Source organism: Streptomyces bohaiensis, assembly GCF_012033785.1.
In the GTDB taxonomy this organism is placed as follows: domain Bacteria; phylum Actinomycetota; class Actinomycetes; order Streptomycetales; family Streptomycetaceae; genus Streptomyces; species Streptomyces bohaiensis.
This window is the reverse complement of record NZ_JAAVJC010000001.1, coordinates 1-57,126: the sequence shown is the minus strand read 5'-3', so window position 1 is coordinate 57,126 and position 57,126 is coordinate 1. Positions and strand designations below refer to the sequence as shown.

The following is a 57,126-nucleotide window of genomic DNA, read 5'->3' as shown; positions in this document are numbered from 1 at the left end:
CGCCGGGTTCGACATGGACCTCGGCGGCGACGACATCACCTCCGTGCAGTACCAGAACGCCAACAACTCCGTCCGCGTCAACGACACCTTCATGCGCGCCGCCCGCGACGGCGGTCGTTTCGGCCTCCGCGCCCGGATGACGGGCGAGGTCATCGAGGAGGTGGACGCCCGCGGGCTGCTGCGCCGCATGGCGGAGGCCGCCCACGTCTGCGCCGACCCCGGGATCCAGTACGACGACACCATCAACCGGTGGCACACCTGCCCGGAATCGGGCCGCATCAGCGCGTCCAACCCGTGCAGCGAGTACATGCACCTGGACGACACCTCCTGCAACCTGGCGTCGATCAACCTCCTCAAGTTCCTCCGCGACGACGACGAGGGCAACCAGTCCTTCGACGCCGAACGGTTCGCGCGGGTCACCGAGCTGATCATCACCGCGATGGACATCTCCATCTGCTTCGCCGACTTCCCGACGGAGAAGATCGCCGAGAACACCCGTGCCTTCCGCCAGCTGGGCATCGGCTACGCCAACCTCGGCGCCCTGCTGATGGCCACCGGGCACGCGTACGACTCCGACGGCGGCCGGGCACTGGCCGGCTCCATCACCTCGCTGATGACCGGCACCGCCTACCGGCGTTCGGCCGAGCTCGCCGGGGTCGTCGGCCCCTACGACGGGTACGACCGCAACAGCGAGGCGCACCGCCGCGTCATGGCCCAGCACGCCGACGCCAACGGCACCGCGCCGCGCGGTGACGACCTCGACACCCCGGTCTGGGCCGCCGCCACCGAGGCATGGGCGGACGTGCTGCGGCTCGGCGAGGAGCACGGGTTCCGCAACGCGCAGGCCAGCGTGCTGGCGCCCACCGGAACGATCGGCCTGATGATGGACTGCGACACCACGGGGGTCGAGCCGGACCTCGCGCTGGTGAAGTTCAAGAAGCTGGTCGGCGGCGGCTCGATGCAGATCGTCAACAACACCGTGCCGAAGGCCCTGAAGCGGCTGGGATACCAGGACGAGCAGGTCGAGGCGATCGTCGCCCACATCGCCGACCACGGCAACGTGGTCGACGCGCCCGGTCTCAAGCCGGAGCACTACGAGGTGTTCGACTGTGCGATGGGCGAGCGCTCCATCTCGCCGATGGGGCACGTGCGGATGATGGCGGCCGCGCAGCCGTTCCTCTCCGGGGCCATCTCCAAGACCGTCAACATGCCGGCCTCCTCGACCGTCGACGACGTGGAGGAGATCTACGTCAAGGGCTGGGAGCTGGGCGTCAAGGCGCTGGCCGTCTACGTGGAGAACAGCAAGGTCGGTCAGCCGCTGTCCGCGAAGCAGAAGGACGGCGCGAAGGCCGACGGCGATGCGACCGCAGCGGCGCCCGCACCGGAGAAGGTCATCGAGTACCGGCCGATCCGGCGCCGGCTGCCGAAGGGACGCCCGGGGATCACGACCTCCTTCACGGTCGGCGGCGCCGAGGGGTACATGACGGCCAACTCCTACCCGGACGACGGGCTGGGCGAGGTCTTCCTGAAGATGTCCAAGCAGGGCTCGACGCTCGCCGGGATGATGGACGCCTTCTCCATCGCGGTCTCCGTCGGTCTGCAGTACGGGGTGCCGCTGGAGACCTACGTCTCCAAGTTCACCAACATGCGCTTCGAGCCGGCCGGTATGACCGACGACCCCGACGTGCGGATGGCCCAGTCGATCGTCGACTACATCTTCCGCCGCCTCGCGCTGGACTTCCTGCCGTTCGAGACGCGTTCAGCGCTCGGGATCCACTCGGCGGAGGAGCGCCAGCGCCACCTCGACACCGGTTCGTACGAGCCGGGCGTGGAGGAGGTCGACGTGGAGTCGCTGTCCCAGTCCGCGCCGACGGCGCCCGGCCGGCCGAGCGCCGCGGCTCGAAAGGCGGCGGAGCCCGCTCCCGCGCCGCAGGCGGCACACAACTCGACGGAGCTGGCGGAGATCCAGCTCGGGCTGAGCGCCGACGCTCCGCTGTGCTTCTCCTGCGGGACGAAGATGCGGCGCGCGGGGAGCTGCTACCTCTGCGAGGGCTGCGGGTCCACCAGCGGCTGCAGCTGACCGGCGCGGCTCACCGCCGTGGCGGTCGCGCCCCTCGGGGCCCGGCTGCCACGGCGGTTCGCCGTCCCACGACACCGTGCTGCTCCTCCTGCGGCCGGGCCCGCACGGTGCCGGCGGGCTCCGGACGGCCCGTACCGGCGGGGTGCCGGCGGTCATAGGATGGCGCGGTGCTGGTCAGATGGATGAGATGCGCGGTGGTCGACCGGGACCGCTTCGAGCGCGGTCAGCGCAGGTGGGCCTCTCTGCCCGGTGAGCCCGGATTCCGCAGCCAGGGCGGCGGCTGGGGTCGAGGCGCCCCGGACACCGCGCACCTCTTCGGGTTCTGGGAGAGCCGTGCGCTCTACGACTCGTTCATGGCGCGCTCCCACGACCGGCTCGCGGCCTCGCAGGGCGGAAGCTTCCGGGACGCCGAGGTCCGGCTCTTCGAGTACCGCTTCGACGTGAAACTGGGCTTCGAGCCGCGGTTCGACGACGCCGACGTGCTGCGGGTCGCCCACTGCCTCGTGCGCGAGGACCGCGGCGAGCACTTCGCGCACATGCAGGCGAAGGTGTGGAACCCGGCGATGGCGGGGTCGCCCGGCATGCTCCGCGGAGCCTTCGCCGGCGCCGAGCGGGTGCGGGAGTTCCTCGTGCTCTCCATGTGGGACAGTGCCGCCGAACGGGCCAAGTACCGCCGCGACCGCATCGAACGGCTGGCCTCGCGCGCCGGTACCTGTGCCGATGTCGAGGGGATAGCGGGGGACGTCATCGACGTCGAGCCCCGGTGGACGGTCTGAACCGCCCGGCCTGCCCGGACCGCGCCGCCGTTCCCGTTGCTCCCGGGACGGCTCACCGCCCACCCGCCCGCCCGGGCGGGCGGAGCCGTGACCCGCGCGTAGGGTGGGGACGCCATGCCATACGAACCGCCCACGCACACGGTCGAACGATCCCTGCGCGCCACCACCGGCGCCCGCACGGTCGCGGGGGTGGACGAGGTCGGCCGCGGAGCCTGGGCCGGCCCGGTCACCGTCTGCGCCGCCGTCACCGGCCTGCGCCGACCGCCCGAGGGGCTGACCGACTCCAAGCTCCTCACCGTCAACCGGCGCACCGCCCTTGCGGCGGAACTGGCCGACTGGGTGACCGCGTTCGGACTCGGCCATGCCTCGCCGCAGGAGATCGACACCCTCGGGATGACGGCCGCGCTCCGTCTCGCGGCGGTTCGCGCCCTGGAGGCGCTGCCGCAGCGGCCCGACGCCGTGATTCTCGACGGCAAGCACGACTATCTCGGCCGGCCCTGGCAGGTGCGGACGGTGATCAAGGGAGACCAGTCCTGCGTGTCGGTCGCGGCCGCGTCGGTGATCGCCAAGGTCCACCGCGACGCGCACCTCGCGGAGTTGGGCGCCCGGCACCCGGAGTTCGGCTTCGAGGGCAACGCCGGGTACCCGGCGCCGATCCACCGGCAGGCGCTGGAGGAGCACGGCCCGACCGAGCACCACCGCATGAGTTGGGCCTACCTCGACGCGCTGCCGCGCTGGCGCCACCTCCGTCTGCCGGCGCCGCGCGGCGCCGCTGCGCGCACGCCGGAGCCGGCGGGCGACGACGGCGGGCAGCTCGGCTTCTTCTGACCGCGCTCCGCCGGCGACGGCGCGCCCCGTGCGCCGCGCCGTTCCCGCCGGGCGAGACGCCTGACCGAGCGGCGGGCCCGGTCAGTTCTGGGCGGCCAGCACCAGCGGCAGGACCGCCGTCGCGCCCGCCCGCAGCAGAAGGCGTCCCGCGACGGCGAGGGTCCAGCCGGTGTCGGTGAAGTCGTCCACCAGCAGGACGGGCCCGGCCGTCTCCGCCAACGCCTTGGCGAGGCCGGGGCCGACGGTCAGCGAGTCGTGCAGACCGCGCAGCCGCTGCGCGCTGTTGCTCCGGGGGCCGGGCCGCTGGCCGGCCTCCACCGCCCCGAGCAGCGGCAACCGTCCGACCTCGGCGATGCGGGCACCGAGCGACCCCACCAACCGCGGCCGGGTGTGCGAGGCGACGGTGACGACGCCGACCGGGCGGGCCACCGCCCCCTCTCCCGCGGCCCAGCCGCCGGGCCCCCGCGCCCAGTCGGTGAGTACGGTGACCACGGCGCGGGCCACGTCGTCCGGGACCTCCTGGTCCGGCGCCTGCGGCGCCAGCAAGGGCCGCAGACGGTTGCCCCAGCCGATGTCGGAGAGCCGGCCGAGGGCCCGTCCGGGCGCGGTCTGCTCACCGGCCGGGATCTTGCCCTTGAGCTCCAGTCCGACCGCGCCCAGTCCCGTCGGCCACATCTTGCGGGGCTCGACGGTGACTCCGGGACGTCCGAGGTCCTGGCGTGCGGCGTCGAGCGCCTGGTCCGAGACGTCGGCGGAGAAGCCGTGCCCGCTGCACCGGTCGCAGCGGCCGCACGGTCCCGCGCCTGTGTCGTCCAGCTGGCACCGGAGGAACTCCATCCGGCAGCCCTCGGTCGCGGCGTAGTCGCGCATGGCCTGCTGCTCGGCCTTCCGCTGCCGGGCCACCCACGCGTAGCGCTCGTGGTCGTACTCCCACGGCTCACCGGTCGACTCCCACCCGCCGCGGACGCGTCGGACCGCGCCGTCGACGTCCAGCACCTTGAGCATCATCTCCAGTCGGTTCCGCCGCAGGTCGACCAGGGGCTCCAGGGCGGGCAGCGACAGCGGACGACCCGCCTCCGCCAGCACGGCGAGCGTGCGACGGACCTGCTCCTCGGAGGGGAAGGCCAGCGAGGCGAAGTAGCTCCAGATGGCCTCGTCCTCCCGGCCGGGCAGCAGCAGCACCTCCGCGTGCGCCACCCCGCGACCGGCGCGGCCGATCTGCTGGTAGTACGCGATCGGCGAGGAGGGGGACCCGAGGTGCACCACGAACCCCAGGTCGGGCTTGTCGAACCCCATGCCGAGCGCGGAGGTCGCCACCAGTGCCTTGACCCGGTTGGCCAGCAGGTCCGCCTCCGCCGCCTCGCGGTCGGCGTTCTCGGTGCGGCCGGTGTAGGACAGCACGGTGTGCCCGCGCTCCCGCAGGTAGGAGGTGACCTCCTCGGCCGCGGCGACGGTCAGCGCGTAGACGATCCCGGACCCGGGGAGCTCCGCGAGGTGGTTGTCCAGCCACGCCAGCCGATGTGCGGCATCGGGAAGCCCGAGCACCGACAGCCGCAGGCTCTCCCGGTCCAGGGTGCCCCGCAGCACCAGCGCGCTGCCCGCCTCGTGGGTGCCCAGCTGCTCGGCGATGTCGGCGGTCACCCGGGCGTTGGCGGTCGCGGTGGTCGCGAGGACCGGCACGCCGGTGGGCAGCTCGCGCAGCATGGTGCGCAGCCGCCGGTAGTCGGGGCGGAAGTCGTGCCCCCAGTCGGAGATGCAGTGCGCCTCGTCCACCACGAGCAGGCCGGTGGCGGCCGTCAGGCTGGGCAGGACGTTGTCGCGGAAGTCCGGGTTGTTCAGTCGCTCCGGGCTGACCAGCAGGACGTCGACCAGGCCCTCGGTGACTTCCTGCTGGATCGCGCCCCACTCCTCGGGGTTGGCGGAGTTGATCGTCCGCGCGGTGATGCCGGCCTGGCGGGCGGCGGCGATCTGGTTGCGCATGAGGGCCAGCAGCGGGGAGACGATCACGGTCGGCCCGCCGCCGCGGGCGCGCAGCAGTGAGGTCGCCACGAAGTAGACCGCCGACTTGCCCCACCCGGTGCGCTGCACCACCAGGGCGCGACGCCGATCGGCGACGAGCGCCTCGACGGCTCGCCACTGGTCCTCGCGGAGCGCGGCTCCCTCCGCGCCCACCAGGCGGGCGAGGACTGCGTCGGCGGCCTCGCGCAGCTCTCCGGAGGGCGGGGCGGCGGCGTGGTCTGGCTGGGGAGCGTCCATGGGTCCCATGCAAGCCGATCCACCCGGTGGAACGCCAACCGACCCTGTGGACGACGCGGCATCTCATCACACCGGTACGACCATCGACGCCCCCTGTGGACAACGCTCGGCACCCCGGCGGGGCGAACGGGCACGGTGGCGGCATGCATCGCAACGAGGCCACCGAGCCCAGCTCCGCCGAGACCGAAGCCACCGTCGTCCACGGCCCCACCAGCGCCCTTTCCCGTACTTCCGGAACGTCCGACGACCCGCCCGGACCGCAGGCCGAGTCCGTGGCCGGCCCGGCCGACGACAGTCGCGTCACCCTGCGCGGCCCCGGCGAACTCGCCGACGCCCTGCCCTACCTCCTCGGGTACTACCCGGACGACTCGATCGTGCTCGTCGCGCTCCACGGGACGCGGTACCGCGTGGGCGGCCGGGTCCGGACCGCGCTGCCGCAGTCGCCCGAGACCTGGGAGGACACGGTGCGCGAGATGGTGACCTGCCTGTCGGAGGGGAGCGCCGCCCGCACCGGGCCGCCCGCCGCGATGGTGCTCTACCTCTGCCAGGAACCGCGCGGCGGCGAGACCCCGGCCGCGGTCATGGAACGCCTGCGCCCGCTCGCACAGCTCGTCCGGACCACCTGCGGCGGCCGCGACGTCCCCGTTCTGGAGGCGCTGTGCGTCAGCGGGGGGCGGTACTTCTCCTACTGCTGCCCGCAGGGGGCCTGCTGCCCGCCCGACGGCTCCCCGCTGCGGGAGGGCGCGACCCCGACGATCGCGGCCGCGGCGGCGTACGCGGGCGTCCGGGTGCAGGGCTCACTGAAGGAGTTGCAGCGCCGCGTCCTGCCCCTGGGAGAGCCGGTGGCCGGCCGGCAGCTGCACGCCTTCGACGTGACCGCCCGCGCCCTCGTCCCGCGCATGCTCGGACGCGGCGGCTCGGCGGAGTCGGTGCGCGTCGAGACCCTCGCAGCCGCGGAGCGGGTACTGGCCCGCTACCGCCGCGGCGGCCTCCCGGAGGCGGATCAGGGCGCCGCCGACGCCCGGGACGACTCCCTGCTCACCTCCCACGAGGCCGCCGCGCTCGTGCTCGGCCTGCAGGACCGGGTCACCCGGGACCGCGCCGCCCAGTGGATGGAGGGGGACCGCGGTCGGGAGGCGGCGCGGCTCTGGCGTGCGCTGGCACGCCGCTGCGTGGGCGCGTTCGAAGGCCACGCACCCTCCCCACTGGCCCTGGCCGGGTGGACGATGTGGTCCCTCGGGGAGGACGCCGCCGCCCGGGTCGCGATCGGCCGGGCGCTCGACCTCGACCCCGACTACACCTTCGCGCGACTCCTGCACCACGCGGTCAACGACGGCATGGACCCGGAGCCGCTGCGCCGCTGCATGCGGAACGGGGGAACCTCCGCGACGCCCTGACAGAGCCCGGCGGACAACTATGATCACCGCATGCCCTACGAGCCGTCAGACTATCCGCCGTTCGCTGTCACCGTGGATCTGGTCGTGCTCACCGTGCGGCGCCACGCGCTCTCCGCGCTGGTCGTCCGACGGGGCGAGGAGCCGTACCGGGGGTGGTGGGGACTGCCCGGGGGGTTCGTCCTCCGGGACGAGGACCTCTCCACGGCGGCGGCGAGGGAACTCGCCGAGGAGACGGGGCTGCAGGCGTACGGGCCGGGCAGCGGTGACGCCGGGGTCCACCTCGAACAGCTGGCGACCTACGGCGAGCCCGGCCGCGACCCGCGGATGCGGGTGGTCAGTGTCGCGCACCTCGTGCTCGCGCCGGACCTGCCGGCGCCCGTCGCGGGCGGCGACGCGGGTGGGGCCTCGTGGATGCGCGTCGACCAGTTGCTCGACGGGGACGCCGACGCGGTCAACGGCCGCACGGGCCGGGAGCCGCTCGCCTTCGACCACGACCGCATCCTCGCGGACGGCGTGGAACGGGCACGTGCCAAGCTCGAGTACAGCGCGCTGGCGGCCGCGTTCTGCGGACCCGAGTTCACCGTGGGGGAGCTGCGCCGCGTCTACGAGGCGGTCTGGGGCGTCGTGCTCGACCCTCGGAACTTCCACCGCAAGGTCACGGGGACCCCCGGCTTCCTCGTGCCCACCGGGGGCACCACCACGCGGCAGGGCGGCCGGCCGGCGCAGCTCTTCCGGGCCGGCGCCGCAACGGTCCTCAACCCCCCGATGCTGCGTCCGGAGGTCTGACGCACCGACCGCGGACGTCGAGGGGCGCGTCGGGCCGCGGCACCGGGTGCGTCCGGCACGTCCCCGTCCCGGCGCGGCGGGCGCGGTGCGGACGCGCGCCGCGTGGCCACGGCGTCCGGGCGCCCTCCCCCCGCCGCCTGCGGGAGCGCCGCAGGCCCGCTCGGGACGGCCCGCCGACCGGGACCGCCCTCGATCCGTCGATCGGCGACGGCAACTGCCGCTCACCACGCAATATTTGTCCGCTTTGCGGTAATTAGTCGTCAATTATACGGTCGGTGAACATCACCCTTTCGTGTGCTTTTCACCAAAGACCTCAAGCGAGTGCCGAGCACCGCCGACAAAGGATGCGTGACTACCCTTGCGCAGACCATGATGAACGCCGCTCGCCCCTCCGTCGCCGGTTCGGGTGAGTACGACCGCTACTCCTACGCCGAGTCCACCGGCTCCGCACGCACCACCAGCGCCCCCGTCTGGGACGGCACCGACTCGGACATGGGGCGGATGGGGCGGCGCGCGCCGGGGAACCGGGGGCGCGGACTGCACGGTCAGCTGGTCCAGCAGTTGGGGCAGATGATCGTCTCCGGTGACCTCGGTGCCGACCGTCCGCTGGTGCCCGAGGAGATCGGCCAGCGTTTCGAGGTCTCCCGCACCGTGGTCCGCGAGTCGCTGCGGGTGCTGGAGGCGAAGGGGCTGGTGAGTGCCCGGCCCAACGTCGGCACCAGGGTCCGCCCCGTGGCCGACTGGAACCTGCTCGACCCCGACATCATCGAGTGGCGTGCCTTCGGGCCGCAGCGGGAGGACCAGCGGCGCGAGCTCTGCGAACTCCGCTGGACGATCGAACCTCTCGCGGCCCGCCTGGCGGCCGGGCACAGCGACGAGGAGGTGCGGCAGCGCCTCGGCGACATGGTCGACATCATGAACCACGCCCTCGCCCAGGGGGACGGCCTCACCTTCTCCCGTGCGGACGCCGAGTTCCACACCCTGCTGCTGCAGGCCGCCGGCAACAAGATGCTCGAGCACCTCTCCGGCATCGTCGGCTCCGCCCTCCAGGTCTCCGGCGGCGGTCCTGCCGCCTGCGAGCACCCGACCGAGATCTCGGTCGGCCACCACCAGCGGATCGTGGACGCCGTCGGCGCCGCCGAGCCGGCCGCGGCGGAGCTCGCGGTCCGGCAGTTGCTGGCGCCGAGCCCCGAGGTGGCGTTCACGGGAGCGGGTCCCGAGCACGTGGTGCCCGCCCCGCGTGAGCACTGAGGCGCCGCCGGGGCGGCGGGTGGCCGGTCGCGGGACCGGTACCCGCCACACCTGCCGCCCGCCCGCTACAGTCGAAGGAGCGGTGTGACTCGGGACACGCGAAATGCGGCGTAACACTTCGGGGAGCAGCGCGATGACTCTTAGGTAGCTGCCGGGACGACCGGCGCCGGAGCCGCTCCGACGCCGCCGCCCGAGCCGCTCACCGAATCCGGTGGCCGTCCGGCCTGCCGGTCGCGGTGTCGCTCTCCCGGGCGGCGCCGAAGCCGTTCCCAAAGTTCCGAGAGGTTGTTCGTGTCGGCCAGCACTCCCCGTACGATCCCTGCCGAGATCGCCGAAGCCGGCTCTGTGATGGCGCTCATCGAGCGGGGCAAGGCCGAAGGGCAGGTCGCTGGTGACGACATCCGCCGGGCTTTCGAGGCGGACCAGATCCCGTCATCCCAGTGGAAGAACGTCCTCCGCAGCCTCAACCAGATCCTGGACGAGGAAGGGGTGACGCTGATGGTGAGCGCGGCCGAGTCGCCGAAGCGCTCGCGCAAGAGCGTCGCCGCCAAGTCGGCGTCCAAGCGGACCACCACCAGGACCGTCGCCGCCAAGACGGTCTCCGCCCCCCAGACGGCCACCGCCTCCGTGGGGGACGGTGCCGAGGGCGAGCCCGCGACGGCGAAGAAGACCGCCGCCAAGAAGACGACGGCGAAGAAGGCCACCGCCAAGAAAACGACGGCGAAGAAGGCCACCGCCAAGAAGACCGCCGCCAAGCGGGCCGCGGACGACGTGGACCTCCCGGACGAGGCGGAGCTCGCCGACGGCCCGCCCCGGGGCAAGGGCGCCGACGGCAAGGTCGAGGGCGAGGGCAAGGAGGCCGAGGGCTTCGTTCTCTCCGACGAGGACGAGGACGACGCGCCGGCGCAGCAGGTCGCGGCGGCCGGTGCCACCGCCGACCCGGTCAAGGACTACCTCAAGCAGATCGGCAAGGTCCCGCTGCTCAACGCGGAGCAGGAGGTCGAGCTCGCCAAGCGCATCGAGGCCGGTCTCTTCGCGGAGGACAAGCTCGCCACCGCCGACAAGATCGCGCCGAAGCTCAAGCGTGAGCTGGAGATCATCGCCGAGGACGGCCGGCGCGCCAAGAACCACCTCCTGGAGGCCAACCTCCGGCTCGTGGTGTCGCTGGCCAAGCGGTACACCGGGCGCGGGATGCTGTTCCTGGACCTCATCCAGGAGGGCAACCTCGGTCTCATCCGCGCGGTCGAGAAGTTCGACTACACCAAGGGCTACAAGTTCTCGACGTACGCCACCTGGTGGATCCGTCAGGCGATCACCCGGGCCATGGCCGACCAGGCCCGCACCATCCGCATTCCGGTGCACATGGTCGAGGTCATCAACAAGCTCGCCCGCGTGCAGCGCCAGATGCTGCAGGACCTCGGTCGGGAGCCCACGCCGGAGGAGCTGGCCAAGGAACTCGACATGACGCCCGAGAAGGTCGTCGAGGTCCAGAAGTACGGTCGTGAGCCGATCTCGCTGCACACCCCGCTCGGCGAGGACGGCGACAGCGAGTTCGGTGACCTCATCGAGGACTCCGAGGCGGTCGTCCCCGCCGACGCCGTCAGCTTCACCCTGCTGCAGGAGCAGCTGCACTCGGTGCTCGACACGCTCAGCGAGCGCGAGGCCGGTGTGGTCTCGATGCGGTTCGGTCTCACCGACGGCCAGCCCAAGACGCTGGACGAGATCGGCAAGGTCTACGGCGTGACGCGTGAGCGGATCCGGCAGATCGAGTCCAAGACCATGTCGAAGCTGCGTCACCCCTCCCGCTCGCAGGTTCTGCGGGACTACCTCGACTGACGCCTGACGTCGGGCCCTGCGGGGGCCACGTCGGCGTGAAGGCCGCCGCACCGGAACCCGGTGCGGCGGCCTTCGCCGTGCCGGCGTGATGGAGAGAGCGTGGGCCGGCCCAGCCCCTCGTTGCGCCGTACGGGTGGGGCGAGCCGGGAGCGGGGGCCGCTGCGTCGAACGGGTGACGACGGCCGCGCCCGCCGCGGTCGAGGGGCGGTGCGAGGCCCTCGGGCGGGACGGAGGACAGGGCGCGCGCCGTCGCGCCCGGCGGCGCGCGGGGAACTGCCGACGAAGGGCTCCGCGCTTCCACCGGAGTTCGCCCGATCGGGTACCCGGGATGCGACGCACCGAGCAGTGAACGACCCTGGGTGATCAGACAAACCCGCTCGGTCAGGAGATTGCATGCGTCGTCTGCCCAGACTGCTACTCGCCGCGTCCGCGCTGTCGTTGCCGCTCACCCTGCTCCCGGGGGCCCCGGTCTCCGCGGGGGAGCTGGTCGTGGGCGGTCAGCCCGTCCGCGCCGAGGACCACCCGTGGACGGTGGCGCTCAGCAGCCGTGACCAGTTCGGCCCGGATCGGTCCGGCCAGTTCTGCGGAGGTGTGGTGGTCGCCCCCCGCACCGTCGCCACCGCCGCGCACTGCCTGGGGGCGGGCGGGCAGGCGGAGCCGGAGTTGCCGGCCGATCTCACGGTGATCGCCGGCCGCAGTGATCTCGGCCGCGGCGGGGACGCGGTCGGCGAGGAGGTGGCGGTCGCCTCGGCCTGGGTTCATCCCGAGTACGACGACAACCGGCAGACGCACGACATGGCACTGCTCACACTGGAGTCCGACCTGCCCGAGTCGTATGTGATCCGCCCCGCTCCGCAGGGTCACGAGGCGTACCTGCCCGGGAATGACGCCCAGGTCTACGGCTGGGGTGACACCAGCGGGGAGGGCGACTACTCGCGCCATCTGCTCGGCGCCGACGTGCTGATGGTCTCGGACGAGGAGTGCGCCGCCGCGTACCCCTCGGGCAGCCCGCGGTTCGAGAGCTCGGTGATGGTCTGCGCGGGGCTGGCGGAGGGTGGCTCCGACGCCTGTCAGGGGGACAGCGGCGGACCGCTCGTGGCCGATGGGCTCCTGGTGGGGCTGGTCTCCTGGGGGAGCGGCTGTGCGCTCCCGGAGCGGCCCGGCGTGTACACCAGGGGGTCGCTGGTGGCGGACGCCCTGGCGGACCGGCAGGCGGCCGCTGTGGCCTGAGGAAGCGGAGTGCAGCGGCGGGGTGGGCGGGGTCCGGTGCCGTGGTCACCGGTGTCGGGGCATGACGCCCGCCATGCCCGCAGGGCACGCGGAAGCGGGCGGCGGCCACCCTCGAAAGGGATGCCACCGCCCGCTGTGCTGCTCAGCCCGTCGGGTGGGTCGGGACGCGTCGCGTCGTTCCCGTTGGTGCGGCAGGCCGCCGGATCAGCGCTCCTCGTCGTTCGCGGTCTCGGGAGTCGCGGTGAGCTTCTCCGTCTCATCCTGTATCTCCGCGGCGATCTTCTGGAGCTCGGGGGAGAACTTACGGCCGTGGTGAGCGCAGAACAGCAGCTCCCCGCCGCTCACGAGCACGACGCGCAGGTACGCCTGGGCGCCGCAGCGGTCGCAGCGGTCAGCGGCCGTCAGCGGGGTCGCGGGTGTCAGAACAGTAGTCACGTCGCCTCTTCTCTAGCTCGACGAGCTGTCGTACCAGGGTCAACATCCAACCAGGCCGAAAACGTTCCCGCTCGCGGCTTATTCCTCAGGAAGTTCTCGCATCGACTGATACCTCCCGAAGCGGCTGAACGCTGCCGGGTGGCGGCGAAAGAGCCGTATGTGCGTTGGGTGCTCCGTGTCAGCCGTGTCGAAACACGGTGAGAGGGTCTTTCCGGTCTTCCGGGTCTTTCGGTCCTGCGGTGCTGATGCCGGCCTGCCCCGTGGTGGCTGCCGCCGACATCGTCCTCGTGAACAAGGACGTGCCCGGAGCCTAAATGGTTCATGCCTCGAAGGGAACGCGATGTCCACGTCACCCGATCGAGTTTTCGAACGCCTGTACCACTCTGGGGTACCCTGATCGCGCTCGCGGGTGGCCTGCTCACCAGCGCTACCAAGCCTCGGTACCCTCTGAGCGGCGAACCCGCCACCCCAGCAGAATTCAGCGAGGAGCGAACTGCGTGACCGCCGACACATCCGCCCCGACGACCGCACTGCTAACCGGCGGTGACACCGGGAGCAACTACACCGCGCGGCACCTGCTCGTCCTGGAAGGGCTGGAGGCGGTCCGGAAGCGCCCCGGCATGTACATCGGCTCCACGGACAGCCGCGGTCTCATGCACTGCCTGTGGGAGATCATCGACAACTCCGTCGACGAGGCGCTGGGCGGGCACTGCGACCACATCGAGGTGCTGCTCCACGAGGACGGCTCGGTGGAGGTGCGCGACAACGGGCGCGGCATCCCCGTCGACGTCGAGCCGAAGACCGGCCTCTCCGGTGTCGAGGTCGTGATGACCAAGCTGCACGCGGGCGGCAAGTTCGGCGGCGGCTCCTACGCCGCCTCCGGCGGCCTCCACGGTGTCGGCGCCTCCGTCGTGAACGCGCTCTCCGCCCGGCTCGACGTGGAGGTCGACCGCGGCGGCCGCACCCACGCCGTCAGCTTCCGCAGGGGAACCCCCGGCCACTTCACGAAGCAGGGGCCCGACGCTCCCTTCGACCCGGCGGGCGGCCTCGTCGCGGGCCGGAAGATCGCGAAGAGCCGCACCGGCACCCGGGTCCGGTACTGGGCGGACCGGCAGATCTTCCTGCGGGACGCCCGGCTCTCGCTGGAGACCCTCTACGGCCGTGCCCGGCAGACGGCCTTCCTGGTGCCCGGCCTCACCATCGTGGTCCGCGACGGGCGAGCGCCCGGCGACGACGGCGCCGGAGTCACGACCGAGACGTTCCACTACGACGGCGGCATCAGCGAGTTCTGCGAGTTCCTCGCGCCCGACAAGCCGATCAGCGACGTGTTGCGCCTGCGCGGTTCGGGGACCTTCAAGGAGACCGTGCCGGTACTCGACGACCGCGGCCACATGATCCCCACCGAGGTCCGCAGGGATCTCGAGGTGGACGTGGCGATGCGGTGGGGAACGGGCTACGACAGCACGCTGAAGTCGTTCGTCAACATCATCGCCACGCCCAAGGGCGGCACCCATGTCGCCGGCTTCGAGCGGGCGGTCACCCGCACCGTCAACGAGGTGCTGCGCTCCGCGAAGCTGCTGCGGGTGGCCGAGGACGACGTCGTCAAGGACGACGCCCTGGAGGGGCTGACCTCCGTCGTGACGGTCCGGCTCGCCGAGCCGCAGTTCGAGGGGCAGACGAAGGAGGTGCTCGGCACCTCCGCCGCCGCCCGGATCGTCGGCCAGGTCGTGGCGAAGGAGCTCAAGGCGTTCCTGACCTCGACCAAGCGCGACGACAAGCAGCAGGCACGCGCGGTGCTGGAGAAGGCGGTCGCGGCGGCCCGGACCCGGATCGCCGCCCGGCAGCACAAGGAGGCACAGCGCCGGAAGACCGCGCTGGAGTCCTCCGCGCTGCCCGCCAAGCTCGCGGACTGCCGCAGCGACGACGTCGAGCGCAGCGAACTGTTCATCGTCGAGGGCGACAGCGCGCTGGGCACCGCCAAGCTGGCCCGGAACTCCGAGTTCCAGGCGCTGCTGCCGATCCGCGGCAAGATCCTCAACGTCCAGAAGTCCTCGGTCTCGGACATGCTGAAGAACGCCGAGTGCAGTGCGATCATCCAGGTCATAGGAGCCGGTTCCGGCCGCACCTTCGACATCGACCAGGCGCGCTACGGCAAGGTGATCTTCCTCGCCGACGCGGACGTGGACGGCGCCCACATCCGGTGCCTGCTGCTCACGCTCTTCCAGCGCTACATGCGGCCCATGGTCGAGGAGGGCCGGGTCTTCTCCGCGGTCCCCCCGTTGCACCGCATCGAGCTGACGCACCCGCGCAAGGGGCAGGACAAGTACGTCTACACCTACTCCGACCGGGAGCTGCGCGACACGCTGCTCCGGCTCGACCAGGAGGGCGTCCGCTACAAGGAGTCCGTCCAGCGGTACAAGGGGCTCGGCGAGATGGACGCCGACCAGCTGGCGGAGACCACCATGGACCCGCGCCACCGGACCCTGCGCCGGATCAACATCAGCGACCTGGAGGCGGCGGAGCAGTCGTTCGCCCTGCTGATGGGCAACGAGGTCGCCCCGCGCCGTGAGTTCATCACCAACTCCGCCGCGACGCTGGACCGCTCACGCATCGACACCTGACGGTCGGCATCCGGCGGCGGTGGCTGCCGGGTGCCGTGACCGAACCGGGCGCCGCAGTGCCGTCCGCGGGTTCCGGCCGTCAGCGGGTTCCGGCCGCAAGGAGCGGCCGGACGGCGAGCACTGCCATGCGGGACTGCGGCAGCGCGGCGGCGCCGCAGCTCGCCGGGGAGGCGGGCAGGCTGACCCCCTCCGCCACCGTCACCTCCCAGTGGCGCCGGCTGTCGCGCCGTGCGACCGTCACGAGCCACCCGGGTGTCGGCAGCGCGGCGGTGGTGCTGCCGACGGCCGCATCGACGGCGGTCGTCCCGATGACCTCCAGTGCGTCGACGTCCGCCTCGGCAGTGAACTGCCGGACGGCCAACTCGGCTGCCTGCTCCGGCCGTTGCCAGCAGGACCGGCCACGGCAGCCGTCGACGACGGTGCGGCCCCGTGCCAGTTCGGCCAGTACGTGCCCGGCGGTTCCCGCCGACATCCGCCCCCAGGCGTAGCCGTGGGGCAGCGTCAGCATGGTGGGGGAGAAGCGGTGGCCGCCGATGTGCGTGGTCTCCCAGGTGTCGTGGCCGGCGGCCGCCAACTCCCCGGCGAGCGGCCTGCCCAGCACGGCGCAGCACCGGTCCCGCCGTCCGTTGGTGCACACCAGCGCGACGGGCCCCGCCGTGTGGGCCGCCCCGAAACCGCCGTGGTCGCCGCCGGCCAGTGCCGCCAGGTCCAGGTCGAGCAGTTCCCGCGGGTCGTCCGTCGACGCGGTGCGGACCCAGGAGTCGCCGGGCGCGGTATGGGCCAGCAGGACACGGCGGGCCGCACCCCCGGCTCCGGTGCGGCCGGGCCGCCGGATCAGTGCGGCGCGCACCCCCAGCGCTGCGGCCGCCTCCAGGTGCTCCCCGAGCACGGGGTCGAGACGGCTCCCGGTGAGGGCCTTGGAGCCCCAGGGGCCGGGCTGCTCCAGCAGCAGCCAGGTTCGGGCGGTCGCGGCGGTCCCGGCGAGGGACTCGGCCTGGTCGCGTGAGGCGCCGGAACAGAGGGTCACGAAAGGGGCCGCCTGTCAGTACGGGGGTGGTACACCGTCGAGCCTAGACCGGCCCGGGCGGCGGGGCCCGGCCGCACCCGTCCGCCCGTCCCGGTGGCGAATCCGACCGGTCACGGCACCGGGCGCGGCGGACGGGGGCCCCGGTAGCGGCCGCTCGGGCGCAGCCGCATGGCCGGCTCGGCGTACTCCTCCAGCGCGTGCGCCACCCAGCCGCTGGTGCGGGCGACCGCGAAGACGACCTGCCCCGCCTCCGACTCCATACCGCAGCCGACGGAGAGCGCGGCCAGGGCCAAATCCACGTTGCCGAAGGTCGGCCGGTGACGGCCGGCCGCGGCCACGATCCGGCGTGCGGCGCCCACGGCCGGCCCGGCACCCGGCACGTCCTCCAGCAGCGCGAACAACGTGGTGGCACGGGGGTCGTCGCCCGTGTAGAGCAGGTGGCCGACGCCGGGGACACGTGCGCCCTCGCGCAGCCGGGCGCCCACCACGGCCGCTGCGCCGTCCCCGGTGGCGTCGCGTTCCAACGCCTCGCGGACCATCCGGTGGGCGGGCGCCGCGGCCGCACCGTGGAGCGGGCCGTCCAGGGCGCCCAGCCCGGCGAGCGTGACGGCGTAGGGGTGCGCGCGGGCGGTGGCCGCGACGCGCGCGGCGAGCGTGGAGACGGCCATGTCGTGGTCCAGCAGCAGCACCAGCGCGGCGTCCAGGGCACGCAGGCCCGCGTCGGACGCCGGACGGGCGGTGAGCCGCGGCCAGAGCCGGCCGGCCAGCGGTGCGCCGTCCGGCGGCGGCGGACCCACGAGGGGGTGCGCCTCCACCAGGGTGGCGACGAGGGCGCGTGCCGTGGCGTGGACGGTGGCGGGCGTCAGGTCGGAGCGCAGCGGGTCACCCGCGGAGGCGGCGACCGTGGCGGCGTGCAGGCGGTCCTCCGCGGTCCTGGTCGCCGGAAGTGCCTCGACCGCCGCGCGGGCGGCGGCCACCTGGCCGGCGGGTGCGTCGAACCGGGTGCCCGGGACCAGCTCACCGGTCCACAGCCAGTGCGCGACCTCCTCGTAGCCGTGGCGGAGGGCGAGGGCGGAGCTGTCCACGCCGCGGTAGTAGCAGCGGTCGTCCTCGATCAGCGTCACGCCGGTGACGAGGGGCGCGTGCTGCGGGCCGACGGGCGCCGACCGCCGGCCCGACCGCCGGGAGAGGCCGTCGACCTCCGCCGCGTCGAAGGTGCTGCCGCGGCCGTGGCCCGAACGGTGCCGCCGGAGCAGGCCCCGGCTGACGTAGGCGTAGACGGTCTCGGGCTTCACCCCCAGCCGCTCCGCGGCCTGCTGCGTGGTGAGTCGCTCGGTCTCCGGGTCATCGGTCATGACATCATCCTCTCAATGTTGATTCAATCAACATTGACATCTATTGATCAATGGTTGACAGTCGGATCACGAAGGCCGAGGCCGGAACGCCGGGCCCCCGAGGCCGCCGCCGGACCGGCCCCGCCCTGCGGCCGGCTCCACCGGCCGACGCGGCATGACACCCACCCACCACCCCCATCCACCGCCGGGAGCAGCCATGACCACCCCACGCACCGACGTCCCCCGAGGACTGGCAGGAGTCGTCGTCACGGAGACGTCCATCGGCGACGTCCGGGGAGCCGAGGGCTTCTACCACTACCGGCAGTACTCGGCGGTCGACCTCGCCCGGACCCGGAGCTTCGAGGACGTCTGGTACCTGATGGTCCACGGCGACCTGCCCGACGCCCCACGCTCCGCCGCGTTCGCCCGCCGCACCGCGGCCGCGCGCGAGGTCCCGGAGGCGGTCCGGGGACTGCTGCCGGCCCTGGCCGCGACGGGCGGCGGGCCGCTCGCCGGGCTCCGTACCGCGCTCTCCGCCACCGGCGCCGCCCTCGGGCTGCGCCCGGTCTACGACCTCGCCCCCGAGGAGCGCGCCGAGGACGCGCTGCGCCTGTGCGCGGTGGTGCCCACGCTGCTCACCGCGCTCCACCGGCTCCAGCACGGCCTCGAACCGGTCGCCCCCCGCTCCGACCTCTCCCACGCGGCGAACTACCTGTACATGCTCAGCGGCCAGGAGCCGGACCCGCGCCACGCCCGAGCGGTCGAGCAGTACCTCGTCTCGACCATCGACCACGGCTTCAACGCCTCGACGTTCACCGGGCGGGTCATCGCCTCCACCGGCGCCGACCTCGCCGCCTGCCTGACCGGCGCCGTCGGGGCGCTCTCGGGCCCCCTGCACGGCGGCGCGCCGAGCCGGGCCCTGGACACCCTGGACGCCATCGCAGACCCCGGCCGCGCCGACTCCTGGGTCCGCGAACAGGTGCTCGCCGGGGCGCGCATCATGGGGTTCGGCCACCCCGTCTACCGCACCGAGGACCCCCGGTCGCGGATGCTGCGGGAGATCGCGCAGGGGTTCGGGGGCGACCTCGTGGACCTCGCGGTGGCCGTGGAGCAGCGGGTCGAGGCGGTGCTCGCCGAGCTCAAGCCCGGACGCGCCCTGCACACCAACGTCGAGTACTACGCGGGGGTCGTGATGGAACTCTGCGGCCTGCCGCGGGAGATGTTCACCCCCACCTTCGCGACCGCCCGGGTGGTCGGGTGGAGCGCCAACGTGCTGGAGCAGGCGCAGGACGGGAAGATCATCCGGCCGGCGGCGCGCTACACCGGGCCCACCCCGCCCCGTCCCGTGCCCGCGCTCTGAGCCCTGGGCCGTCGCCTGCGGGTGGCCGACGCGGACCGGGCGGGTTGCCTAAGCTGGACCCCGCCCGCCGCCGCGGCCCGCCGTCCGAGGCCGGGCCGCGGCCCGTCGAGGAAGGACGCCACGTGCCGCAGCACGGCCCCCATCACCGCGCCGAGGACGACCGGGACGAGACCGCGGCCGCCGGCCCGGCCGGTGCCACCGCCGGCGGGCGGATCCCGGTCCTGGTGCTCGCCGGCTTCCTCGGAGCCGGCAAGACGACGCTCCTCAACCACCTGCTGCACAACCGCGAGGGCGTTCGTATCGGCGCCGTGGTCAACGACTTCGGTGCCATCGAGGTCGACGCGATGGCGGTGGCCGGCCAGGTCGACGCGATGGTCTCCTTCGGCAACGGCTGCCTGTGCTGCGCGGTCGACCCGGCGGAGCTGGACACCGCGCTCGCGCGGCTCGCCGACCCCGCCGCCCGCATCGACCTCGTGGTCGTGGAGGCGAGCGGGCTCGCCGAGCCGCAGACGCTCATCCGCACCATCCTCGCCAGCGCGGACCGGCGCATCGTCTACGGCGGCCTGGTCGAGGTCGTCGACGGCGCCGAGTTCGCCGACACCCGCCGTCGTCACCCGGAACTGGACCGGCACCTGGCGGTGGCGGACCTGGTGGTGCTCAACAAGACCGACCGCACGCCGCCCGGGGAACGGGAGAAACTGCGGCGGCTGGTGGGCGGGTTGGCCGGGACGGCCCCTGTCGTCGAGACGCAGCACGCACGCGTCGACCCCGGCCTGTTCTTCGACCGCGACGCGAGCCGGGCCCGCAGCCACCACGACGGCCAACTCTCCTTCGAGGACCTCCTCGCACCGGCCGACCGTACGGCGCATCCCCACGCCTCCTACCAGAGCGTGGAGTTCACGGCCGACGCGCCGTTGAGCCCACGCCGGCTGATGGCGTTCCTGGACCGCCGACCGGCGGGGCTCTACCGCCTCAAGGGGGCGGTGCACCTGGGCGCGGGCGGCGAGGACCGGCGCTGGGACGTCCACTCCGTCGGCGGCTTCCTGCGCTTCCAGCCGCTGCCGTGGCGGAGGGACGAGGCAGTCGGCACCCGACTGGTGATGATCGGGAGCGGCCTCGACGCAGTGGCGCTGCGGGCCGAACTGGCCGCCTGCGTCGGCCCCGACCCGGACGAGACCGGCCCTGCGGCGCTCTACGGGGTGCTCCGGTTCACCGACGACCCGGCGACCGGACCGGGAGACGACGGGCAGCCGGCGGACGTCGGAGCTCCGGCATCCGCGCCGACCGGCCCGGAGCTCGCCGATCTGCCGGAGCTCGCCGATCTGCCGGAGATCGAGGATCCGCCCGCCTACTCGGACCTGCCGGAGATCGAGGACCCGCCCGCCCACGCGGGCCACCCGGTCGGGAGCTCACCGGCGTAGCCCGGCACGCCTCGGCCGGGGGAGCGGACCTCACAGCCCGCCCCCCCCCGGCCGGCAGACTGCTAGGAAGTGCCGCCGATGACCTCGATCGGCTTCGACAGCGGTGTGCCCGAGCCGTCGCGCCGCGGGTCCTCGGCGGGCAGCGCCGCCGCCACCCCGCCGGGGCCGGCCGCCCGCGCCGGCAGTGAACCCGCCCAGGCGAACTCCAGTCGGCTCTCGCCCTTGAGGAATCGCTGGCAGCGCACCCCGCCGGTCGCCCGACCCTTGCGGGGGAACTGGTCGAAGGGCGTCATCTTCGCGCCGCCCCCCTCGTCGAGGGTCCCGTCGCTGTTCGCGACCGTCACCACCACCGCCTCGGACCCCGGGTCCACGGCGGTGAACGAGAGCACCTTCACGTCGTCGGCGAGCTTGATGCCCGCCATGCCGGCGGCGGGCCGCCCCTGCGGGCGGACCTGCCCGGCCTGGAAGCGCAGCAACTGCGCCTCCTCCGTGATGAAGACGAGGTCCTCCTCGCCGGTCCGCAACTCCGCGCCGCCGACGATGCGGTCGCCCTCCTTGAGGGTGATGACCTCCAACTCGTCCTTGGTGAGCGGGTAGTCGGGCACGACCCGCTTGACGACGCCCTGCTCGGTCCCGAGCGCGAGGCCGGGAGAGGACTCCGAGAGGGTGGTCAGGCAGACGATGCGCTCCCCGTCCGCCAGCGACAGGAACTCCGCCAGGGGCGCACCGGCCGAGAGGTCGCTGAAGCCCTCCGCGGGCAGCAGCGGCAGGTCGACGACCGACAGCCGCAGCAGCCGCCCGGTGGAGGTGACGGCGCCCACCTCGCCGCGGACCGTGGCGAGGACGGCCGAGGCGACCACGTCGTGCTTGACGCGGCGCCCGCCGTCCCGGAGGACGACGGCGGGGTCGACGGTCCGCGCGACCAGGCCCGTCGAGGAGAGCAGCACGCGGCAGGGGTCGTCCGGCACCTCCAGCGGCACGTCGGCGACCACCGCGCCGTCGGCGTCGGCCAGGACGCTGCGCCGGGGGGTGCCGTACTTGCGGGAGATCTCGGTGAGTTCGGAGGAGACGAGCTTGCGCAGTTCGGCGTCGGACTCCAGGATCCCCGTCAGTTCGGCGATTTCCGCGGTGAGCTGGTCCCGTTCGTTCTCCAGCTCGATGCGGTCGAACCGGGTCAGCCGCCGCAGCGGCGTGTCCAGGATGTACTGGGTCTGGATCTCCGAGAGGCCGAACCGTTCGATCAGTCCGTCCTTCGCCGCGGCCGCGTTGTCGCTGGCGCGGATGATCCGGATCACCTCGTCGATGTCCACCAGCGCGACGAGGAGCCCCTCGACGAGGTGGAGCCGGTTCCGGCGGCGGGTGCGGCGGAACTCGCTCCGTCGCCGTACCACCTCGAACCGGTGGTCGAGGTAGACCTGCAGCAGTTCCTTCAGCCCGAGGGTGAGCGGCTGCCCGTCGACGAGGGCCACGTTGTTGACGCCGAACGACTCCTCCATCGGCGTCAGCTTGTACAGCTGCGCCAGGATCGCCTCGGGGTGGAACCCGTTCTTCACCTCGATGACCAGCCGCAGGCCGTGCGAGCGGTCGGTGAGGTCCTTGACGTCGGCGATGCCCTGGAGCTTCTTGGCGTTGACCAGGTCCTTGATCTTGGAGACGACCTTCTCCGGGCCCACGGCGAACGGCAGCTCGGTGACCACCAGGCCCTTGCGGCGCGGGGTCACCTGTTCCACCGCCACGGTGGCACGGATCCGGAAGGTGCCGCGGCCCTTGGTGTAGGCGTCGCGGATGCCGTCGAGGCCGACGATCTGCCCGCCGGTGGGGAGGTCGGGGCCCGGCACGAAGCGCATCAGGGTCGCCAGGTCGGCGCCCGGGTGCTTGATGAGGTGCTTGGCGGCCGCGATCACCTCGGTGAGGTTGTGCGGCGGCATGTTCGTGGCCATGCCGACGGCGATCCCGGAGGCGCCGTTGACCAGCAGGTTCGGGTAGGCCGCCGGCAGGGTGACCGGCTCCTGCTCGCTGCCGTCGTAGTTGGGCGCGAAGTCGACCGTGTCCTCGTCGATGGAGGCCACCATCAACCCGGCCACCGGGGTCGACCGGCACTCGGTGTACCGCATCGCCGCCGGCGGGTCGTCGTTGCCGAGCGAGCCGAAGTTGCCGTGGCCGTCGACCAGCGGCACCCGCATCGAGAACGGCTGGGCCATGCGCACCAGGGCGTCGTAGATGGCGCCGTCGCCGTGCGGGTGGAGCTTGCCCATCACCTCGCCGACCACCCGCGCGCACTTCACGTGCGCGCGCTCCGGGCGCAACCCCATGTCGTGCATCTGGTACAGGATGCGTCGGTGCACCGGCTTCAGACCGTCGCGGGCGTCGGGCAGCGCGCGCGAGTAGATCACCGAGTAGGCGTACTCCAGGAAGGAGCCCTGCATCTCGTCGACGACGTCGATGTCGAGGATGCGCTCGTCGAAGTCGTCTGCGGGCGGGGTCTTCGTGCTGCGGCGGGCCATCGCGGCGCGGCTCCTTCGGGGGCATGGGTGGGCGGGCGCACCGACTCCGGCCCGTCGACCGGCGCGGTGCTGCGGACCATTGTGGACCGCCGCGCGGACAGCGGGGCGCCGGGACCCGGTTGCGCGGGTTTCCCACGGCGGGTCGGCGGGTACCGCGACGTGGCCCACATCGGCCGTCGGCACGCATACAGTGACTGCGAGCCAGGAGGATCGACCGAACGAAGGGACCCCACACCTATGGGCCACACGGCCACCGACCAACCCGCCGCGGCCGGGCGGGAGAACACCGCCACGCCGCCGACGGTGACCGAGCACCGGCTCGCCAACGGTCTCCGGGTGGTCCTCTCCGAGGACCACCAGACCCCGGTCGCCGCGGTCTGCCTCTGGTACGACGTCGGCTCCCGCCACGAGGTCCCCGGCCGCACCGGCCTCGCGCACCTCTTCGAGCACCTGATGTTCCAGGGGTCGGCGCAGGTCCCCGGCAACGGGCACTTCGAACTGGTGCAGTCCGCGGGCGGTTCCCTGAACGGCACCACGAGCTTCGAGCGCACCAACTACTTCGAGACCATGCCCGCCCACGAGCTGGAGCTCGCGCTCTGGCTGGAGGCGGACCGCATGGGGACGCTGCTGACGGCGCTGGACGACGAGTCCATGGAGAACCAGCGCGACGTCGTCAAGAACGAGCGGCGCCAGCGGTACGACAACGTGCCCTACGGCACCGCCTTCGAGCGGCTGACCGCCATGGTCTACCCCGACGGCCACCCGTACCACCACACGCCGATCGGCTCCATGGCCGACCTGGACGCGGCCTCGCTGGAGGACGCCCGCGCGTTCTTCCGCACCTACTACGCTCCGGGCAACGCCGTCCTCTCGGTCGTCGGCGACATCGACACCGAGCGGACGCTGGCCTGGATCGAGAAGTACTTCGGTTCGATCCCCGCCCACGACGGCAAGCAGCCGCCCCGCGACGGGGCCCTGCCCGACGTCATCGGCGCGGACCTCCGCGAGGTCGTCGAGGAGGACGTCCCCTCCCGCGCGCTGGTCGCCGCCTACCGGCTGCCGCACGACGGCACCCGGGAAGCCGACGCCGCCGATGTGGCGCTCACCGTCCTCGGCGGCGGGGAGTCCTCCCGCCTCTACAACCGCCTGGTCCGCCGCGACGGCACCGCGGTCACCGCGGGCTTCGGCATGATGCGGCTGGCGGGCGCCCCGTCCTTCGCGTTCCTGGACGTCAAGGCCTCCGGCGACGCCGAGATCCCCGCGATCGAGGCGGCCGTCGCCGAGGAGCTGGCCCGGTTCGCCGAGGAAGGGCCGACCGAGCGCGAGATGGAGCGTGCCCAGGCGCAGTTGGAGCGCGAGTGGCTGGACCGGCTCTCCACCACCGCCGGCCGCGCCGACGAGTTCTGCCGGTACGCCGTTCTCTTCGGGGACCCGAAGCTGGCCCTGACCGCCGTGGACCGGCTGTTGGAGGTCACGGCCGAGGAGGTGCGGCAGATCGCCGCGGCCCGGCTGCGGTCCGACAACCGTGCCGCGCTGGTGTACGAGCCCACCGGCGGCGCGGACGGTGCCGAGGCCGGCGACGACGCGAAGGAGCAGCTGTGACCGACGCCCTCACCCCCGCCATGGACCTCCACCCCCGCCCGGTCGGCGGGGAGCCCGTGCCGTGGGCCTTCCCCGCGCCGGAGCGCTCCGAACTGCCCAACGGCCTGCGGCTGCTGCGGATCGACCGGCCGGGGCAGCAGGTCATCGCGGTCGAGGTGTGCCTGCCGGTGCCGCTGACGGCGGAGCCCGAGCACCTGGAGGGCATCGCCGCCCTGATGGCCCGTGCGCTGGGCGAGGGGACGGAGAACCACCCCGCCGAGGAGTTCGCCGCCGAGCTGGAGCGCTGCGGTGCCAACCTGGACGCGCACGCCGACCATGACTCGATCCGGGTCTCGCTGGAGGTGCCCGCCTCGCGGTTGGAGCGCGGCCTCGAACTCCTCGCCGAGTCCCTGGCGTCGCCCGCCCTCGCCGACGCGGAGGTGGAACGGCTGGTCCGGAACCGGCTCGACGAGATTCCGCACGAACTGGCCAGTCCGGGCCGCCGGGCCGCGATGGCCCTCTCCGCGGAGCTGTTCCCGGCGAACTCCCGGCTCTCCCGCCCCCGCCAGGGCTCGGCGGAGTCCGTCGCCCGGATCGACCCCGCCGCCGTCCGCGCCTACTACGACGCCTGGATCCACCCGACCGGTGGCTCCGTCGTGGTGGTCGGGGACCTCACCGGCGTCGACCTCGAGGCCCTGCTGGCCGACACCCTGGGCCGATGGACGGGCGAGGCGGCGGCCGCCGCCCCGCTGCCGCCGGTGGTCGCGGACGACACCGGCCGGGTGGTGATCGTCGACCGCCCGGGCTCGGTGCAGACGCAGGTGCTGATCGGCCGGGTCGGTCCCGACCGCCACGACTCGGTGTGGCCGGCCCAGACGCTCGGGGTGTACTGCCTCGGCGGTACGCTCACCTCCCGGATCGACCGGGTGCTGCGCGAGGAGAAGGGCTACACCTACGGCATGCGGGCGTTCGCCCAGGTGCTGCGGTCCTCGGCGGCCGGTGACGGTGCGGCGATGCTCGCCATCAGCGGCTCCGTCGCCACGGACGTCACCGGCCCGGCGATGGCCGATCTCTGGCAGGTACTGCGTACCCTTGCGGAGTCGGGGCTGACCGACGACGAGAGGGATGTCGCGGTCCGCAACCTGGTCGGTGTGGCGCCGCTGCGGTTCGAGACCGCGGCGGCGGTGGCGTCCACCGTCGCCGACCAGGTCGACCAGCAGCTGCCGGACGACTTCCAGGCGCAGCTGTACGCGCGGCTCGCGGAGACCGGGACCGTGGAGGCTACAGCCGCCGCGGTGAACGCGTTCCCCGCGGACCGTCTGGTCACGGTCCTGGTCGGTGACGCCGACCAGATCGCCGGACCGATGAAGGAGCTGGGTATCGGCGAGGTCACGGTGGTGACGGCCTGACGGCCGGTCACCAACGAAGGCACCGATACGCCCCCGGGCCCCCTCCGTGTCTCGTCCGGTCAACGCGCGGGCCCGGGGGTCGGCCTCCTCCGACGGGGAGCGGGGGCCGGCGCCGCTGCCGGCCGCTGAACGGAACCAGCCGTTCCGCGTCCGTGCCGCGGGCTGCCGCGCCGCTGCGCCCGGGCGCTTCGGGGCGTCCGCCGCGCCCTGCCGCCGGGGCGGCGCGCCCCTTTCGCGCCCCGTGGGGTCACGAGTCCGAAAAGAACGTGGTCGCAGGGCGGCCCGGTCGGAATTCCCGAATGAATGTCATACAGTTCGGGAGTGACTCGGCGGTAATTGCTGCGCCGGGACGTCCCGGCCATGGGGGTTGTTGATGCGGATTTCGGCGCAGTCGGTGTGTGCGGCGATTCGCGACGACATCGTCGCGGGCGCTCTGCCGCGGGGGGCGAGATTGGCGGAGGAGCAGCTCGCCCAGCGCTACGGCGTGTCCCGCGTGCCCGTCCGCGAGGCGCTGCGGACGCTGGAGTCCGAGGGGTTCGTCGTCTCCCGTCGGCACGCCGGGGCCTGCGTGGCCCGGCCCGACGATCGCGAGGCGGCCGACCTGCTGGACATCCGCGCCCTGCTGGAACCCCTGGGCGCCGCCCGGGCGGCGCAACGCCGCACCGAGGCCCACCTGAAGGTCATGCGCGGGCTGGTGCGCCTGGGGCGGCAGCGCGCGGAGCAGGGCCAGGACAACGACCTGCGCTCCTTGGGGGAGTGGTTCCACGAGACGGTCGCCCAGGCCACCGGAAGCCCGCCGCTGGCGGCCCTGCTCGTGCAGACCCGGCGGAAGATCGCCTGGCTGCACCCCCTGGACGCGGCCGCGCGCGACGCGGAGACGTGGCAGGAGCGGGGCGCGCTGGTGGACGCGATCGCCCGCGGGGACGCGGAACGGGCGCGCGGCGTGGTGCTGGCCCAGTTGGACCGCGCGCCCGGTCAGGCCGACCGGGGCGGGCTGGAGGCGGCGATGCGGGCCGGTCGGGCACCGGCTCCCAGGAAACCTCCCGTCAACACGGGGCGCGCGCGTTCGTAACGCGCTGGGCCTAGCATTTCGTCGGAGCGCTCATCGGAAAGGGCCGCCCTCATTCCGTTTTTTTTGGCGGCGTCCGGCGCCTCTCGCGAATTCGGGGTGATCCGCGCCGGGTATTCCATGTCCTCCGCCCTCCGACCCTCCGGTGAATGCATTCCCGAGCGGTGTTGAGCCGTCGTCCTCCCCGCCGCAGGGAAGCTTTTCCGGCGCCAGCCCGCTCTCGCCTCCGCTCCGCCTCACCGGCGGTCACCGCGCAGGCCGGTCGGCACGACGGCGGCCGGCCACCGCGGGATGCGCGGGGCCGGCCGCCGTCGTCGATGGCGCGGGTGCCGGGGGTCAGACCGCCTCGGGCAGCTCCTCCAGGCCCTCCGACACCAGCCTCGCCAGCCGGTCCAGTGCCACCTCGGCACCCTCGTCGTTCGAGGCCAGCACCACTTCCTGGCCCGCCTCGGCGCCCAGCCCGAGCACCGCCAGCATCGAGGCGGCGTTCACCGGCGGATTGTCGCCCTTGGCGATGGTCACCGCCGCGCCGGACGCGGTGACGGCGCGCACGAAGACCGAAGCGGGACGGGCGTGCAGGCCCTCGGGCCAGCCGATGGTGACGTGGCGCTCAGCCATGATCTGTGTCCTCCGGTTCGAGTGGGGATCGCGTGTGAGCAGGTCCGCACGCGGGTTCGGGCGATTCGTCCGCTGCCACTCTCGCACGCCGAGCGCGTCCGCCTCCGCCCGGGCGGTCACGCGCCACTGCCTGGCCGCGACGGCGGGCCACGACGGCGAGCCGCCCGGCCGGGTCGCACGGCGGGCGCCCCACCCGCCGTGCGCCGTACGCTGACCCCATGCGCCCGCTCACGGAGCCCGAGAGTCCCGCACCGTCCTACCCGGACCACTGGGAGGCGGACATCGTGCTGCGCGACGGTGGCACCGCCCGGCTGCGCCCCATCACGGCCGACGACGCCGACCGGTTGGTGAGCTTCTTCGAGAGGGTCTCCGAGGAGTCGAAGTACTACCGGTTCTTCGCCCCCTACCCGCGGTTGTCGGCGCGCGACGTGCACCGGTTCACCCACCACGACTTCGTCGACCGGGTCGGGCTCGCGGCGACCGTCGCCGGGGAGTTCATCGCCACGGTCCGCTACGACCGGATCGACGAACGCGGCCGGGCCGCCTCCGGGGACGCCGACCGCGCGGAGGTGGCCTTCCTGGTCGAGGACGCCCACCAGGGCAGGGGCCTCGCCTCGGCCATGCTGGAGCACATCGCCGCATGCGCGCGGGAACGCGGGATCCGCCGGTTCGCCGCGGAGGTCCTCCCGGCCAACAGCAAGATGATCAAGGTCTTCACCGATGCGGGGTACTCGCAGCGCCGCAGCTTCACCGACGGGTCGGTCCACCTCACCCTGGACCTCGAACCGACCGCCGCCTCGCTGGAGGTCATGCAGGCGCGTGAGCAGCGCGCCGAGGCCCGGTCGGTCGGCCGGCTGCTCGCCCCCGGCAGCGTCGCCGTGGTCGGGGTCGGTCGCCGCCCCGGCGGGGCCGGCCGGACGGTCGTGGAGCGGCTCCGCGCCGCCGGCTTCACCGGCACGGTCCACGCCGTCAACAACGCCCTGCCCGAGGAGACCACCGAACTCGGCGGCGCACCGGCCCACCGCCGCATCGCCGACGTCCCCGGCCCGGTCGACCTCGCGGTGCTCGCCGTCCCCGCCGACCAACTCCCCGACGTCGTGGCCGAATGCGGCGAGCACGGAGTACGCGGCCTGGTCGTCCTCGCCACCGAGCACTCCGCGCAGCGCCAGCGGTACCTGGTACAGCTCGCCCGCGCGCACGGCATGCGGCTCATCGGCCCCGGGGCCTTCGGGATCATCAACACCGATCCCGCGGTCCGGTTGAACGCCAGCCTGGGGCCCTACCTGCCCCGCCGGGGCGGCATCGGCCTCTTCACCCAGTCGGCGGCGATCGGGATCGCCGTGCTGGAGGAGCTCGACCAGTGCGGGGCCGGGCTGAGCGACTTCGTCTCGGCGGGCGACCGCGCCGACGTCTCCGGCAACGACCTGCTCCAGCACTGGTACGAGGACGAGCGCACCTCCGTCGCGCTGATGTACCTCGAATCGCTCGGCAACCCACGGAAGTTCACCCGCCTCGCCCGCCGTGCGGCGCTCGCCGGGCGCCCGGTCGTCGTCGTCCGCGGCGGTCGCCACAGCGGGGGCGCCCCACCGCGCGGCCACACCGTCCCCGTCGGACGGACCCCGCACGCCACGGTCTCCGCACTGCTGCGGCAGGCCGGTGTCGTCGAGGCCGACACCGTCACCGACCTCGTCGACACCGGTCTGCTCCTCGCCCGACAGCCGCTGCCCCCCGGCGACCGGGTCGCGGTGGTCGGCAACGCCGAGTCGCTCGGGCTGGTGGCGCACGACGCCTGCCGCGCCCACCACCTGCAGCCCCTGCCCTCCCGCGGCCTCGGGCCGGCCGCCCGCCCCGAGGACTTCCGGGCCGCCGTGGCCGAGGCGCTCGCCGATCCCGGGAGCGACGCCGTCCTGGTCACCGCGATCCCCACCGTCTCCGAGGACACCGCCACCGACGCCACCCGCTCAGGGCGCGCGGAGCACGTGGCGGCGCTCAGTGAGGCACTGCGCGCCGCCGTCGCCGACGCCGCGGTCGGAAAACCGGTCCTCGTCGCCCACCTGGCGCTGGACGGGCTCGCCACCGAACTCGCCACCCACGGCATCCCCGCCTACCCCTCCGCCGAGCGCGCCGTCCGCGCGCTCGCGCAGGCGGCACGCCACGCCGACTGGGTGCGGTCCGCCGGGGACTCCGGCCGGGTCCCGGAGTTCGACGACCTGGACGCCCCGGTGGCCACCGCCGTCCTCAACGCCGCCCTCGTCGGACGTCCCGCCCCCAGCGGCCCCGCCGACGCCGCGTCCGGCGCGGTCGAGCTGCCGGCCGCCGATGCCCAGGCCCTTCTCGGCGCCTACGGCATCTCCGTCGTCCCCACCCTGCCGGCGCCCGACGCGGAGACCGCCCGCACCGCCGCCCGCCGCCTGGGCTACCCCGTGGCGCTGAAGACCACCGCGCCGCACCTGCGGCACCGCCCCGACCTCGGCGGGGTCCGCCTCGGCCTGGCCTCGGAGGAGGAGCTGCTCCGGGCCCACGCAGAACTCGCCGAGCAACTCGGCGACCCGGCGCAGCTGCTGCCCGTGGTCCAGCCCATGACCGCCCGCGGTGTCGACACCGTGGTGCGCGCCAGCACCGACCCGCTCACCGGTGCTGTGCTCTCCTTCGGGCTCGCGGGCCCGGCATCGGAACTCCTCGGGGACGTGGCGCACCGGCTGCTGCCCGTCACCGACCGCGGCGCGCGTGAGCTGATCCGCTCCATCGGCGCCGCACCCATGCTCTTCGGCTGGCGCGGTGCGCAGCCCGTCGACACCGACGCCCTGGAGGAACTGCTCACCCGGCTCGGCCGGCTGCTCGACGACCACCCGCAGATCGCGGCTGTCGAGCTGGAACCGGTGGTGGTCGCCACGCACGGCGTGCACGTGCTGGGCGCCGCTGTCCGTGCCGCGCCGCCCCCGCCCCGCTCCGGCTACGGTCCGCGCCGCCTGCCCGCGTACTGAGGGCCTGCGGGCACCGCGAGCAGCGCACCGCCCCCGCCGTCCGGGGCATGGCGGGCCCGGTGGCCCTTTAGGATGGTGCGCATGGCGAAGACCGGTACCACCACTCAGGGGCTGCGGGCGGCGATCGAGCGCAGTGGTTACTACCCGGCGTTGGTCGCCGACGCCGTCGAGGCCGCCATCGGCCGGGAGGCCGTGGTCTCCTACCTGGTCCACCAGGAGACGACCTTCGACAGCGACGAGGTGCGGCGCCACATCACCGTGCTGGTCCTCACCGGCACGCGGTTCATCGTCAGCCACACCGACGAGCAGCCGGCCGACTCCACCGCGCCCGCCTCCTACGCCTCGACCTCCACGGAGTCGGTGCGCCTGTCGCGCATCTCGTCCGTCGTGGTCAGCCGGGTGGTCGCCGACCCCGAGTCCTACCGGCCCGGGACCCCGCCCCACGAGGTCGTGCTGACCGTCGGCTGGGGCGCGCTCTCCCGGATCGACATGGAGCCGGCGAGCTGCGGCGACCCCAACTGCGAGGCCGATCACGGCTACACCGGTTCCACCACCGCCGACGACCTCTCGCTGCGCATCAGCGAGGCGGGCGACGGCCCAGAGACCGTGCAGCAGACGCTGCGGTTCGCCCAGTCGCTCTCCGAGGCCACGGCGGTGTCCTCCAGGTGAGTCACCACCCCTCGGCGGCGGCGCTGGGATCCTTCGATCCGGTACCGCTGGACCCCAGGGATGCCCCGGTACCGGAGTACGGCTCCGGGTCGCTCTCCGACCTGCTGCCGGCGATCACCGCGGGGTTCGGCATGCCCGCCGGAACCGACCTGGTCCTGCCGCCCGCGGACCGCGTCTGCGTCTTCCTCGTGGACGGGCTCGGCTGGCACGCCCTGCGCGACCACCCGCACCTGGCGCCGTTCCTCACCTCGCTGCTGCCGAGCTCCCGCGCGGGCACCGGCACGCCGTTGACCACGGGTTTCCCCTCCACCACCGCCGCGTCCCTGGCGTCGGTGGGCACCGGACTGCCGCCCGGTCTCCACGGCCTGGCCGGGTACAAGGTGCTCGCCCCCGACTCCGGGGCGCTGATGAACCAGCTCCGCTGGGAGCCGTGGGTGGAACCGCGCAGCTGGCAGCCCCACCCCACGGTCTTCGCCCGTGCCCACGCCGCCGGGGTGCGCACCGCCCACGTCTCCGGGCCGCGGTTCGAGCGGACCCCGCTCACCCAGGTCGCCCTGACGGGCGGCCTGTGGACCGGGCGTGAGGACCCGGAGGCGCGGATGGACGCGGCCGCCGCCCGGCTGGCCGAGGCCGACCGCGCGCTGGTGTACACCTACTACGCCGACCTCGACGGCAACGGCCACCGCTACGGCGTCGACTCGCAGCAGTGGCGCGAGCAGCTGCGGCGCGTCGACAGTCTCGCCCGCCGCCTCGCCGAGCAACTGCCGCCCCGCTCCGCCCTGTACGTCACCGGTGACCACGGAATGGTCGACGTGCCGTTCACGGAGGAGGCGCGGTTCGACTTCGACGAGGACTGGGAACTCGGCGCGGGGGTGGCGCACCTCGGCGGCGAGGGGCGCGCCCGCCACGTCTACGCGGTTCCCGGTGCGGCTGTCGACGTCCACGCCGTCTGGCGTGAGGTGCTCGCCGACACCGCCTACGTCGCGACTCGGGAGGAGGCCGTCTCCCTCGGCTGGTTCGGCCCGCCCGCCATGGTCGAGGCCCGGGTGCTGCCCCGGATCGGGGACGTCGTCGTCGCCATGACCGGGGACGCGGCGGTCGTCGCCACCCGCACCGAGCCCAACGAGTCGGCCCTGGTCGGCATGCACGGGTCGGTGACACCGGCCGAACAGCTCGTCCCGCTCCTGGAGGTACGCACGTGACGGAGCCGATCCATGGCTGAACTCGCCTTCTTCTCCGGCACGATGGACTGCGGCAAGAGCACCCTCGCGCTCCAGATCCAGCACAACCGGTCGGCCCGCGGGCTGGCGGGCCTGATCTTCACCCGCAACGACCGGGCGGGGGAGGGACGGATCTCCTCCCGGCTCGGGCTGGTCAGCGAGGCGGTCGAGGCCGGTGAGGGCTTCGACTTCCACCGGCACCTGGTGCGCCACCTGACCGCCGGCGGCCGGGTCGACTACGTGATCACCGACGAGTCGCAGTTCCTCTCCTCGGAGCAGGTCGACCAACTGGCACGCATCGTCGACGACCTGTCCGTCGACGTCTACGCGTTCGGCATCACCACCGACTTCCGGACCCGGCTCTTCCCCGGGTCGCAGCGGCTCATCGAGCTCGCGGACCGGGTCGAGACGTTGCAGGTCGAGGCGTTGTGCTGGTGCGGTGCCCGCGCCACGCACAACGCACGGACGGTGGACGGCCGCATGGTGGTGGAGGGCGCGCAGGTGGTCATCGGGGACATCGGGCAGGGCCCCGAGGGCGTCAGCGAGACCGGGTACGAGGTGCTCTGCCGACGCCACCACCGCCGCCGGCTCACCGCTGCCTCCGCCGGCACCGGGGGCATCGCCCACGACACGCTGCCGCTCGACGCCGCGGTGCCCGGCCCCCGTCCCTGACGCGGTCGCCACCCCTCGGTGCGTCGGCGCCGGGACACAGCGCGGGCCCGGCACCCCGGTCGTCACGACCGGATGCCGGGCCCGCCGCCCGTGAGGGGCGTCAGCCCTCGGTACGCAGTTGGAGCAGGGCGAACGGCGCGCCCTCGGGGTCCGTCGCCCGGACGAACCGGCCGATGGGCGTCTCGTCCGGCTCTGCCGTCTCGCCGCCCAACTCCCGCACCCGCGCGGCTGCCGCGTCGGCGTCCGGCACCGAGAAGTACACCAGCCAGAACGAGCCGCGGTCGTGCGGCAGCCGGCCGTCGACGCCGCGGATGCCGCACACCGGGCGGTCGCCGAGGTAGAGCGTCAGCCGGTCCGCGCCGGGGACGGTTCGGGCGGTGCGGGCCTCGTAACCGAAGACCATCTGGTAGAACTTGCTCGCCCAGGTGGCGTCCGAGGTGATCAGCTCCGTCCAGACCGGCGCCCCGGGCGACTGCCCGAAGGTGACGCCGCGCCCGGTCTCGGCCAGCTGCCAGATGCCGAAGCCGGCGCCGGCGATGTCCGCGGCGATCGCGGTCCGCCCGTCCTCCGCCGCGTCGAGCGGACCGACCGCGACCGTGCCGCCGCACTCCCGCACCGTGTTGGCCGTCAGGTCGGCATCGAGTGCCGCGACATGGGGCAGCCAGGCCGCGGGCCCGTCCAGCCGTCTGGCCGTGGCGTTGAGCCCGGCCACCGGAACACCGTCGCGCAGCGCGCGAACGTACGGGCCGAGAGTTCCCGGTCCCGGTTCGTACTCCCAGCCGAAGATCTCACCGTAGAACCGCTGCGCGGCCGGAAGATCGTGGGCCATGAGACTCGCCCAGCAGGGCATCCCGGGCCCCGGCCGGGTCGTTGCGTCGGTCATCGTCGCCTCTCCTCGCCAAGCCTGAGGGGCCCCGGCCGCCGTCGTCCACGGAGCCCAAGGCACTCGGTGTCACTCCTGCCCCCGGTGACCCCCGGTAAACGAGTGTGCGGGAGACGCTGTCGCCGGGCGTGCGCCGGACGGCCGACAATGGGCCCATGACAGCCATCATCTCCGCAGCCGACCTCATCAGCGAGCTGGACACGCGGCAGCCGCTCACGCTGCTCGACGTCCGCTGGCAGCTGGGCGGCCCGCCCGGCCGCCCCGTCTACGAGCAGGGCCACATCCCGGGCGCCGTCTACGTCGACCTGGACACGGAGCTGGCAGGACCCTCGGGACCCGCGGGCCGTCACCCCCTGCCCGACCCGGCGGAGTTCGGCGCGGCGATGCGCCGCGCCGGTGTCGACCAGGGGACGCCCGTCGTCACGCTCGACGGCGGCCCCGGCTGGGGGGCGGCCCGTGCCTGGTGGCTGCTGCGGTGGGCCGGACACGGGAACGTGCGGGTCCTGGACGGCGGGATGGCCTCCTGGAGCGGCGAGCTCACCACCGAGGAACCGCACCCCGAACCCGGCGACTTCCACCCCCGGCCCGGCTCGCTGCCCACGCTGGACGCCGAGGCCGCCGCCGAACTCGCCCGCTCCGGCGTGCTGCTCGACGCCCGCGCGGGCGAGCGCTACCGCGGTGAGGTGGAGCCCATCGATCCCGTGGGGGGCCACATCCCCGGCGCGCTGTCCGCACCCACCGCCGGCAACACCGGCGAGGACGGGCTCCTCCGCCCGGCCGCGGAACTCCGCGCGCGCTTCGCCGAACTGGGGGTCACGGAGGGCGCCCCGGCGGGTGTCTACTGCGGTTCGGGCGTCTCCGGCGCCCACCAGGCGCTCGCCCTGGCCGTCGCGGGATACGAGGCCGCTCTCTACCCCGGCTCCTGGAGCGAGTGGACCGCCGACCCCGGCCGCCCCGTGGCCACCGGTCCCCACCCCGGTTGAGAGCCGACCCGCGGACACGACAGCGCGGCGCGACCACAACGGTCGCGCCGCGCCGGTCCCCGGGTCCGTGCGCCCACAACAGCGCGGGCCCGGGGCTACTCGGGTTTGGAACGCCGGGTGCCGAACACGATCTCGTCCCAACTGGGCACCGCGGCCCGCCTCCCCGGCCGCACACCGTCCGCCTCGGCCTGCCGGTCCGTGGTACCCGTCAGCCGGTCGCGGTGGCCCGCCACCGCCCGCGGCATCAGGACGTCGGCATAGGCCGAACCGGCCCCCGCGGCGGGCCGCTCCTCGGCGGGCAGCAGCTCCGCCTCCTCCGACGGGACCACCTCCGCCGCCGGGGCGACGAGATCGCCCCGGAACGAGGGGACCGCCTCCAACAGGCTGGTCAGGGAATCCGGCTCCGCCGGCGCGCTCAATCCGTCCCCCGGCGCGCGGCCGACCCGCTGCCGGGCGCCGTCGCCGTCCCGGGGGAGCCGGGCGATCCGCGGCACGAACGGCGTACTGGGCTCCGGCGGTTCGTCGGTGTCGCCCAGCAGCGAGCGCGCCCCGTCGTCAGCGGCCTGCACCAGCCGTCGCGGGGGGTCGAACGTCCAGGTCGCCGACTGGGGCTCACCGCCGGCCATGAACACCAGCAGCACCTCCCAGGTGCCGTCCTCCCGGCGCCAACTGTCCCAACGCACCGACTCCTTGGCGGCGCCACGGGAGATGAGCCGCTCCGCCACCGCCTCGCCGAGCATCGGACCCGTGGACTCGCCGGGGCGCCGGACCGCCGTCTTGCGGGCGCGTTCCGCCATGAAGGCGCGCTCCGCCAGCACGGGGCCCTCGAACCGTCGGACGCGGTCCACCGGGATGCCGGCGAGATCCGCGACCTCCTCCGCTGTCGCCCCGCCCCGTATGCGCGCCTGGATGTCACGGGGCCGGAGGTTGTTCTCGACCTCGATCTGCCCCAGGCGAGCGCGGTCGTTGCGGACCGCGGCGCGAAGTCTCTCGTCGATCGGGAGTGTGTACTCCGTGTTGTCGGCAGCCTTCAGCACCAGTCGTGTGCCGTCGTTGCTGACGGCCACGACACGCAGTTCGGGCACGTGAACCTCCCGGGTGGTGCCGGCCGACGACTCCCCGTCGCTGCCCCAGTTGGGCGAATGTCTCCTGCCCGGGTGCAGCCTGCCACAACCACTCCGACCCAGCCGGTGTGTCGGGCCGCGCCCACAACCACCGCTGTGACACGGTGGCAACCCGGCCACATGCGGTGACCGGCGCGAACGAGGGCCCGAAACGCTGGTCGGCGGGCCGCAGCCAGGAGTTGACAGACTACTCCATTAGGGCCATCGGAGCGCGGAAGCGAGCCAACGGACTTCACCGCCCCGACGCGAGTTGACACCCCGCCGCATTCCTCGGCGTGTCGCGCCGCGCCCCTGTCCGCCGACCCGCCCGGCCGCGGAGCGCGGCGGTCCGCCGGTCGCCGCCGACGCCGCGCGAGCGGGTGGGAGGATGGCCGGTATGTCGCAGCACCCGACCGACCCCGCCCCCTACGACGCGCTCCTGCTGCTCTCCTTCGGAGGGCCCGAGGGCCCCGACGACGTCGTCCCCTTCCTGGAGAACGTGACCCGGGGACGCGGCATCCCGCGCGAGCGTCTCGAAGAGGTGGGCGAGCACTACTACCTCTTCGACGGTGTGAGCCCCATCAACGAGCAGAACCGCCGGCTGCTCGACGCCATCCGGACCGACCTCGACGACCACGGCGTCGGCCTCCCCGTGTACTGGGGCAACCGGAACTGGCCGCCGTACGTCACCGACACGCTCCGGGAGATCACCGAGGCCGGCCACCGCCGCGTGCTGACCCTCGTCACCTCCGCCTACTCCTCCTACTCCGGCTGCCGCCAGTACCGCGAGGACCTCGCGGCGGCACGCGACACCCTGCTCGCCGAGGGGCTCCGCCCGCCGCGGACCGACAAGCTGCGCGTCTACTACGACCACCCCGGGTTCCTCGACACCATGACCGACGGCGTCCTCGCCGCGCTGGCGGAACTCCCGGCCGAGGTGCGGGACCACGCCCACCTCGCCTTCTGCACCCACTCCATCCCGACCAACGCGGCCGACACCTCGGGCCCGCCCGCCGGCCACGGCGCCGGCGGCGCCTACGTCGCCCAGCACCTGGAGGCGGCGCGCCACATCGCGGAGGCGGTCGCCACCGCCACCGGCACCCGCCACCCGTGGGAACTCGTCTACCAGTCCCGCAGCGGCCCGCCCCACATCCCGTGGCTGGAGCCCGACATCTGCGACCACCTGCGGACGCTCCGCGAGCAGGAGACCCCGGCCGTCGTCATGGTCCCGGTCGGCTTCGTCTCCGACCACATGGAGGTCCGCTACGACCTCGACACCGAGGCCATGGCCGTCGCCGCCGAACTGGGGCTGCCCGCCGTGCGCTCCGCCACCGTCGGCACCGACCCGCGCTTCGTCGCCGCCGTCCGCGACCTCGTGCTGGAGCGCGCCGCGACCGCCCGGGAGGAGCACCCCGTCCGGTGCGCCCTCGGGGAGTCGGGCCCCTGGCACGACGTGTGCCCCGTCGGCTGCTGCCCCGGCAGGACGCCCCGCCCCGCAGCCGCGGGCGCCGACGGCTCCTGAGCCGCTCGCCCCTCACCACCCGACGCCGGACCGGCCCGCCCGCGCCGTCCCCACCGGCCGCCGCCGGTACCTCGCCGCGCGGCAGCGGGCCGGCCGTCACCGCACGACAACCCGGAGGAGCCCCGTGACCCCAGCCGACGAGCACACCGACACCCACGCGCCACTGCTCGCACTCGCCCGAGAGGCGGCCGCCCGGGCCGGCGCGCTGCTGCGCGACGGCCGCCCCGCCGACCTCGGCGTCGCCGCCACCAAGTCCAGTCCCATCGACGTCGTCACCGAGATGGACCTCGCCGCCGAGAAGCTCATCTGCGAGTACATCGCGGAGCACCGGCCCGACGACGCGATCCTCGGCGAGGAGGGCGGCACCACCGAGGGCACCAGCGGCGTCCGCTGGGTGATCGACCCCCTCGACGGGACGGTGAACTACCTCTACGGGCTGCCGAACTGGGCCGTCTCCATCGCCGTGCAGCAGGACGGGGAGACCGTCGCCGCGGTGGTCGAGGCCCCCCTGCGGCGGGAGAGCTACCACGCGACCATCGGCGGCGGTGCCTGGCGGACCGGGGGCGACGGGCCCGCGGAGCGGATGACGGCGCGGCCCTCGCCTCCGCTGGAGCACGCCCTCGTCGGCACCGGTTTCAACTACGTCACCGCGGTCAAGACCCATCAGGCCGCCGTCGCGCAGCGGCTGATCCCCGCCGTCCGTGACATCCGGCGCTCCGGCTCCGCCGCGATCGACCTCTGCGACGTCGGCGGCGGGCGGCTGGACGCCTTCTACGAGCGCGGGCTCGCCCCCTGGGACCTCGCCGCGGGTGACCTCATCGCCCGCGAGGGCGGCGCACTCACCGGCGGCCGCCCCGGCACCCGCCCCGACGGGGACCTCACCGTCGCCGCCTCGCCCGGCGTGTTCCCGCTCCTCCAGCCCCTGCTGGAGGAGCTCGGAGCCTGGCACGACTGAGCGGTGCCCACCCGCACACCGATGTGCCCCGGACCGCGGAGGTCCGGGGCACATCGGGCGTGGATCGGTGGATCGCGGAGCGGGCCGCGGAGTGCGTCAGGCGGGGGTCAGGCGGGGGTCCCGACCTCGACACCGTGATCGGCCGCGATCCGGCGCAGGTCGTCGAGCTCCGCCTGTTCGACGTCCACGGTGTACATGTCGCCCGTCTCCCGTGCCTCGTGCAGGCTCGATTCGGCGTGCCGTATGCGCTGGAGGATGCCGGTGGTGAACGCGTCCATGGGGGTGCCCCCTACTCTCGGGTCGGCGGCACTGAGTGCCGGTGGATGTGCGGCCACGGTCGGGTCCGGCGGGTCGGCAGCGACACGGCTTGCCGCCCGGAACGGCCGATCGTGGGGTGTCCAGGGGTCTTCCCCCCGCCGTGAAAGCGGGAAACCTCGCCACGCCACGGAAATCCCACCGTCTCCGACGGTCACCGGACCACCACCGGACGGCCACCCTCCCGCCACGTCCGACCGGCCCCGCCCTCACCGCCGAGCGGGCCGTCGCGCCCGGCCGGGCCGCCACGACGTTGCGCGGTGCGGCACTGCGCGCCACCCCCGGCCGGGGGCACGCCCCCGCCGCCGCGCCGACGCTAACCGCCGGTTTACCGATGGCGCGAGAGGATGACGCCGGCAGCCGCGCCGCGGCTGCCGTAACGGAGGAGGAGCACAGTGCGCGTACTCGTCGTCGAGGACGAGGAACTGCTCGCGGACGCCGTCGCCACCGGGCTGCGCCGCGAGGCGATGGCCGTGGACGTCGTCTACGACGGTGCCGCGGCCCGCGAGCGCGTCGACGTCAACGAGTACGACGTGGTCGTCCTCGACCGGGACCTCCCCCTCCTGCACGGGGACGACGTCTGCCGACACATCGTCGAGCTGGGCCTGCCCACCCGCGTGCTGATGCTGACCGCGTCCGGCGACGTCAGCGACCGGGTCGAGGGACTGGAGATCGGCGCCGACGACTACCTCCCCAAGCCCTTCGCCTTCGCCGAACTGGTCGCCCGGGTGCGCGCCCTCGGCCGCCGTGCCACCACCGCGCTGCCCCCCGTGCTGGAGCGCGCCGGCATCCGGCTCGACCCCAACCGGCGCGAGGTCTTCCGCGAGGAGCGCCCGGTGCAGCTGGCCCCGAAGGAGTTCGCCGTCCTGGAAGTGCTCATGCGTGCCGAGGGGGCGGTCGTCTCCGCAGAGCAGCTGCTGGAGAAGGCCTGGGACGAGAACACCGACCCCTTCACCAACGTGGTGCGCGTCACCGTCATGACGCTGCGCCGCAAGCTCGGGGAGCCGCCCGTGATCACGACCGTGCCCGGTTCCGGGTACCGGATCGGCCAGTGAGCTCCGCCCCGCCGCCCCCGCGTCCGACGGCGCCCCCGAAACCGCACTGGGACCCGCAGCCCACCAGACGCACGCCGTGGCTGCGGCCGACGATCCGGATCCGCCTCACCCTGCTCTACGGCGGGATGTTCCTGATGGCCGGGATCGTGCTGCTCGCCATCATCTACCTGCTCGCCGCCAACGCGCTCCACGACGGCAGCGCCGTCCCGTTCCGCTTCGCCAGCCAGGCGGAGGTGCAGATCACCTCCGACGCCTGCCCGAGCATCAGCGGTCCGGTCGACGCCGAGACCTTCCGCATCTGGTACGCGCAATGCGCCGACCTGCAGCGCGCCGCCGCACTGGACGTCCTGCTGAGCCGGTCGCTGCTGGCGCTGCTGGGTCTGGCGGTGGCCGCCTTCGCGCTGGGGTATGTCATGGCGGGCCGCGTGCTGTCGCCGCTGGGTCGCATCACCCGCACCGCCCGCCGCGTCGCCGGCTCCGACCTGCACCGCCGGATCGAGCTGGACGGCCCCGACGACGAGCTGAAGGAGCTCGCGGACACCTTCGACGAGATGCTGGACCGCATCGACCGGGCCTTCACCGCCCAGCAGCGCTTCGTCGCCAACGCCTCCCACGAGCTGCGCACCCCGCTGGCCATCAACCGGACGCTGCTGGAGGTGCAGCTCTCCGACCCGCAGGCGTCGCCGGAGCTCACCCAGTTGGGGCGTACCCTTCTGGCGACCAACGAGCGCAGCGAGCAACTGGTCGAGGGCCTGTTGCTGCTCGCACGCAGTGAGAACGAGATCGTCGACCGCAAGCCGGTGGACCTCGCGGAGGTGGCCGATCGTGCGGTGGAACAGACCCGTGCCGAGGCCGCAGAGGCCCGCGTCGAGCTGCGCGGTGTGCGCAGGGCGGCCTGCGTCCGGGGCAACGGGGTGCTGCTGGAGCGCATCGCCCTCAACCTCGTGCAGAACGCCGTCCGCTACAACGTGGGGACCGACGGCTGGGTCGAGGTCCGAACGGAGGTGCGCGACGGCGTCGCCGAGCTGGTGGTCACCAACACCGGACCGGTGGTGCCCGCCTACGAGGTGGACACGATGTTCGAGCCGTTCCGACGCTTGCGCACCGAGCGCACGGGCAGTGACAAGGGAGTCGGGCTGGGGCTCTCGATCGTCCGGTCCGTCGCCCGTGCTCACGGCGGTTCCGTCACGGCGGAGCCGCGCGAGAACGGGGGGCTCACGATGCGGGTCTTTCTGCCGGTCTGAGATGATGTAGCGGCAGGAACCGGCAGATGTGACCAATCCCATACTCCGCCCCTTCGAGGGCGGCACGGGACGGCCCCGACCGGCCGTTCTGCCTGTGCGCCGCCCGGCCGGTGGCCCGGATCATCACCTCTTCAGGCGTCCGGCTACGTGTCGGTTGAATAACAGGGCTTGAAGTGAGGCAAAATCTCCGCCTCAGGTCGGGCACAAGACCGGCCTCTCGCGCGTTGACCGCGCTGGAGACACCAGACACCCAGAGGGGGAGAACAGACATGGCTACGGATTACGACACTCCACGCAAGACCGAAGATGATGTCAACGAGGACAGCATCGAGGAGCTCAAGGCCCGGCGGAACGACAAGTCGGCCTCCAACGTCGACGTCGACGAGTTCGAGCAGGCCGAGGGGCTGGAGCTTCCCGGCGCGGACCTGTCCAACGAGGAGCTCTCGGTGCGGGTGCTCCCGCGGCAGGCCGACGAGTTCACCTGCATGAGCTGCTTCCTCGTTCACCACCGGTCGCAGCTGGCCGCCGAGAAGAACGGGCACCCGATCTGCCGCGACTGCGCGGCGTGAGGCCGGGCGGCGGAACCACACGACAGAGGAACGGCGGGCGGGACCCACAGGGGTCTCGCCCGGACGCTCGTCAGCGCTCCGCCTCCCGGACCTCCGGCCGGGCCGCCTCACCGGCGGGAACGGCCGACAGCGCACGCGCCAGCCGCAGCGGGTGGCGCGTGGAGAGGTACAGATACGGTGTGGGGTCCTGCGGGTCGGTGACCTCCACCCGTACCGCGGTGGCGATGTAGCCCCGCAGCAGCAGGTGCGCCCGGGCGTCGGCCCGGTGCGTGCGCCAGGCCCGCGCCTCGTCCGCGTCCAGGGCGTACGCCTCACCGAGGGCGCTCAGCGGCAGCCGCGCCGAGCCCGCCACGAGCACGTCCCCGACGATCCGGATCCGGGCGGAGCCGTAGGAGCTGAGCGCAGCGGCGGCGGCCGCGGCGGCAGCCGCCGTGCCCGCGAGCAGCGGGATCACCCCCAGGGGCAGCAGCGTCACCCCCACCAGCGCCGAGCTGAGCAGACCGAGCAGCCACCAGCTGCGGGGGACGTGGAGTCGTTCGTCGTACTGCTGCATGGGACCAAGCATGGCAGGCGGGACACGCCGGGCACCGCGCGGCGGTATGGTCTGCACCGTGAGTGCTGACCGGAAGCCATCGAGGTGACCTGAGAGTGGACCACGCGCCTGTGGATGTCCTCATCCGCCGGACCGATCCCGACGTCCCCCTGCCCGCGCGGGCCCATCCCGGCGACGCCGGCTGCGACCTGGTGACCACCGAGGCCGCGGAGCTCGAACCGGGCGAGCGGGCGGTCCTGCCGACGGGGGTGTCCATCGCCCTCCCCGACGGTTACGCGGCGTTCGTCCACCCCCGGTCGGGTCTGGCCGCCCGCTGCGGAGTCGCGCTCGTGAACGCCCCGGGCACGGTCGACGCCGGGTACCGTGGAGAGATCAAGGTCATCGTCGTCAACCTCGACCCCCGGAAGAACGTGCGCTTCGAGCGGTTCGACCGGATCGCACAGCTGGTCGTCCAGCGGGTCGAGGCCGTGCGGTTCCACGAGGTGGCGCAGCTGCCCGGTTCCGCGCGTGACACCGGGGGGTTCGGCTCCACCGGTGGCCACGCCGGTGAGCACAACTCCTACGCCCTGAAAGGACAGTGACGTGTTCGGACGTCGCCAGAAGCGGAACGCGGAGCCCGAAGAGGGCATCGACCCCACCGCGCAGGAGGCCCCGGACGAGGCCGAACTGCGTCGCGTCAAGCTGGAACCCGCCCCGCGGCCCGACGGCCCCTGGGACGTCAGCGAGCTGAGCGAGCCCCGCAAGGGCCGGGTCGACCTCGGCGGGCTGTACGTGCCCGGCGTGCAGGGCATGGAACTGCGGGTCGAGGTCGCCGGTGACTCGATCGTCGCCGCCACCCTCGTCCTGAAGGACAGCGCGATCCAGCTCCAGGCGTTCGCCGCGCCCAAGCGCGAGGGCATCTGGGGCGAGGTCCGCGAGGAGATCGGCGCCGGGATCACCCAGCAGGGTGGTGTCATCGACGAGACCGAGGGCCCGCTGGGCTGGGAGCTGCGGGCGCAGGTGCCGGTGCAGCTGCCGGACGGCAAGCGCGGCATGCAGGTGGTGCGGTTCATCGGTGTCGACGGTCCGCGCTGGTTCCTGCGCGGTGTGATCTCCGGCCAGGGCGCGGTGCAGCCGCAGGCCGCCGGGCTGCTGGAGCAGATCTTCAAGGACACCGTGGTGGTGCGCGGGGACAGCCCGATGGCGCCGCGTGATCCGATCGTCCTGAAGCTGCCCGAGGACGCCAAGATGGTGCCGGACGGCGTGCGGCAGCAGCAGGCGGACTCCGAGGACGCCGCCCCGTCCCGGTTCGCCGGAGGCATGGACAAGCTGCGGCGCGGACCGGAGATCAGCGAGGTCCGCTGAGCCGTGCGGCACAGCGCGGGTGCGCGGGGCGCGGCCGGCCGTGGCGGGTGGTTCACCCCTGGCACGCGTGTGCCGACGGCCGGCGCCGGGTGCCCCGCGCGCCGGCTGCCGGGTCGGGCGGGCCGCGCTGCCGCCGCGTCGCGTCGGGCGCCCGTGAACAGGGCGGGACGGTTACGCTGAACGTATGACGCGCGACGGTCGGCACCCTGCCCGGCCCGGCTGGAAGTGGTGGCTGCCGGCTCGGCCGGACCCCACCCCCGAAGGTCTGCCCCCGCAGGGCGACGGCCTCTCGGAGGCCGACCGGCGGCGGATATCCGAATGCCGGGCCACCGCTGCGGGCCGCCCCGTCGTCACCGTGAGCGGTACGCTGCGTGCGGTCGGCACGCAACCCGTCGGCGGAGCTCCCGCGCTGCGGGCCGAGCTCGACGACGGGACCGCGTCGCTGGACGTGGTGTGGCTGGGCCGTGACCGACTCTCCGGGGTGGTGCCCGGGCGTCTCCTGACCGCGTCCGGTCGGATGGCGAACCTCGACGGGCACCCGGTGCTCTTCAACCCCCGATACGAGCTACGACCTCCCGGAACGGAGAAGTGCGGGTGACCTCACTCGACAAGCAGGCCAACGAGACCCTGGCCCAGGGACTTCCGGACGCCGCGCGGACGGACGGGCCGCCCGTCGCCGACGAGCAGGCCACCAAGGCGGCGTTCTTCGACGCCTTCGGCGGCGTGCGGGGGATGGTGGAGACCACCGTCCCCGGCCTGGTGTTCGTGCTCTGCTACACCATCACCCGCGACATCCAGCTCTCCGCGATCCTGGCGCTCGCCATCACCGGCGTCATGTTCCTGGCCCGCCTGGTACAGCGGGGCCCCACCAAGCACGCCTTCACCGGCGTCTTCGGCGTGGTCTTCGGCGCGGTCTTCGCGATGATGACCGGCGACGCGAAGAACTTCTACCTGCCGGGAATGGTCTACACGCTCGGCCTCGGCATCGCCTACGTGGTGACCGCCGCCAGCGGCGTGCCGCTGCTCGGGCTCGTCCTCGGTCCGGTCTTCAAGGAGAACCTCTCCTGGCGGACCAGGAACCCGGGCCGCAAGCAGGCCTACGTCAAGGCCAGCTACGTCTGGGGCGGCATCCTGCTGGCCAAGTCGGCCATTACCTTCCCGATCTACTTCTGGGGCGACGCCACCCAGCTCGGCTGGCTCCGGGTGGCACTCGGCATCCCGCCCTTCCTCGTCGCCGTGTACTTCACCTGGGTGATCCTGGTGAAGGCGCCGCCGCCCATCGACGTCATCGCCGAGATGGAGGCGGAGGAGGCCGCGGAGGCGGCGACCGCCAAGGAGCAGGCGGCGCAGCGCGCAGCCGCGACGGCCCAGTCCGGCGAGACGGGCCCCGTCGAGGGGCCCGCCGCCGACGGTCCGGTCACAGGCGGACCCGAGCACCGCCCCGGGCCGCCGCCGGGCCACGGACACCAGGGGTAGCCGGGGCCGGACAGGACGGAACGCCGGGGCGCGGACGGCGGCGCGCGAGGCCGGTCTGCGAACCATTGACGGCCGGGGCCCAGGGGCCCCGGCCGTCGGTCTGTCCGCGGGCGGGACCGGCACGCGCGGCGCGGGGTGCGACGCACCGGTTCGCCGCCGCCGGGTGGCGGCCTGCACACCGGAGCTCCGGGCGATCAGTCCGGCGCTCGGTCGTTCCCTCGTTCCTCCCCGGTCTCGCCGCCCGCGGCGGGCTCGTCCACCGGACCGGGCTCGGCCACCCGATCGGGGCCGGCGACCCCCGCCGCGGGCTCCCGCGCCCGGTCACCCGCCGGGCCCGGGCCGTCCGCGACGTCCTCCGGTTTCGCCGCCGCCGCATGGCGCGCGCCCGTGGTGTGGCGCGGCGGGGCGAACAGCCCGGCGATCAGCTGCTCACCGCTGGTGGTCGCCACCAGCAGCAGCTCGTCGCCGGCCGCGAGGCGTTCGTCCCGCTCCGGCACCAGGACCCGGGAGCCGCGGACGATGGCGACCAGCGCCACGTCGCGCGGCCACGCCACCTCGCCGACCCCCGACCCCACCAGCGCGGCGTCCGCCGGCAGGGTCACCTCGACCAGGCCGGCGTCGCCCTGGCTGAACCGGAGCAACCGGACCGGGTCCCCGACGCTGACGGCCTCCTCGACCAGCGCCGACATCAGGCGGGGCGTGGAGACGGCGACATCGACGCCCCATCCCTCGTTGAAGAGCCACTCGTTCCGCGGGTCGTTGACGCGCGCCACGACGCGGCCGACCCCGAACTCGGTCCGGGAGAGCAGCGAGACGACCAGGTTGACCTTGTCGTCGCCGGTCGCCGCGATCACCGCGTCGTACCGTTCCAGCCCCGCGTCGTCCAGGGTGGCGATCTCGCAGGCGTCGGCGAGCAGCCACTCCGCGCGCGGCTCCCGCTCCACCTGCACCGCGTCGGGGGAGTGGTCCACCAGCAGGACCCGGTGGCCGTTGTCGGAGAGCTCGGAGGCGATCGAGACGCCGACCGCGCCCGCCCCGGCGATCATGACCCTCATCGTGCGTCCTCCTTCGGCCCGCTCAGCGCGGCGGCCTCCACCTCGGCCACCCGGTCGGAGTGCATCAGCACGTGCACGAGGTCGCCGTCCTGCAGCACGGTCCGGGAGTGCGGCAGCATCGGCTCCCCCAGACGGGTGAGAAACGCGACCCGCACGCCCGTTCGCTCCTGGAACTCGCTGACCCGCCGGCCGAACCACGAGTCCGCGACGGGAAGCTCCGCCAGCTCCAGCGAGCCGCCCGCGTGGCGCCACAGCGGCTCCGCGCCGGAGGGCACCAGCCTGCGCAGCATCTGGTCGGTGGTCCAGCGGACGGTGGCCACGGTCGGGATGCCCAGCCGCTCGTAGATCTCCGCGCGCCGTATGTCGTACACCCGGGCGGCGACGTTCTCCACACCGAAGATCTCCCGCGCCACCCGCGCGGCGATGATGTTGGAGTTGTCGCCGCTGCTGACCGCCGCGAACGCCCCGGCCTCGGCGACCCCCGCCGCGAGGAGGGTCGCGCGGTCGAACCCGGGACCGGTCACCGTGCGGCCGGTGAAGCCGGAGCCCAACCGCCGGAAGGCGGCAGGGTCGCGGTCGACGACCGCCACCGAGTGCCCGAGGTCCTCCAGGGCGGGCGCCAGCGAGGCACCCACCCGTCCGCACCCCATGATGACGATGTGCACGTGACCCCCGTGGCCGATGGTCCGATCCCAGCAAGCACACGGTAAGCCTCGGCAGGGACCGTCGCCGCCCCGCCACTCCCTTCCGCCCGGCGGCGCGCCCCGGTGCCCGCGTCCGCCCCGGTGACCGCGGGCCCGCCGCCCCCGCGGTGTGTCGAACGGTCCGCACCGACCGCGCCGAGGGCCCGGGCGGCACGGGGCCGCGCCGGTCGGTCGCGCCCGGCGAGGCCCTAGACTGAAGCGTCCCCCGGGTCCGGACCGGCCGCGAGCCACCGCGACGCCGGGCGGAACCACCCACACACCGCACCCCGCCACCGGCGAACGCCGTGCCGTGCGCGCGCCCGCAGCGCGCAGCGCGCACCGCGCCGGTCGGGGCCGACGCAACGGAGCCCCTTCCGATGACTTCCGACCGTGACACCGGCACCGACACCGTGACGCCCGCCGAGCAGGCCGCGTCCCTGGTCGGCACCGAGTACGAGGTGGAGGTCGGGCCGGTCGCGCACGGCGGTCACTGCGTGGCCCGCACCCCCGGCGGGCAGGTGCTGTTCGTGCGGCACACCCTTCCCGGTGAGCGCGTCCGGGTGCGGGTCACCGACGGCCGGGAGGATTCCCGCTTCCTGCGGGCGGACGCCGTCGAGGTCATCGAGGCCGACAAGGACCGCATCGAGGCGCCCTGCCCGTTCTCCGGGCCGGGGCGGTGCGGCGGCTGCGACTGGCAGCACGTGAAGCCCGGGCGCCAGCGGCGGCTGAAGGGCGACGTCCTCACCGAGCAGCTCGGCCACCTCGCGCGGATGACCCCCGAGGAGGCCGGTTGGGACGGCACCGTCGAACCGGCACCCGGTGACAAGCTGCCCGCCGGTGAGGTCCCCGCCTGGCGCACCCGCGTCCAGTACGCGGTCGACGCCGACGGCCGCGCCGGGCTCCGGCGCCACCGCTCGCACGAGGTCGAACCGATCGACCGCTGCCTGATCGCCGCCGAGGGCGTCAGCGAACTCGGCATCGAGGCCCGGGAGTGGCCGCAGATCGCCGCCGTCGACGCCATCGCGGCCACCGGTTCGCAGGACCGCCAGGTCGTCCTCACCCCCCGCCCCGGCGGGCGGCTGCCCATCGTCGAGCTGGACCGCCCCGTCTCGGTGATGCGCGTCAACGAGAAGGACAAGAAGGTGCTGCCGGTCCACGGCCGCAGCTTCGTCCGGGAGCGTGCCGACGACCGCACCTGGCGTGTCGGCGCCGGCGGCTTCTGGCAGGTCCACCCCCAGGCCGCCGAGCTGCTCATCGACGCGGTGATGCGCGGCCTCACCCCGCGCAAGGGCGAGAGCGCCCTCGACCTCTACTGCGGTGTCGGCCTCTTCGCCGGGGCGCTCGCCGACCGGGTCGGCGAGGAGGGCGCCGTGCTGGGCATCGAGTCCGGCAAGCGCGCCGTCGAGGACGCCCGCCACAACCTGGCCGACTACCCGCGGGTCCGCATCGAGCACGGCACGGTCGACAAGGTCCTGCCGCGCACCGGCATCAGCGAGGCGGACCTCGTCGTCCTCGACCCGCCGCGCGCCGGTGCCGGGAAGCGCACCGTCGAGCGCGTCGCGGCGCTCGGCCCGCGCCGCATCGCCTACGTCGCCTGCGACCCGGCCGCGCTCTCCCGGGACCTGGCCCACTTCCGCACCGCCGGCTACCGGCCGCGCTTCCTCCGCGCCTTCGACCTCTTCCCGATGACCCACCACCTGGAGTGCGTGGCGATCCTGGAGCCGGTCAAGAAGGAGGCCTGAGCGGCTTGTCCCGCCACGCGCCGTCGCCCGGCGGCGGCGCGCGGCCCGGCCCGGAGGGACGGTCAGACAGCGATCACGGCGACCCGTGTCCCGCACAGAGCGGTCAGGTCCTCCGGGTCGGACGTGAGCACGGTGGCAGGGCCGGGGGCGGCGAGCGCGGTCGCGGCAAGCATGGCGTCGATCGCGTGCTTGTGGCCGTGGAGTCCGGCGTCGGCGAGCAGCGCGGCGGCGTGCCGGGCGAGTGGGTCGGTGACGGGCTCCACGACCAGCCGGGAGAGGGTCCACTCCAGAGCGGGGCGGTTGATCCGCGGGTGCGCGACCTCGACCAAGGTGGCCGCGGAGGTGATGACCCGGAGGTCGTCGGCTCTGGCGAGCGCGAGCCAGGTGGTGGTGGCACGGTCACGCTGGACAGCCTTGGCCAGGCCTTCGCTGTCCAGTACGAGAGTGCCGCCCGGGACCGCGGTCGGAGCACGGGTCACGCGGCATCCGCCCGGCCCGGACCCTGCTGCAGTCGGGCCCGGTGGAGCTCCTCACGCAGAGCCTGGATCTCCTCCTCGGTGACGGGGCCGTGCTCCGCCTCACCGACCGCGATGAGTTCGTTGAGATTGTCGCGCTCGATCTGACGCGCGACCGCTGCGGCGACATAGGCGGAGAGGCCCGACGGCCCGCTGCGTGCGCGTGCTGCCTCGGCGATGTCCTGCGGCATGGTGATGGAGTACTTGCCGGTGGCTTCACTCATGCGACCCATCCTACCGGCGGTGTGCTGCCTGGTGGGTGAATCGGGCACCACGTTCCCGGGGCTGGGTGGGGCCGGGGCCGGCGTGGCCGTTCGCGCGGCCGGGCGTCGACGTCGCTTTCGGCGGCGGGGGTGAGGCCGGTGGGCAGACGAGCCCCCGGCCGCGCCTCGTTCTCTCGGCGTGGTGGCAGTCGACCGGGTCCGTGGTCGTCTCGGTGTCGTCGGGTGGCCAGGTAGGACTCCGCTCCCGCCGCACGTCGAACGTGCCGCCCAGTGGCGGCGGTGCGTCAGCTCTTCGCGGTGTCGTTCTCGCCCGTGTTCAGCTTCTCGCGCATCTTGCGCACCAGCTCCGCCTTGCGGTCGGCGGCGCCCTGGCGGTCGAGGTTGCGGTGCGGGCCGTTGTTCTGCTGCTCGGCGCGGGACCGCCGCTTGCGCTGGCCGCCGCCCTGGCCCACGGGATTGTTGATGTTCTTGCTGTCGGTCACGGGTTCTCCCGGTGGTGAGGTGAAGTGATCTGCGGATTCATCGGGGGGACGGGCGGCGACGCGACGTCGGGGGACGTCAGCGGGGGCCCGTCACGCTCACTCGTAGACCGGCGTCTGGAAGAACATGACGATGACGGTACCCGGTTCTCCGGGTCCCGCGCGCCACAGTTTCGCCGTCCCGGCCGGGATGGAGGTCGCCGGAGCCCAGGGGCGCGCGTGACGGTGGGGGCGCTCGCGGCCGGCGGCTGCCAGCGTCGTGAACTGCTCTCCTGAGAGACCGCGCCCCCGCGGGGTGCCGGCACGCGAGACGCCGTCAGCGCGGCACTTTCGGGCAGCACCGTGCGGCACGGGCCCGTCGTCCGCCGTGGGCGGCGACCGGCGTCGAGCAGGGTGGGGGTTGGTCGGAGCCGGTTCACTCCCGCTTATACATCAACCTGGTACATACGTTATCGTTGGTACATGTCCATGAAGCGAACCAATGTCTATGCCGATCCGGAGGACCTCGCCATCATCAAGGCGGCGGCCAAGCGGCGCGGCATCAGTGAGGCCGAGATCATCCGGCAGGGCATCCACCTCGCGGCCATGGCGAACCGGGTCTGGGACGAGCCTCTCTTCTCCCGCACTTTCGAGGGGGCCGGCCGCACGCTGGACAGGAGCGAGGTGCGTGACACGGTGGCCGATGCTGTACGTCACGAGACCGAAGCAGGCACCGCTGCGTGATCATCGTCATCGCGGATACGTCCGGGCTCCTCGCCGCGCTCGACTCCACCCACCCCGAGCACCAGGCGTCGAACGTAGCGATCATGGCCGCCGGTCTGTTGGTGATGTCGCCGCTGCTTCTTGCGGAGATCGATCACGTGGCCACTCGCGAACTCGGTCGTGAAGCCGCGCTCAGCGCTGTCGACGATATCCGGAACTGGATGCGTCGCGGCCGTGTCGTAGTCCCCGAGATCACGGAGGACCACCTGGGGGCCGCCCAGAGCGTGCGCGCCCGCTACCGGGGCCTCGACCTGGATCTGGCGGATGCGGTGAACGTGGCCCTCGCCGCCGACTTCGACACCGACGCGGTGCTCACTCTCGACCGTCGTGACTTCCGCGCGGTGCGCCCGCTGGGCCACCACAAGGCGTTCCGGCTGCTCCCGGACGATCTTCCGCTCTGACGTCCGGGCGTGATGCGCCCGAGGCATGATTTTTTCCGGCGTACCTCCGGACCGTGCCCGGGATGGCACCGTTCCGGCGACTCCTCATCCGGAGTGCGTGGTGATCCTGCAGGCTGCCGACGAGGAGGCGCCGATCTGCAGGCGCTGTCGCTTGATTCCGTGCGCTCCGGTCTCCGCTCTTCCACGCGCCCGACGATCTGATGCCCGCCACCGCCCGGGCGGATGTGGCAGCACCGTCGGGAGGAAGGCGCAGGGACCTGGAGTGCCAGGACCGGGGCACCGAGTTCACATTCCCCATTCGAGCCGTACCGGCTCGCGCGCCGCGGTCAGTGCCCCGTCGAAGTCCGCGAGACGTTCGGCCAGGGTGGCGGTGGCCACGCGCGGCGGGAGGGCAGCGGAGAACTTCAGGCCGCGGACGGCGCGTGGGTCGACGGTGGGCAGCGTGAGAGCGTCTCCGAGTTCGGCGCGAGCGGACTTCCAGTCGGCAGGGGAGAGGTCCTGGCGCAGGCGGAGATGGGTGTCGGTGGGCCGCTGGACGGGGTCGGCCAGGTTGCCGAGGGACGCGGCGAGGGTCGCGTTGGCGCGGTAGCCGGCCCAGGTCCACCAGCGGGTGGCATCGGCCTCGCGGACCACGAGAGTGCCGGCGGGGTGGACCTCGTGGGGGGCGCGATCGGTGCGCAGCTCGGCGAGGGCGGCGGTGGCGCGGCGGGTGAGCCGGACGTCCGGGTCGGTGCCGAGGAGGACGTCGCGCATGGCGCGGGTGAGGGTGAACGACAGGCCGCGTGGCTCGCCGCCCTGCCATTTGGCCACACCGCCGTCCTCGACGGGTTCGACGAAGGCACGGCGGCGGGCCCAGTCGATGAAGGTGACCTGCCAGCTGCGTCCGGCGAGCAGCAGGCGGCGCGGGCCGGGGCGTTCCTCGGTGAGCACGGTGGGGTCGGTGGTGCCGATCTCGGTGCGCCCGGCGAGGACGGTGAATTCGGGCGGCGCGGTGAAGGAAGCGGTGAGCTCCATGAAGTGGCGGCGGCCGAAGTGCTTCTCGGCCTCGGGGCCGATGAAGAGCATGCCGTCGTCGCTGTCCAGGAAGCCCTCGTCGATCAGGTGCGTCAGGAGCGGTGCGGCCGAGCGGTCGAAGGGCGCGAGGCCGTTCCACCGGTCCGGCCAGAGCCGGTCACCGATGCGGTGTTCCCGCAGGGTGAGCGCGAGCAGCTGCTGGGCAGCGACTCGTGCACTCGGCGGGGCAGGACGGGTTCCGGGTCCTGACCGTGCCGCAGCAGGGCGCCGAGACGGCGGTACGACGGCTGGCCGACCGGCCCTACGGGGCGGCGGTCGTCTCGGTGACCGAGCTGTTCCTGGCCGAGCTGCGCGCCGTGATCGCCGAGGCGGCCAAGCCGAACCGACGTGGGAGACCGTACTCAAGGCCGACGCCGCCGAGGCGGGCACCCCGGCACCACCAGCAGTTGCGGGTCCGTACGGACAAGGCGTGGGGACGCGTCGAGCCGCTCCTTCGCGAGCGTCTGGCCCAGTCCGGCGGCCCGCTGCTGCTCACCGACACCGCGGCGCTCGCCCGTTACGACGCCTTCGACCTTCTGGGCCCACTCGCGGAGGAGTCCCGGCAGGGCGGCAGCCCGCTGTGGCTGCTGGTCGCCCAGTCCGACCCGGCGCGGGCGCCGAGGCTGGCGGGGCAGAACGTGCTGTACCAGGCCGGGTTCGACGAGTGGATCGTCGTGCCGGACGCGTGGGTGGCGCGGAAACATCTGCCGCCGGACGCCGCCTGACGTACGGCGGATCGCCGCCCCTTCTCTCCGCTTTTCCTTCTCGCATCGCCTTCTAGTCACCACTTCGGGAGCAGTTCGTGATCGACCGCAAGAGCCTCCTCAGCGATCTGCAGAAGCAGTTCAAGGCGGCAGAGACCGACCTGGACGCACAGGTCAAGGTCGTTCCCGCGGTCGGGGCACGGCTGCGCGGTGAGTACGACCAGGCGAAGAAGCTGGGGCGGAGCCGAACTCGCAGTTGGGCCGTTCCGTCAGTAGTCGCTGGTCGAACAATGCGCGGATGCAGGGCTCGGGCTGCAGCAGACCAGAGATGACCGTGCACTCGTACGAGTAGAGAGAGATGGCGGACTCCTCGACGGCCGCCCATTCCAGGAACCACGAGGCCAGGCCCGTCTTCCGGGTGAGGCTCTTCGCCGCCGCGTGGAGCACCTTCGAGGCCGGCGATCCGAGGGCGTCGTCCGACCGTTCGAGCAGGTCCCGCGGCGGGAACCGGCGGCCTTGCTCGATCTCGGCGACCTACGCGGGGGAGTACCGCACCATGGGAGCCAACTGCTCCTGGGTGAGGCGCGCTTCCTCGCGAAGCACCTTCAGCACCGCGCCGAAGGTCTTGAGACTGTCGGAGACTGGTTCGCTCTCGCCGCGCCGCCCGCCGGTGCCGACGCCCTCCGCCCCGTTCCCGTTGTCCGTCGCCACCGCAGCCGTCTTCCCCTGTGCTGTCGGGCCACGCCCGCTCCGTCGCCGCGCCCGCCGGACGCCGCTGGGCGTCCCGCACAGCGCGAACCGGAACATCATCACGCACAGCTATCGACCCGGTCCAACGGGTCGACTGGACAGTGTGCGCTGTGCCAGCGGTGGCCCTCCCCGGCGGAGGGTCGCCTGGGCAGGGCGACCGTCATGCCAGCACCTGCACCACATCTCCCAGGCGTCACTCCGGCCCCCTCGCGCCGGTAGCCGCCGCGCCCCCGGCGGATCGGCCGGGCGTGTTCACGCGGCGCTTCCCCGCGACCCGGCGGGGCGCCCGTCTCGCGCGGTTGCTCACCGGGCACCACCTCGGCAGGTGGGGCCACCCCCGTGGCGGCGAGCTGCACGACACCGTCGTCCTGGTCGTCGCCGAACTGGTCACCAACGCGGCGCTGCACGGGCGCGTCCCCGGGCGGGACTTCCTGCTGCGTCTCGACCACGACACGGCGCGGGGCGTCATGCGCGTCGAGGTGAGCGACACCCACCCGGCGCAGCCCGCACGGGCAGCTCCCGGCGAGGGCGACAGCGGTGGTCGCGGCCTGCTGCTGGTCGACGCGCTGACCGTCGCCTGGGGGGTTCGCAGCCGCCGCAGCCCCGGCAAGACCGTCTGGGCCGAGTGCGCCACCGCGCCCCGCCCTCCGAGAGGGCCCGGGGCCACGAAGCGGACCAGTCGGCCGCGGACCGCCCGGGGACAGCACCCGGGCAGGGGAGGAACGGCGGGTGAGTGCGGCGTTCACGGCTGCCCGTTTGTCTCTACGTCCGATCCGCTCGCCACGGCACGCTCGTGCGGAGCGCCGGTGGCCGTCCGGCGACCGACGACACCGAGGAGGGACGGACATGTCCGAACACCCCGAGACCGTGTTCCGCGTGGTGCTCAACGACGAGGAGCAGTACTCGATCTGGCAGGCCGACCGCGACCTGCCCGCCGGGTGGTACGCGGAGGGCACGGAGGGCACGCGGCAGGAGTGCCTGGACCACATCGGGCGGGTGTGGACGGACCTGCGGCCCGCCAGCCTGCGCCGCCGGTCCGACAGCGGCGCCGTGGGCGCGGCGGCCGGGGCGGTCGCGGAGCAGGGCCGAGAGAGCACCCCGGTCTGAGCAGCGTCGCCAACCCGAGGAGAAGCCCCGCGATGACCATCATCTCCCAGACCATGCCCCGACCCACCGCCGTGGCGGCCGTGGCCGCCGCCGACGAGAACACCCCGGTCGCCGTCGGCTACGGCGACGACCGCACGGGGGTCCTCACCGCGGTCGGGTCGACACCGCTGGTGCGGCTCACCCGGCTGCTGCCCGGCGCCCGGTTCCGGATCTGGGCCAAGCTCGAGTCGTCCAACCCCGGCGGCAGCATCAAGGACCGTTCCGCGTACGTGATGCTGAGCCACGCGATCGCCACCGGCGCGGTCGTGCCCGGCAGCGGGACGGTGGTCGAGTCGAGTTCGGGCAACCTCGGGATCGGCATGGCCCAGGCGTGCCGCGCCCTCGGGCTGCGTTTCGTCTGTGTGGTCGACCCCCGCACCAACCCCCAGAACATCGCGATCATGCGGGCACTCGGCGCGGCCGTGCACCTGGTGACGGCACGCGACTCCGCCACCGGCGAGTACCAGCCGGTGCGGATCGAGCGGGTCCGGGAGCTGGTCGCCTCCCTGCCCGGGGCGTACTGGCCCAACCAGTACGCCAACCCCCGCAACGGCTGGGCCCACCGGGTCACCATGCGCGAGATCGAGGACGAGCTCGGCCGCGCCCCCGACCACCTGCTGTGCACCATCAGCTCCTCCGGCACGCTGCGCGGCTGCGCCGACTGGATCCGCGAGCGGGGCCACGCCACGCGGGTCGTGACCGTGGATGCGGAGGGCAGCGCCATCTTCGGGCCGCCGACGGGCCGACGGCTGCTCCCCGGTCACGGCGCCGCCGTCCGCCCGCCGCTGTTCCGCAGCGGGCTCGCCGACGAGGTGATGCACGTCAGCGACCTGGACAGCGTCGTCGGCTGCCGCCGACTCGCGCTTTCGGAGGGGCTGCTTCTCGGCGGCTCCTCCGGTGCGCTGGCGACCGCGCTCGACCGGATGAGCGACCGGGTGCCGGAGGGCTCGGACTGCGTGCTGGTGATGCCCGACCGCGGTGAGCGGTACCTGGACACGATCTACGACGACGCCTGGGTGAAGGCCCAGTTCGGAGAGGTGACGCACCTGTGGAAGGACGAGATGGCGGGAGCGGGGCGATGCTGACGCTCGGCAACGCGGATGTGAGACGGATCCTCGACGGCAGGGAGAAGGAACTCCTGAGCGCCGTGCGCGACGCCTACCTGCAGCACGAGGCGGGGCGCAGCGCGCTGCCGCACTCCGTCTTCCTGCGGTTCCCCGGTGACGACCGCAACCGGATCATCGCGCTCCCCGCCCACCTCGGTGGGGAGGAGCCGAAGGCCGGCATCAAGTGGATCTCCTCGTTCCCCGGCAACGTCGCGCGGGGCCGGGAACGGGCCTCGGCCGCCATCATCCTGAACTCGATGGAGACCGGCGTCCCGGAGGCGTTGGTCGAGGGATCGACCATCTCGGCCCGCCGTACCGCGGCGAGCGCGGCGCTGGCCGCCGGATCCCTGCCGCCGGGGGGCGGCGCGGAGACGGGGGCGGCCCTCGTGGGCTGCGGCGTCATCAACTACGAGGTGCTGCGGTTCCTGCTGGTGGTCAGGCCGGAGATCACCGAGATCACCGTCTTCGACCTGGACGCCGAGCGCGCCGCCGGTTTCCGCGACCGCTGTGCGGCGGAGCTGGCCGGCGACGGGCGGACGGTACGTGTCGCCTCCGACATCGAGGAGGCGCTGGGCGCGCACCGCCTGGTCTCGCTCGCCACGACGGCGACCGTCCCCCACCAGGACCTGGCCGCGTGTGCCCCGGGCACGCTGGTGCTCCATGTCTCGCTGCGGGACGTGACCGTTCCCGCGGTGCTGGCGGCGGTGAACATCGTGGACGACCTCGACCACGTCTGCCGCGCGGAGACCTCCGTGCACCTGGCCGAGCAGGCCACCGGTGGCCGGGGGTTCGTCTCCGCGACGCTCGGCGGTCTGCTCTCGGCCGGTGCCTCGCTGCCGCGCGACCCGGAGCGCGTCACGTTGTTCTCGCCGTTCGGCCTGGGCGTCCTCGACCTCGCCGTGGCCGACCTGGTGCTGCGGGCAGCCCGGGCGGAGGGTGTGGGCACCCGCGTCGAGGATTTCCTCCCGCCGCCGGTCACGCCCGTTTGAGCGGCGCGGCGCGGGGCGACGGGGCCGGCTCCGGCGGCGTCGGTGCTGCCGGAGGTGCCGGAGCTGCCGGAGCTGCCGGTTCCGCCGGTTCCGCCTGCGACCTCGTCGAGGCCGGGCCCCGGGGCGTGCCGGCCCCGGGTCGGGCCACCGC

General features: G+C 73.6%; 50 protein-coding genes and 3 pseudogenes (1 of these 53 only partly in view). 36 read left to right on the top strand and 17 right to left on the bottom strand.

All coding sequences use genetic code 11. From position 1 onward, the window contains the following. The 3 genes from HCN52_RS00265 to rnhB all read left to right on the top strand — a co-directional run. Positions 1-2,080 carry the 3' portion of a vitamin B12-dependent ribonucleotide reductase gene (locus HCN52_RS00265; RefSeq protein ID WP_168086267.1) on the top strand. It extends 809 nt beyond the left edge of the window, so only the last 2,080 of its 2,889 coding nucleotides appear in the window; its start codon lies off the left edge, out of view; the stop codon is at positions 2,078-2,080. A 167-nt stretch (positions 2,081-2,247) separates the two neighbouring features. Continuing rightward, positions 2,248-2,856, top strand: a complete 609-nt coding sequence (locus tag HCN52_RS00260; protein WP_168086266.1) for a YdbC family protein — start codon at positions 2,248-2,250, stop codon at positions 2,854-2,856. Between the two features lie 114 nt (positions 2,857-2,970). Beyond that, complete coding sequence (rnhB, locus tag HCN52_RS00255) at positions 2,971-3,684, top strand: ribonuclease HII (RefSeq protein WP_168086265.1); 714 nt, start codon at positions 2,971-2,973, stop codon at positions 3,682-3,684. A gap of 81 nt (positions 3,685-3,765) precedes the next feature. On the opposite strand, the gene HCN52_RS00250 is transcribed toward rnhB, so the two are convergent. Continuing rightward, positions 3,766-5,940: a RecQ family ATP-dependent DNA helicase gene (locus HCN52_RS00250; protein WP_168086264.1), complete on the bottom strand. Its 2,175-nt coding sequence runs from the start codon at positions 5,938-5,940 to the stop codon at positions 3,766-3,768. A 143-nt stretch (positions 5,941-6,083) separates the two neighbouring features. On the opposite strand from HCN52_RS00250, the gene HCN52_RS00245 reads away from it, so the two are divergent. The 5 genes from HCN52_RS00245 (at position 6,084) to HCN52_RS00225 (ending at position 12,440) form a co-directional block, all read left to right on the top strand. Continuing rightward, the gene (locus HCN52_RS00245; RefSeq protein ID WP_168086263.1) at positions 6,084-7,337 is read left to right on the top strand and encodes a DUF4192 domain-containing protein; all 1,254 of its coding nucleotides are present in this window, start codon (positions 6,084-6,086) and stop codon (positions 7,335-7,337) included. 30 nt (positions 7,338-7,367) lie between these two features. Beyond that, positions 7,368-8,123, top strand: a complete 756-nt coding sequence (locus HCN52_RS00240) for an NUDIX hydrolase (protein WP_168086262.1) — start codon at positions 7,368-7,370, stop codon at positions 8,121-8,123. Positions 8,124-8,417: 294 nt separating this feature from the next. Beyond that, complete coding sequence (locus HCN52_RS00235) at positions 8,418-9,374, top strand: FadR/GntR family transcriptional regulator (protein WP_168086261.1); 957 nt, start codon at positions 8,418-8,420, stop codon at positions 9,372-9,374. A gap of 291 nt (positions 9,375-9,665) precedes the next feature. Then, positions 9,666-11,210, top strand: a complete 1,545-nt coding sequence (locus HCN52_RS00230; RefSeq protein WP_312876460.1) for an RNA polymerase sigma factor — start codon at positions 9,666-9,668, stop codon at positions 11,208-11,210. 393 nt (positions 11,211-11,603) lie between these two features. Further along, the gene (locus HCN52_RS00225) at positions 11,604-12,440 is read left to right on the top strand and encodes a serine protease (protein WP_168086259.1); all 837 of its coding nucleotides are present in this window, start codon (positions 11,604-11,606) and stop codon (positions 12,438-12,440) included. Positions 12,441-12,644: 204 nt separating this feature from the next. On the opposite strand, the gene HCN52_RS00220 is transcribed toward HCN52_RS00225, so the two are convergent. Further along, positions 12,645-12,875 (bottom strand): DUF7455 domain-containing protein, encoded by a 231-nt coding sequence (locus HCN52_RS00220; protein ID WP_167968213.1) that lies wholly within the window; start codon positions 12,873-12,875, stop codon positions 12,645-12,647. 497 nt (positions 12,876-13,372) lie between these two features. Between HCN52_RS00220 and HCN52_RS00215 the strand changes: the two genes are divergently transcribed. Next, the gene (locus tag HCN52_RS00215) at positions 13,373-15,496 is read left to right on the top strand and encodes a DNA gyrase/topoisomerase IV subunit B (RefSeq protein ID WP_168086258.1); all 2,124 of its coding nucleotides are present in this window, start codon (positions 13,373-13,375) and stop codon (positions 15,494-15,496) included. Positions 15,497-15,575: 79 nt separating this feature from the next. Here the strand turns inward: HCN52_RS00215 and HCN52_RS00210 are convergent, their stop codons facing one another. Together HCN52_RS00210 and HCN52_RS00205 are read right to left on the bottom strand one after the other, a co-directional pair. Beyond that, on the bottom strand, positions 15,576-16,523 hold the full coding sequence (locus HCN52_RS00210; protein ID WP_168086257.1) for a ferredoxin family protein: 948 nt from the start codon (positions 16,521-16,523) through the stop codon (positions 15,576-15,578). Between the two features lie 110 nt (positions 16,524-16,633). Beyond that, entirely contained in the window at positions 16,634-17,878 is a 1,245-nt protein-coding gene (locus HCN52_RS00205; RefSeq protein WP_168086256.1) for a citrate synthase, read from the bottom strand. Between the two features lie 196 nt (positions 17,879-18,074). Between HCN52_RS00205 and HCN52_RS00200 the strand changes: the two genes are divergently transcribed. Both HCN52_RS00200 and HCN52_RS00195 read left to right on the top strand, forming a co-directional pair. Then, entirely contained in the window at positions 18,075-19,217 is a 1,143-nt protein-coding gene (locus HCN52_RS00200; RefSeq protein WP_168086255.1) for a citrate synthase/methylcitrate synthase, read from the top strand. Positions 19,218-19,429: 212 nt separating this feature from the next. Beyond that, positions 19,430-20,638, top strand: coding sequence for a CobW family GTP-binding protein (locus tag HCN52_RS00195; RefSeq protein ID WP_312876465.1), 1,209 nt, complete (start codon positions 19,430-19,432; stop codon positions 20,636-20,638). A 62-nt stretch (positions 20,639-20,700) separates the two neighbouring features. Here the strand turns inward: HCN52_RS00195 and HCN52_RS00190 are convergent, their stop codons facing one another. Beyond that, complete coding sequence (locus tag HCN52_RS00190; protein ID WP_168086253.1) at positions 20,701-23,142, bottom strand: DNA gyrase/topoisomerase IV subunit A; 2,442 nt, start codon at positions 23,140-23,142, stop codon at positions 20,701-20,703. A 237-nt stretch (positions 23,143-23,379) separates the two neighbouring features. Between HCN52_RS00190 and HCN52_RS00185 the strand changes: the two genes are divergently transcribed. The 3 genes from HCN52_RS00185 to HCN52_RS00175 all read left to right on the top strand — a co-directional run bounded on the left by HCN52_RS00185 (position 23,380) and on the right by HCN52_RS00175 (position 27,204). Further along, positions 23,380-24,744, top strand: coding sequence for a M16 family metallopeptidase (locus HCN52_RS00185; protein ID WP_168086252.1), 1,365 nt, complete (start codon positions 23,380-23,382; stop codon positions 24,742-24,744). A 20-nt stretch (positions 24,745-24,764) separates the two neighbouring features. Then, a complete protein-coding gene (locus tag HCN52_RS00180; protein WP_209313994.1) occupies positions 24,765-26,132 on the top strand; it encodes a M16 family metallopeptidase in 1,368 nt (455 codons plus the stop codon). A 373-nt stretch (positions 26,133-26,505) separates the two neighbouring features. Beyond that, positions 26,506-27,204: a GntR family transcriptional regulator gene (locus HCN52_RS00175; RefSeq protein WP_168086250.1), complete on the top strand. Its 699-nt coding sequence runs from the start codon at positions 26,506-26,508 to the stop codon at positions 27,202-27,204. A 333-nt stretch (positions 27,205-27,537) separates the two neighbouring features. On the opposite strand, the gene HCN52_RS00170 is transcribed toward HCN52_RS00175, so the two are convergent. Then, positions 27,538-27,819, bottom strand: coding sequence for an HPr family phosphocarrier protein (locus tag HCN52_RS00170; protein ID WP_168086249.1), 282 nt, complete (start codon positions 27,817-27,819; stop codon positions 27,538-27,540). A gap of 218 nt (positions 27,820-28,037) precedes the next feature. On the opposite strand from HCN52_RS00170, the gene HCN52_RS00165 reads away from it, so the two are divergent. From HCN52_RS00165 to HCN52_RS00150, 4 genes are all read left to right on the top strand, one after another. Then, positions 28,038-30,803 (top strand): bifunctional acetate--CoA ligase family protein/GNAT family N-acetyltransferase, encoded by a 2,766-nt coding sequence (locus tag HCN52_RS00165; RefSeq protein ID WP_168086248.1) that lies wholly within the window; start codon positions 28,038-28,040, stop codon positions 30,801-30,803. Between the two features lie 81 nt (positions 30,804-30,884). After that, a complete protein-coding gene (locus HCN52_RS00160) occupies positions 30,885-31,472 on the top strand; it encodes a DUF5998 family protein (protein WP_168086247.1) in 588 nt (195 codons plus the stop codon). Beyond that, a complete protein-coding gene (locus HCN52_RS00155) occupies positions 31,469-32,674 on the top strand; it encodes an alkaline phosphatase family protein (RefSeq protein ID WP_376767065.1) in 1,206 nt (401 codons plus the stop codon). The genes HCN52_RS00160 and HCN52_RS00155 overlap by 4 nt, the downstream gene beginning before the upstream one ends. Before the next feature lie 12 nt (positions 32,675-32,686). Beyond that, positions 32,687-33,364: a thymidine kinase gene (locus HCN52_RS00150; RefSeq protein ID WP_168086246.1), complete on the top strand. Its 678-nt coding sequence runs from the start codon at positions 32,687-32,689 to the stop codon at positions 33,362-33,364. A 100-nt stretch (positions 33,365-33,464) separates the two neighbouring features. Here HCN52_RS00150 and HCN52_RS00145 read toward each other — a convergent pair whose 3' ends face one another. Further along, positions 33,465-34,247 (bottom strand): VOC family protein, encoded by a 783-nt coding sequence (locus HCN52_RS00145; RefSeq protein ID WP_245174747.1) that lies wholly within the window; start codon positions 34,245-34,247, stop codon positions 33,465-33,467. A 155-nt stretch (positions 34,248-34,402) separates the two neighbouring features. Here HCN52_RS00145 and HCN52_RS00140 point away from each other — a divergent pair, with 155 nt between their 5' ends. Then, positions 34,403-35,230, top strand: a complete 828-nt coding sequence (locus tag HCN52_RS00140) for a sulfurtransferase (RefSeq protein WP_168086245.1) — start codon at positions 34,403-34,405, stop codon at positions 35,228-35,230. A 95-nt stretch (positions 35,231-35,325) separates the two neighbouring features. Here HCN52_RS00140 and sepH read toward each other — a convergent pair whose 3' ends face one another. Beyond that, complete coding sequence (gene sepH / locus HCN52_RS00135; RefSeq protein ID WP_168086244.1) at positions 35,326-36,315, bottom strand: septation protein SepH; 990 nt, start codon at positions 36,313-36,315, stop codon at positions 35,326-35,328. A gap of 415 nt (positions 36,316-36,730) precedes the next feature. On the opposite strand from sepH, the gene HCN52_RS00130 reads away from it, so the two are divergent. Then, positions 36,731-37,855 (top strand): ferrochelatase, encoded by a 1,125-nt coding sequence (locus tag HCN52_RS00130; protein ID WP_168086243.1) that lies wholly within the window; start codon positions 36,731-36,733, stop codon positions 37,853-37,855. Positions 37,856-37,979: 124 nt separating this feature from the next. After that, complete coding sequence (locus HCN52_RS00125) at positions 37,980-38,810, top strand: inositol monophosphatase family protein (RefSeq protein ID WP_168086242.1); 831 nt, start codon at positions 37,980-37,982, stop codon at positions 38,808-38,810. A 107-nt stretch (positions 38,811-38,917) separates the two neighbouring features. Here HCN52_RS00125 and HCN52_RS00120 read toward each other — a convergent pair whose 3' ends face one another. Then, positions 38,918-39,088 (bottom strand): hypothetical protein, encoded by a 171-nt coding sequence (locus HCN52_RS00120; RefSeq protein WP_168086241.1) that lies wholly within the window; start codon positions 39,086-39,088, stop codon positions 38,918-38,920. A gap of 432 nt (positions 39,089-39,520) precedes the next feature. Between HCN52_RS00120 and HCN52_RS00115 the strand changes: the two genes are divergently transcribed. The 3 genes from HCN52_RS00115 to HCN52_RS00105 all read left to right on the top strand — a co-directional run bounded on the left by HCN52_RS00115 (position 39,521) and on the right by HCN52_RS00105 (position 41,993). Continuing rightward, complete coding sequence (locus tag HCN52_RS00115; RefSeq protein ID WP_168086240.1) at positions 39,521-40,180, top strand: response regulator transcription factor; 660 nt, start codon at positions 39,521-39,523, stop codon at positions 40,178-40,180. Further along, positions 40,177-41,424 (top strand): sensor histidine kinase, encoded by a 1,248-nt coding sequence (locus HCN52_RS00110; protein WP_168086239.1) that lies wholly within the window; start codon positions 40,177-40,179, stop codon positions 41,422-41,424. Before HCN52_RS00115 ends, HCN52_RS00110 begins: the two co-directional genes overlap by 4 nt. A 269-nt stretch (positions 41,425-41,693) precedes the next feature. Further along, complete coding sequence (locus tag HCN52_RS00105) at positions 41,694-41,993, top strand: DUF4193 domain-containing protein (RefSeq protein ID WP_103503706.1); 300 nt, start codon at positions 41,694-41,696, stop codon at positions 41,991-41,993. Positions 41,994-42,063: 70 nt separating this feature from the next. On the opposite strand, the gene HCN52_RS00100 is transcribed toward HCN52_RS00105, so the two are convergent. Next, on the bottom strand, positions 42,064-42,546 hold the full coding sequence (locus HCN52_RS00100; RefSeq protein ID WP_168086238.1) for a DUF3093 domain-containing protein: 483 nt from the start codon (positions 42,544-42,546) through the stop codon (positions 42,064-42,066). A 95-nt stretch (positions 42,547-42,641) separates the two neighbouring features. Between HCN52_RS00100 and dut the strand changes: the two genes are divergently transcribed. The 4 genes from dut (at position 42,642) to HCN52_RS00080 (ending at position 45,366) form a co-directional block, all read left to right on the top strand. After that, entirely contained in the window at positions 42,642-43,127 is a 486-nt protein-coding gene (gene dut, locus HCN52_RS00095; RefSeq protein WP_168086237.1) for a dUTP diphosphatase, read from the top strand. Between the two features lies 1 nt (position 43,128). Beyond that, on the top strand, positions 43,129-43,890 hold the full coding sequence (locus HCN52_RS00090; RefSeq protein ID WP_168086236.1) for a DUF3710 domain-containing protein: 762 nt from the start codon (positions 43,129-43,131) through the stop codon (positions 43,888-43,890). Between the two features lie 184 nt (positions 43,891-44,074). Further along, positions 44,075-44,488 (top strand): OB-fold nucleic acid binding domain-containing protein, encoded by a 414-nt coding sequence (locus HCN52_RS00085; protein WP_168086235.1) that lies wholly within the window; start codon positions 44,075-44,077, stop codon positions 44,486-44,488. After that, positions 44,485-45,366, top strand: coding sequence for a DUF3159 domain-containing protein (locus HCN52_RS00080; RefSeq protein ID WP_376767064.1), 882 nt, complete (start codon positions 44,485-44,487; stop codon positions 45,364-45,366). Before HCN52_RS00085 ends, HCN52_RS00080 begins: the two co-directional genes overlap by 4 nt. Positions 45,367-45,761: 395 nt before the next feature. On the opposite strand, the pseudogene HCN52_RS00075 reads toward HCN52_RS00080, so the two are convergent. Together HCN52_RS00075 and HCN52_RS00070 are read right to left on the bottom strand one after the other, a co-directional pair. Beyond that, positions 45,762-46,421 (bottom strand): annotated as a pseudogene (locus HCN52_RS00075) (potassium channel family protein); the annotation flags it as partial. Continuing rightward, complete coding sequence (locus HCN52_RS00070) at positions 46,418-47,086, bottom strand: potassium channel family protein (RefSeq protein ID WP_168086233.1); 669 nt, start codon at positions 47,084-47,086, stop codon at positions 46,418-46,420. The pseudogene HCN52_RS00075 and the gene HCN52_RS00070, both read right to left, overlap by 4 nt. A 395-nt stretch (positions 47,087-47,481) precedes the next feature. Between HCN52_RS00070 and HCN52_RS00065 the strand changes: the two genes are divergently transcribed. Continuing rightward, complete coding sequence (locus HCN52_RS00065; RefSeq protein ID WP_168086232.1) at positions 47,482-48,846, top strand: class I SAM-dependent RNA methyltransferase; 1,365 nt, start codon at positions 47,482-47,484, stop codon at positions 48,844-48,846. Positions 48,847-48,908: 62 nt separating this feature from the next. Here the strand turns inward: HCN52_RS00065 and HCN52_RS00060 are convergent, their stop codons facing one another. From HCN52_RS00060 to HCN52_RS00050, 3 genes are all read right to left on the bottom strand, one after another. After that, complete coding sequence (locus tag HCN52_RS00060) at positions 48,909-49,325, bottom strand: PIN domain-containing protein (RefSeq protein WP_168086231.1); 417 nt, start codon at positions 49,323-49,325, stop codon at positions 48,909-48,911. Then, a complete protein-coding gene (locus HCN52_RS00055; protein WP_168086230.1) occupies positions 49,322-49,585 on the bottom strand; it encodes a CopG family transcriptional regulator in 264 nt (87 codons plus the stop codon). Before HCN52_RS00055 ends, HCN52_RS00060 begins: the two co-directional genes overlap by 4 nt. Positions 49,586-49,869: 284 nt before the next feature. Continuing rightward, a complete protein-coding gene (locus tag HCN52_RS00050) occupies positions 49,870-50,067 on the bottom strand; it encodes a DUF6243 family protein (RefSeq protein WP_168086229.1) in 198 nt (65 codons plus the stop codon). Positions 50,068-50,526: 459 nt separating this feature from the next. On the opposite strand from HCN52_RS00050, the gene HCN52_RS00045 reads away from it, so the two are divergent. Together HCN52_RS00045 and HCN52_RS00040 are read left to right on the top strand one after the other, a co-directional pair. Next, positions 50,527-50,787 carry a ribbon-helix-helix domain-containing protein gene (locus tag HCN52_RS00045; protein ID WP_168086228.1) on the top strand — a complete coding sequence of 87 codons (261 nt, stop codon included), beginning with the start codon at positions 50,527-50,529 and terminating at the stop codon, positions 50,785-50,787. Beyond that, positions 50,784-51,227, top strand: coding sequence for a PIN domain-containing protein (locus HCN52_RS00040; protein WP_168086227.1), 444 nt, complete (start codon positions 50,784-50,786; stop codon positions 51,225-51,227). Before HCN52_RS00045 ends, HCN52_RS00040 begins: the two co-directional genes overlap by 4 nt. A 285-nt stretch (positions 51,228-51,512) precedes the next feature. Here HCN52_RS00040 and HCN52_RS00035 read toward each other — a convergent pair. After that, positions 51,513-52,472 (bottom strand): annotated as a pseudogene (locus HCN52_RS00035) (DEAD/DEAH box helicase); the annotation flags it as partial. Here HCN52_RS00035 and HCN52_RS00030 point away from each other — a divergent pair. Next, a complete protein-coding gene (locus HCN52_RS00030) occupies positions 52,454-53,005 on the top strand; it encodes a hypothetical protein (protein ID WP_245174758.1) in 552 nt (183 codons plus the stop codon). The pseudogene HCN52_RS00035 and the gene HCN52_RS00030 sit on opposite strands and share 19 nt — an antisense overlap. Positions 53,006-53,518: 513 nt before the next feature. On the opposite strand, the gene HCN52_RS26305 is transcribed toward HCN52_RS00030, so the two are convergent. Further along, entirely contained in the window at positions 53,519-53,695 is a 177-nt protein-coding gene (locus HCN52_RS26305) for a helix-turn-helix domain-containing protein (protein ID WP_209313983.1), read from the bottom strand. Positions 53,696-53,712: 17 nt separating this feature from the next. On the opposite strand from HCN52_RS26305, the pseudogene HCN52_RS26300 reads away from it, so the two are divergent. From HCN52_RS26300 to sbnB, 4 genes and pseudogenes are all read left to right on the top strand, one after another. After that, positions 53,713-54,342, top strand: a pseudogene (locus tag HCN52_RS26300) (ATP-binding protein); the annotation flags it as partial. Positions 54,343-54,580: 238 nt separating this feature from the next. Next, complete coding sequence (locus tag HCN52_RS00015; protein WP_168086301.1) at positions 54,581-54,841, top strand: MbtH family protein; 261 nt, start codon at positions 54,581-54,583, stop codon at positions 54,839-54,841. A gap of 32 nt (positions 54,842-54,873) precedes the next feature. Then, complete coding sequence (gene sbnA, locus HCN52_RS00010; RefSeq protein ID WP_168086300.1) at positions 54,874-55,965, top strand: 2,3-diaminopropionate biosynthesis protein SbnA; 1,092 nt, start codon at positions 54,874-54,876, stop codon at positions 55,963-55,965. Next, a complete protein-coding gene (gene sbnB, locus HCN52_RS00005; RefSeq protein ID WP_168086299.1) occupies positions 55,959-56,975 on the top strand; it encodes a 2,3-diaminopropionate biosynthesis protein SbnB in 1,017 nt (338 codons plus the stop codon). Before sbnA ends, sbnB begins: the two co-directional genes overlap by 7 nt. The last annotated feature ends 151 nt before the right edge of the window (positions 56,976-57,126 follow it).

Excerpts from the sequence above, each read along its gene's own strand:
- rnhB (WP_168086265.1), top strand. The coding sequence starts at position 2,971 with ATGCCATACGAACCGCCCACGCACACGGTCGAACGATCCCTGCGCGCC.
- HCN52_RS00250 (WP_168086264.1), bottom strand. The coding sequence starts at position 5,940 with ATGGACGCTCCCCAGCCAGACCACGCCGCCGCCCCGCCCTCCGGAGAG.
- HCN52_RS00245 (WP_168086263.1), top strand. The coding sequence starts at position 6,084 with ATGCATCGCAACGAGGCCACCGAGCCCAGCTCCGCCGAGACCGAAGCC.
- HCN52_RS00240 (WP_168086262.1), top strand. The coding sequence starts at position 7,368 with ATGCCCTACGAGCCGTCAGACTATCCGCCGTTCGCTGTCACCGTGGAT.
- HCN52_RS00225 (WP_168086259.1), top strand. The coding sequence starts at position 11,604 with ATGCGTCGTCTGCCCAGACTGCTACTCGCCGCGTCCGCGCTGTCGTTG.
- HCN52_RS00205 (WP_168086256.1), bottom strand. The coding sequence starts at position 17,878 with ATGACCGATGACCCGGAGACCGAGCGACTCACCACGCAGCAGGCCGCG.
- HCN52_RS00200 (WP_168086255.1), top strand. The coding sequence starts at position 18,075 with ATGACCACCCCACGCACCGACGTCCCCCGAGGACTGGCAGGAGTCGTC.
- HCN52_RS00190 (WP_168086253.1), bottom strand. The coding sequence starts at position 23,142 with ATGGCCCGCCGCAGCACGAAGACCCCGCCCGCAGACGACTTCGACGAG.
- HCN52_RS00185 (WP_168086252.1), top strand. The coding sequence starts at position 23,380 with ATGGGCCACACGGCCACCGACCAACCCGCCGCGGCCGGGCGGGAGAAC.
- HCN52_RS00180 (WP_209313994.1), top strand. The coding sequence starts at position 24,765 with ATGGACCTCCACCCCCGCCCGGTCGGCGGGGAGCCCGTGCCGTGGGCC.
- HCN52_RS00175 (WP_168086250.1), top strand. The coding sequence starts at position 26,506 with ATGCGGATTTCGGCGCAGTCGGTGTGTGCGGCGATTCGCGACGACATC.
- HCN52_RS00170 (WP_168086249.1), bottom strand. The coding sequence starts at position 27,819 with ATGGCTGAGCGCCACGTCACCATCGGCTGGCCCGAGGGCCTGCACGCC.
- HCN52_RS00165 (WP_168086248.1), top strand. The coding sequence starts at position 28,038 with ATGCGCCCGCTCACGGAGCCCGAGAGTCCCGCACCGTCCTACCCGGAC.
- HCN52_RS00160 (WP_168086247.1), top strand. The coding sequence starts at position 30,885 with ATGGCGAAGACCGGTACCACCACTCAGGGGCTGCGGGCGGCGATCGAG.
- HCN52_RS00150 (WP_168086246.1), top strand. The coding sequence starts at position 32,687 with ATGGCTGAACTCGCCTTCTTCTCCGGCACGATGGACTGCGGCAAGAGC.
- HCN52_RS00145 (WP_245174747.1), bottom strand. The coding sequence starts at position 34,247 with ATGACCGACGCAACGACCCGGCCGGGGCCCGGGATGCCCTGCTGGGCG.
- HCN52_RS00140 (WP_168086245.1), top strand. The coding sequence starts at position 34,403 with ATGACAGCCATCATCTCCGCAGCCGACCTCATCAGCGAGCTGGACACG.
- HCN52_RS00130 (WP_168086243.1), top strand. The coding sequence starts at position 36,731 with ATGTCGCAGCACCCGACCGACCCCGCCCCCTACGACGCGCTCCTGCTG.
- HCN52_RS00120 (WP_168086241.1), bottom strand. The coding sequence starts at position 39,088 with ATGGACGCGTTCACCACCGGCATCCTCCAGCGCATACGGCACGCCGAA.
- HCN52_RS00105 (WP_103503706.1), top strand. The coding sequence starts at position 41,694 with ATGGCTACGGATTACGACACTCCACGCAAGACCGAAGATGATGTCAAC.
- HCN52_RS00100 (WP_168086238.1), bottom strand. The coding sequence starts at position 42,546 with ATGCAGCAGTACGACGAACGACTCCACGTCCCCCGCAGCTGGTGGCTG.
- HCN52_RS00085 (WP_168086235.1), top strand. The coding sequence starts at position 44,075 with ATGACGCGCGACGGTCGGCACCCTGCCCGGCCCGGCTGGAAGTGGTGG.
- HCN52_RS00065 (WP_168086232.1), top strand. The coding sequence starts at position 47,482 with ATGACTTCCGACCGTGACACCGGCACCGACACCGTGACGCCCGCCGAG.
- HCN52_RS00055 (WP_168086230.1), bottom strand. The coding sequence starts at position 49,585 with ATGAGTGAAGCCACCGGCAAGTACTCCATCACCATGCCGCAGGACATC.
- HCN52_RS00045 (WP_168086228.1), top strand. The coding sequence starts at position 50,527 with ATGTCCATGAAGCGAACCAATGTCTATGCCGATCCGGAGGACCTCGCC.
- HCN52_RS00015 (WP_168086301.1), top strand. The coding sequence starts at position 54,581 with ATGTCCGAACACCCCGAGACCGTGTTCCGCGTGGTGCTCAACGACGAG.
- sbnA (WP_168086300.1), top strand. The coding sequence starts at position 54,874 with ATGACCATCATCTCCCAGACCATGCCCCGACCCACCGCCGTGGCGGCC.
- sbnB (WP_168086299.1), top strand. The coding sequence starts at position 55,959 with ATGCTGACGCTCGGCAACGCGGATGTGAGACGGATCCTCGACGGCAGG.